This window comes from Streptomyces sp. NPDC087420, from assembly GCF_044744165.1.
In the GTDB taxonomy this organism is placed as follows: domain Bacteria; phylum Actinomycetota; class Actinomycetes; order Streptomycetales; family Streptomycetaceae; genus Streptomyces.
In genome coordinates this window covers 455,587-513,257 of record NZ_JBIUXU010000006.1, presented here as the reverse complement: position 1 = coordinate 513,257, position 57,671 = coordinate 455,587, and the positions used below count along the sequence as shown (strand labels likewise).

Sequence of the window (57,671 nt, the reverse complement as noted above, 5' to 3'; positions counted from 1 at the left end):
CGACCCACTGACACCGCGCAGCGCGGCGCGGCAGGCAACCCCGTGACGCGGAAGGGCCGCGCCGGTCACTCTTCGGCGCAGGCCCTTCCTCGGGTGCTTTCACGGGGTCGCAGGGGCTCTCGCGGGTCGGCCCGGGGTCCTACGGCCGCGTTCAGCGGTCATACGGCCCATGCTCAGTCGGCCCGGGGGTCAGCCGAAGATCACACAGGAGGCCGCGGGGGCCTCGAAGGACCCCGCCGGGATGGGGATCCCCGTCTCCTGGTCGATGTCGAACCAGCTCACGTCGCCGGAGTGCTCATTCGCGGCGTAGAGGCGGCGGCCCGCCGGGTCCAGCGCGAGATCGCGCGGCCAGCGGCCGCCGCACGGCACGGTGGTGACCAGCTCGGCCTTCTCGCGCGACCCGTCGAGGGCGAGGACGCTGATGCTGTCGTGCCCCCGGTTGGCCGTCCAGACGAACCGGCCGTCCCGCGCCACGACCACCTCGGAGGCGAAGCTCTCCGTCTCCACACCGTCCGGCAGGACGGCCGTCTCGCCGACCGGTTCCAGGACCCCGGTCGCCGCGTCCCAGCGGCAGACGGTCAGGGTGGGTTCGAGTTCGTTCAGGACGTACGCGTGGCTGCCTTCCGGGTGGAAGGTGAGATGACGCGGCCCCGAGCCCGGCCGCAGGGCCGTCTCCCCGTGCGGGACCAGTTCGCCCGAGGCGGCGTCCACGGAGGAGACCTGGACGGAGTCGGTGCCGAGGTCGACGGCGAGGAGCCACCGGCCGCTCGGGTCGGCCACCACCTGGTGCGCGTGCGGTCCGCGCTGCCGGTCCGGGTGCGGTCCCGTGCCCTCGTGCTGGAGCACCCCGCTGGCCGGCCGCAGCGCGCCGTCGGCGGCGATCGGCAGCACGGTGACGCTGCCGGAGCCGTAGTTCGCGGTCACCAGATGACCGGCGGCGAGCGTGAGGTGGGTGGGACCCGCGCCGCACACGGGCACGGGCTCCCCGAGCGGCCTCGGCGCCCCCGCGCCCGGTCCGGGCACCGTGAAGGCCGCCGCCGCGCCCTCCTCGGTCTCCGAGACCGCGTAGAGCACGGACCCGCCGGGGGCCAGCGCGAGGAAGGAGGGGTCCGCCACGGCGTCGGTGGCCCCGAGTTCGGTGAGGGCGCCCGTCTCCGGGTCCACGGTCGCGGCGATGATGCCGCGGCCGCCCGCCGAGGTGAACGACCCGATGAAGGCCCGTCCGTCGCTCCTGCCGCTCACGTGTGTGTCCCCTCTTCGACTGAAACTCGCCGGGGCGACGGTAGCAGGCGGTCTGGACCAATTTCCCGCCGTGCGTGCGCCGGTTTCCCGCCGCGAGCGCGGCGAGCCGTGCGTCCCAGCCGTATACCCGCCGTACGGCTTGGCATGCTGGGGGCATGAGCACTTCGCGCCCCCAGGCGGTCATCTTCGATCTCGACGGAACCCTGATCGACAGCGAACCCAACTACTACCAGGCCGGGCGGCTGCTGCTCGCCCGGTACGGCGTCGACGACTTCACCTGGGAGCACCACAGTCGTTTCATCGGGATCAGCACCTGGGAGACGCTGGTGGCGCTGCGTGAGGAGTACGGCATCGACGCCCCCGTGGAGCGGCTGCTGGCGGAGAAGAACCGGCTCTACCTGGACCTGGTGCGCGCCTCCACGGAGGTGTTCCCCGAGATGCGGAAGTTCGTGGAGCGGCTGCACGCCGAGGGCGTACGGATGGCGGTGGCGTCCGGGTCGTCCGGCGAGGCGATCACCGTGGCGCTGGGCGTCACCGGTCTGGACGCGTACTTCACGACGAGGGTCTCCGCCGAGGAGGTCCCGCACGGCAAGCCGGCTCCGGACGTCTTCCTGGAGGCGGCCCGCCGGCTGGGCGCCGAGCCCGCCGGGTGTGTGGTCCTGGAGGACGCGATCCCGGGGGTGGCGGCCGCGCGCGCGGCGGGCATGCGCTGCATCGCCGTTCCGTACGTCGCCGCCCTGGCCACCGATCCCGTGTACGGCACCGCCGGGCTGCTGTTCCCCGGTGGCCAGGGCGCCTTCACGGCGGAGGCGGCCCACGCGTGGGTGTTCGGCCGGGACGACCAGCGTCCTTGGGAGGGCTCGTACGACGGCCCTCCGTAGGGGCCCGGACAGCCTCCGCAGGAGGCCCGCACGACGCCTCTACGCGGGAGCGTTCCGCTCGTCCGGAGCCAGCGTGGCCAGCAGCAGTGCCACGTCGTCCTCCTGCCCCTGCCGGGTCTCTATCGTGTCGACGATGTACTCGGCCAGCTCGTCGAGGTCCGTGGGGCCGTCGTACAGCGCCCTCTGGACCCGGCGCTCCCCGACATCGATGTCTTCCCCCCGGAATTCGAGCAGCCCGTCCGTACACAGCAGGAGAGTGTCGTCGGGCCCGAGGAGCAGCTCGGTCGTGGGATAGGGCCCGTCGCTGTACTGGAGCAGCCCAAAGGGCAGGCCGCCCGCCACCGCGGGGCGGCTGCTGCTCCCGTCGGCGTGGCGGACCACGGGTCCCGGGTGCCCGGCCCGTACCAGCAGCGCGCGCCCGGTCGCCGGGTCGAGATCGACGTAGACGCAGGTGGCGAGGCGGTCGGTGTCCAGGTCCTGGAGGAATCTCGACGCCCGGGCCATGACGGCCGCCGGCGGATGCCCCTCGGCGGCGTACGCGCGCAGGGCCGTGCGCAGCTGGCCCATGACGGCGGATGCCTGGATGTCGTGTCCTTGGACGTCACCCACCACGAGGCCGACCCGCCCGCCCCGCAGGGGGACGACGTCGTACCAGTCGCCGCCGATCTGGTGGCCGGTGCGGGCGGGCTGGTAGCGGACGGCGACCCGCAGGCCCGGCATGCTCGGGATGGCGGCGGGCAGCATCGACTGCTGGAGGCCGACCGCCATGGCGTGCTCCTCGTCGTACAGCGCGGCCCGCTGCACGGACTGGGCGATGGTGGCCGCGAGGGCGATCAGGAGGTTGCGTTCCTCGGGGGTGAAGGAGGTCTTGCCCTCGTACATGATCGACAGCACGCCGCTCGCCCTGGCCTGCGCGATCAGGGGGAGGACGGCGCCCGCGGTGAGCGGGGTGTCCTTGACGTGCGGCCACAGCTGCGGGTATTCGGCCTCGACGCTCTGCCTGGTGATGAACACGGGGCGGTGGGTACGGAACGCCTCCGCGACCGGCAGGTCGGCGTCGATCCGGGAGAACTCCATCTCCTCCCGCATCGTCATAGGCAGGCTGGCGACGGCGATACGGCGCAGCCGGTCCTGGTCGAGGACGGTGAGGGAGATCGCCTGGGCGCCGACCGGGTCGAGGATCTCGCGGCTGGTGAGCGCGGCCAGTACGTCCTCCACGGTCAGGGCCCGGGACAGGGCGGCGGTGGTCGCCTGGACCACGTCGTTCTGATGGCGCCGCTGGGGCTCCAGGACGGCCTGCTGGGCGACGTGCTGGAGTTCGGCGCTCGCGTCCCGGACGACGCCGATGGCCCGCAGCGGGGTCCCTGAGGCGTCCCGTTCGATGACGCCCTGGGTGTGCGCCCAGCGGATGGTGCCGTCGGAGCTCCGGATGCGGAAGTAGGTGCCGTAGGCGCCGGGCTCGTGCCGTACCCGCGAGAACATCGCGCGGAAGGCGGCCGCGTCGTCGGCCACCATGAGCGCGTACAGGGTCTCCGGCCGGCCGTCGAACCCGTCGGGCGGGAGGTCGAAGACCGCGAGAGCGCCCGCGTCCAGGAAGATCGTGTCGGACTTCAGGTCCCGCAGGAATCCGCCCATCCGGTTCGCCGCCAGCGTCCTCGGGAGTGCTGCCAGGAGATCCGCGCCCAGCGCCTGGAGGGTCGCGTCGCGGTCCGGCGTGGATCGGGCGCTGCGGCGCTCCATGTGACCTGCCCTTCCTCAGCGGCATTGGCGGGACAGCACTCATGCGACGGCGCTGACGGACGGTACCGGCAGGGCGGCACGGAGGGACACGAGACCCATTTGTCCTGGAACCAACTATATGCATGGTTCCGGGACGTGTTGCGTCCGCTCCGGGGAGGACGGCGCGGTCCCGGCGCACGGAGCGGGCAGGGCCCTGGCCAGAGGTGGGCGTCCACGGGATATCTTGATATCAAGCAATGTCGCAGACGTGGAGCGGAGCACCGGGTGACTGACTCGACCATCATCTATACACACACCGACGAGGCGCCGGCCCAGGCGACGTATTCCTTCCTGCCCGTGGTCGAGGCCTATGCCGCGACGGCCGGGGTCACCGTGGAGAGCCGCGACATCTCTCTCTCCGGGCGCATCATCGCCGGTTTCCCCGAGCGCCTGGAGGAGGGCCAGCGCATCGAGGACGCGCTCGCCGAGCTGGGCAAGCTCGCCAAGACGCCCGAGGCGAACATCATCAAGCTGCCGAACATCTCGGCCTCCATCCCGCAGCTCAAGGCGGCGATCGCCGAGCTCCAGGGGCAGGGCTACGCGCTGCCGGACTACCCCGACGACCCGAAGACCGACGAGGACCGGGACGTCCGCGCGCGGTACGACAAGGTCAAGGGCAGCGCCGTCAACCCGGTCCTGCGCGAGGGCAACTCCGACCGGCGCGCCCCGGCCTCGGTGAAGAACTACGCCAAGGCGCACCCGCACTCGATGGGCGCCTGGGACCCCAAGTCCAAGACGAATGTCGCCACGATGGACGCCGACGACTTCCGTACCGGCGAGAAGTCCGCGGTCATCGCCGAGGCGGGCTCGCTGCGGATCGAGCTGGCGGGCGACGACGGTACGACGACGGTCCTGCGCGAGTCGGTGCCCGTGCTGGCCGGGGAGGTCGTGGACGCCTCGGTGATGCGCGTGGCGGCGCTGCGTGAGTTCTTCACCGCGCAGGTGGCGCGGGCCAAGGCCGAGGGCGTGCTGTTCTCGGTGCACCTCAAGGCCACGATGATGAAGGTCTCCGACCCGATCATCTTCGGCCATGTCGTACGGGCGTTCTTCCCGAAGACGTTCGCGGAGTACGGCGAGACGCTCGCGGCGGCCGGCCTGAGCCCCAACGACGGGCTCGGCGGCATCCTCGGCGGGCTGGACGCGCTGCCCGACGGCGCGGCGATCAAGGCGTCCTTCGACGCCGAGCTGGCCGACGGCCCCGCGCTGGCGATGGTCGACTCCGACCGCGGCATCACCAACCTGCACGTGCCGAGCGACGTCATCGTGGACGCCTCGATGCCGGCCATGATCCGCACCTCGGGGCACATGTGGGGCCCCGACGGCCAGGAGGCCGACACCCTCGCGGTGATCCCCGACAGCAGCTACTCGGGGATCTACCAGGTCGTCCTGGACGACTGCCGCGCGCACGGCGCCTTCGACCCGGCGACGATGGGCTCCGTGTCCAACGTCGGCCTGATGGCGCAGGCGGCGGAGGAGTACGGCAGCCACGACAAGACGTTCGAGATCCCCGCCACCGGCACGGTGCGGGTGGTCGACACGGCGGGCGACGTCGTGCTCCAGCACGCGGTGAGCGCGGGCGACGTGTGGCGCATGTGCCAGACCAAGGACGTACCGGTCCAGGACTGGGTCAAGCTCGCCGTCTCGCGCGCCCGCGCGACCGGCGTCCCGGCCGTGTTCTGGCTGGACGAGACGCGCGCGCACGACGCGAACATCATCGAGAAGGTCAGGACGTACCTGCCCGAGCACAACACCGAGGGCCTGCGGATCGAGATCATGTCGCCGGTCGACGCGATCGCGTTCTCCCTGGAGCGGATCCGCCGCGGCGAGGACACGGTCTCGGTCACCGGCAACGTGCTGCGTGACTACCTGACCGACCTGTTCCCGATCCTTGAGCTGGGCACGAGCGCGAAGATGCTCTCCGTCGTGCCGCTGATCAACGGCGGCGGGCTGTTCGAGACGGGTGCGGGCGGTTCCGCGCCCAAGCACGTCCAGCAGCTCATCAAGGAGAACTACCTGCGGTGGGACAGCCTGGGTGAGTTCCTCGCGCTCGCGGTCAGCTTCGAGCACCTCGCGCAGACGACGGGCAACGCGCGCGCCCAGGTGCTCGCGGACACGCTCGACCGCGCGACGGGCACGTTCCTGGACAAGGACAAGTCGCCCAGTCGCCGGGTGGGTGGCATCGACAACCGGGGCAGCCACTTCTACCTGGCCCTGTACTGGGCGCAGGAGCTTGCCCAGCAGACGGACGACGTCCAGCTCGCGGAGGCGTTCGCCGCTCTCGCCAAGACGTTGTCCGAGCAGGAGACGACGATCGTCGAGGAACTGATCGCCGTCCAGGGCAAGCCGGCCGACATCGGCGGCTACTACCGCCCGGACCCGGTCAAGGCGGCGGCGGTCATGCGCCCGTCGGCGACCTTCAAACAGGCCCTGGCGACGCTCGGCTGACGGTCCGTCCGCTGAACGGCCTTACGCAAATGGGCCGGGCGCCCGCACTCGTCGTGCGGGCGCCCGGCCCTCGTTGTGTGTCGTACCGACTCAACGGCCTTGCGGGGCCTTGCCGCACAGAAACCGCCCGCGTGGCCACGGGGGCGGCCGATCACCCCCGAATCTGCGGTCAACCGCCCAAAAAGCCCGTTTGAGTGCCCCCCCCGCCCCCCGTTTCGCCGACTCCCGACAGGGCCTCGGGGAGAGAAACAGAGTTGTCACAGAGGCTGCGGAACAGCTCGCCCTGCGTGGCTGTCGTGCCACGCTCGACTGACGTCACGTCACGTCACGTCACGTCACGTCACGTCACGTCACGTAGGGGGATTCATGGGAACGCCTTCGCCACCGGGAACGCCTCCACTACCCGGAGCACCGCATCCGCCTGGTCCGGCACATCGCTCGGCCCTGATGCAGGGATGGGCGGCGGTGGTGATGGCCGGTGTCGCCGTAGTCGGACTTCTCCTCGGTTTCTTCGGCCTCCCAGCGGCGGGGCTGAAGTCCCCCACTGGCGCGGCTCAGCCCACGGTGACCGTTACGGCGACGGAGACGAAGGTGGTACCCGCGCCGGACGAGGAGAGCGGAAGCGAGGGGCAGGACCCGGCGGCAACCCCTTCCCCGAAGACGACCTCCTCCGTGCGCTGGCACGGCGACATTCATGTGACGGCTTACCACTGGGATCTCGACACCGTGCCGCCGGCGGAAGACTCTCCGATCACGGGGGACTTCCTGCTGTTCGAGACTCTCTCGGAGGGGACCGCCGAGTTCGACGACTACAAAATGGCGCCGGTGCCCGAAGGTGAGAACCCCACGCAGGGAGAATGCACGAGCTTGGCGCAACTACAGGCGAAGGACGAGTTGTCCGTCTCGGCCGGCCAATCGGTATGCCTCATCACCCAAAGCGGTCGCACCGCGTTGATGAAGGTGAAGTCAGTGAATGACGACGACACCGTAGAGGCGGAGATCACGGTGTGGGAGAAGTAACTGACTGGCACGGAGCGGTTCCGGCTTGCGGGCAGGTTGTGGCCTGTTGTCAGCCTGTGGTGGTGCGGTCGGAGGAGTGCCGTTGGCGGGCACGTTCCCACTGCTCGACTCTGCCGGGCAGTGCTCCGGCCGTGGTTTCGGACCGGGACGGTCCCCGTGACAGCGGCCTCAGCCTTGGCTGGCCGGCTACCGCAAACGGGTGTGTCAGTGGCCGGTGGCATACTCCGCCGATATGACTGATCAGGTGCGTTTGAGAGACGTCGAACCGGCCGATCTGGAAGAGTTCTTCGTGCAGGAGCACGATCCTGAGGCCGTGCTGCGGTCGAATTTCCCGCCCCGGGAACGGGAAGCCTTCATGGCCCACTGGACGACGAACATCCTTGGGAATCCGACGGGCTTCGTGCAGGCCGTCACCGTAGAAGGCGAGCTGGCGGGCAACGTCATGGCTTGGTGGGACGAGGGGCGCCGCTTCATCGGGTACTGGCTGGGCAGGCAGTACTGGGGGCGTGGGATCGGCTCGCGGGCACTGGCGTTGTTCTTGGAACAGGAGAAGGCCCGCCCCTTGTACGCGGATCCCTTCGTTGGAAACACCGCCTCGGTGCGTCTGCTGGAGCGACACGGCTTCCGGCGTACCGACACGGTCCGGTACGGCGAGCTTGAGCACGTCGTGTTGGTGCTCGACGAGATCCCGCCCACGACGTGATTCGGTGACGGGACGTCAGTACTCACTGATAGAGAAGGGCCATGGATACCGAAGCTCTTCCGCCGTCCGCAGATCACTCTTCCGAGGCCGCGTTCAGGCGTGGCTGTCTGGCCCATGAGTCGGGGCAGTGGGAGCACGCCCAGGAACTGTTCGAGGAGGCGGTTCGTGGTTCGGGCCCGCAGATGCTCTGGCGTGTGGCAGAGGCATGCCTGTACTGCGACGAGGCGGCGTTGTGGATGCGGCGGGCCGTGGTCACGGAGAGCGAGCCGGGCGGTATCACGGTCGGCCCCGAGGCATGCGGGATCCTTGGCGGCAATGGCGATGCGCTGGTGCAGAACTGGGAGATCGTCGTCGAGTCGGACGAACCCGCCCGCGCGGTCGTCGCACTCACCGCCGCGAAACCTCGGCTGATGCGCGTGTTCGAGGACGGTCGCGAACTCTCTCCTGAGGAGGCCGAGGAGCTCTGGGACGAGGCCTTCCCTCCCTACAGTCCCAACTACGCGGCCGTCGAGGCCACGGTGCCCCGCATCTGGATGGACTGCAAGGACGGGATCTACCCGCACATGGCCCGCACCGCACTGCGCGTCGTGGCCGACGAACTCCGCAAGGCCGGGGTGCGGCAGGCGCACCTGTTCAGCCGTTCCCACCGCTAGCGAGCCACGGTCTGCCGGTCGGCGACGGCTTTGACCGGGGTAGAGTCCCGGGGCCGTCCGCCCGGTCTCCGCTGTCAGGGGAACATACGTTTCTCGTTTTTTCTGAGGGCTCAGCTGTACACGAGAAGGTGGTCACACGTATTCGTGCCGTCGTGGAGCGAAGAGTCGCTGTTGAGGACGTAGAACGCCCCGGCGAATCCCGCAGCCGTCATCTTCGGTACCACGATCAGCGTCTGGTTCGCCATGTTCAGCCCGTTCGGCCTCACGACATACTGTTGCAACTGCGCGAAGAGATTCATCCCGAGACTGGGCAGCCTGAGGGCCCGGTACGTACGGTCCCCCGTCCCGTCCGAGCCCGTGACCGGTACCCGGTACTGCACGGCGTCCCATTGCGCGGGGCTGGTGGCCACGCGTCCCATCATTTCCAGTTCCTGCAGCCGCCGTTGCGTGCTCGCCCGGACGCCGGCCATGTGAATGTGCAACTGGTTGAGAAACCGGGCGCTCTGCGAGTTGATCCCCAAACCGATATTGGGATACTGCACGGGGACGCTCCCTCCGCTCCGGGCGTTCTCCCATGCGTCGTTCCAGTAATTTGGCGCGCCGGAGGTCTCGATGAACGGGCATTCGATACCGGTGATCCGGCAACTGGGGGTCAGGAGAAAGTTGTGCCGGCTCGACGGCCTGCCGTTCAGGACGACGTAGTCCGGGGTCACCTTCAGGCAGGCGGGAGGGTTCTGCCCGGGGGGCAGGGGCTTTCCCTGCGTGCAGTACTGGACGTCCCGCCACAGCGGATCGTTGTCGGCAGGGCTGCCGCAGAGCGGCTGGAGCTGAGCAGGGGGGCAGGTCGGGGTTCCGCCGGGAGGTGGAGTGGGGCACGTGTCGGAGGCAGGGTCTGCGGGCATCGGGGCGGCTGCCGAAGCGGTGGGTCCGGACGCCGCCTCCACGCCGGTCAGGAGCGTCGCCGCACCGATGGCGCCGGAGAACGCCACGAACCGACGCCGAGGCAGCTCGTTCGAGGTCTTGTCGTCATTCATGCGTGCTCTCCGATGGTGATGTCCACTGCGTGGACTTCCCGGCCGCGAGTCAGAAAGGGCGGCCCGCCCGGTTCTGGCCTCACTGATTCGCTCACAGGGTAGGGAGCGAAGAGCAGGTTTCCTGTCGACCGACCCGGTCGGTGTCACGTGTTCCGCCATTCAGCGGCCATCCCGTTCGGCCTTATCCTTCTCGGTGGATTGCCGCAGGTGACATTGCCGAACGGTCAGGTAGCCCATGAAACGACTGTTCTCCGGCGGGCGGGCCGCCTGCCGTCCGGGCGCCCGCACCCGTCGTGCGGACGCCCGGCCCTCGCCCCTGTGTCGTACCTGCTCAACGGCCCTGCAGGGCCTTGACGTTGTTGCCGAACGTCCAGTTCTTCGAACCGTCCCAGTTGATGGACCACGTCATCAGGCCCTTGAGCCCGTTGCCGTACTTGTTCCAGGCCTGGGTGACCAGGTTCGGCGCCATGTAGCCGCCGCCCGCGCCCGTTTGGGCGGGGAGTCCCGGGACCTGCTTGTCGTACGGCACCTTGATGGTGGTGCCCTGGACGACCAGTCCCTTGTTCAGGCAGTCGGTCTGGGCGGTGAAGCCCGCGACGGTACCGGCGGAGTACGAGTCGCCCGAGCATCCGTACATGCTGCCGTTGTAGTACTGCATGTTCAGCCACCAGAGGCGGCCGTTGTCCGCGTACTTCTTGATGATGGGCAGGTACGAGCCCCAGATCGAGCCGTACGTGATGGAGCCGCCGGTGACGTAGGCCGTCTCGGGGGCCATCGTCAGGCCGAAGTTGGAAGGCATCTGGGCCAGGACGCCGTCGATGATGCGGATCAGGTTGGCCTGCGAGGTGGACGGCTTGGTGATGGTGCCGCTGCCGACCAGCCCGGTCTCGATGTCGATGTCGATGCCGTCGAAGTTGTACTTCTTGAGGATCGGCACGACCGTCGCGACAAAACGGTCTGCCACGGCGGTGGAGTTGAGGTCGATGCCGGCGGCGGCCCCGCCGATCGACATCAGGAGCGTCAGGCCGTTCTGCTTGGCCTGGCACATCTCGGCCGGGGTCGCGACCTTGACCGTCGCGTCCATCCCGTCCTCCCACAGGACTGTGCCGTCCGAACGGATCACGGGGAAGGCCGCGTTGACCACGTTGTAGCCATGGGCGGCGATGCGGCTGTCGGTGATCGGGATCCAGCCGAGCGGGGGGTGGACGCCGTTCGCCGCGCCGTCCCAGTTCTCCCAGTACCCCTGGAGAACCTTGCCCGCGGGCTTCGACTTGACCGCGCAGGTCTCGGCCTGCGGGGCGCTCGGCGCGGCGGTGGCGGGCGGCTGGGCGAGGAAGCCGAGCGAGGCGAGCGCGAGTCCGGCGCCGAGGGTGCGTATGGTCCGACCGATCATGCGGTAGTCCCTTCTTGCCATGACAGGCGGGCACCTGATCGGCCCGGTCGTCCATGGCGGTCTGTGGGGGGGGACCCGGTCAACTCCCGGCCTGTGGGGGCCTGGAGACGTCCGTGGGGGTTCCGGTGTTCCGCCGAACGGTAATTTGGTCCAGACCTTCGGTCAATAGGTCTGGACCACATGCCGGTGGGGCTGCCGGGGCGGGCGGGAGCCGTGCGGCGCCATTGACTACGGGCGGCGCCCCCCTACACCATCCTCCCCACAGCCGCTTCCCCCCACCGGCCGACAGGAGACCCCCATGCCCACGGCGCCCCCGCAGGAGCCGGACCCGAAGCCGGCGCGGACCACACCGTCCGAGCTGTCGGCGCCGACCGGGGACAACTGGCTCGCGCGACTGGCCCTGCGTTTCACCGCCTTCACCGAGAAGTGGCTGCCCGACGCGCTGGGCTTCGTCCTGGTGGGTACGTTCGCGGTCCTCGCGCTCGGACTCGCGTCCGGGGAGGGGCTGTTCGGCAGTCCGTCCGATCCGGCGGACACCACCGGGTACGGCCTGGTGGACGCGTGGGGTCAGGGCTTCTGGTCCCTGATCACGTTCACTCTCCAGATGGCCATGATCATCATCGCGGGTTACGCGGTCGCGGTCTCCCCGCCGGTGAGCCGGCTGATAGCGACGATCGCGCGGCTGCCCCGTACCCCGCGCGGTGCCATCGCCTTCACCGCCGCCGTCGCGATGGTGACCTCGTACCTCAACTGGGCGTTCAGCCTCATCTTCACGGCGATCCTCGCCAAGGAGATCGCCCGCAGGATCAGCGGTGTCGACTACCGGGCGCTCGGCGCGATGGCCTTCCTGGGGCTCGGTACGGTCTGGGCGCAGGGCCTCTCGGGATCGGCCGCGCTCCAGGTGGCCAGCGCCGCGTCGAGCCCGCCGGCGGTGCAGAAGGTCATCGCGGAGGGGCGCGGCAGCGGGCTCATCCCGCTCACCGAGACGATCTTCCTGTGGCAGGGCGTCGTGGCCACGGCGGTCATCTTCGTCATCGCCGTGACGACGGCCTGGTTCCTCTCCCCGTCCCCCGACCGCGCGAAGACCGCCGAACAGCTGGGGATCGACCTGGGGCCGAGCGTGGCGGGCAAGCGTCCCGAGACGCGGCGGGGGCGGCCCGGGGAGTGGATCGAGTACAGCCCGGTCTTCGCGATCCTGCTGTTCGCGCTCGGCGCCTGGTATCTCGTAAGGCACTTCGCCGACGCGGAGGGCGACACCCTCGCCGCGCTCGACCTGAACACCATCAACCTCATCCTGATCCTGCTGGCCCTCATCCTCCACTGGCGCCCGGTCCGGCTGGCCCAGGCGTTCCGCGAGGGCACCCCGGCCGCCTCCGGTGTGCTGCTCCAATTCCCCCTGTACGGCGGCATCTTCGGGATGATCGCCTTCACCGGCCTGAGCAAGACGATCGCGGGCTGGCTGGTGTCGGTGTCGAACGAGTTCTTCTACCCGGCCTTCATCGCGGTCTACAGCTGCGTCCTGGGCATCTTCGTCCCCAGCGGCGGCAGCAAGTGGGTGATCGAGGCACCGTACGTCCTGGACGCGGCGAACCAACTCCACGTGAACCAGGGCTGGGTGGTCGTGGTGTACGACCTCGGCGAGGCGAGCGCCAACCTCCTGCAACCGTTCTGGATGCTCCCCACCCTGACGATCCTGGGCCTCAAGGCCCGCGACATCATGGGCTACACGTTCGCCATGTTCCTCGCCTGCTTCCCGGCGGTCCTGATCCTGGTCACCCTCTTCGCCCGCACGCTCCCGTTCCCGTAGGGCGCGGACCGTAGGCGCGGCAACGGGTAAGCGGACTCCGGGCCGGAGTGGTCCGGTCCGGAGCCCGCTCGCTCCCCCGATGTGCCCGTCAGGAGCCGTTGGGGTTCCTGACGGACAGTCTGTGGTGGCTCAGTAGAGCTTGGCGACCGCGGTGCGGGTCGTCGTGCGGAAGGCGTTCAGGGGTGCTCCGTCGAGGTCGCCCAACTGGCTCCAGCCGATCACCGTGACCGCCTTGCCGTCGCGGCCGACCGCGTAGAGCGCGATGTCGGTCGAGCCCACCTCGGGGTCGGAGGTGTCGATGCTGTAGAGGTGGGCGCCCTCCTCCACGTTGACGCGGCCGTGGTGGAAGGCCTCGCCCTCCAGGCTCGGGTACTCCGCCTTGAGGCGGTCGAGGCAGCCCTCGATCGCGGTACGCAGCTTCGTGGCCAGGGCCTTCGCCTTGGTCTCGCTGGCGGCGACCGTGATCGTCTGCCGGGCGCCGGTGTCCAGGTCGGTCCTGAACTCGCGGTGCTTGCTGTTCGCGTCCGGCGCCACGCCCTCGACACAGAAGTCGTCGGCCGCCCCTGACTGCACCGGGCCCGCGATCCACGGCGTGCTCGCGGCCGGCAGCTGGGAGGCCGCGAGGAAGGCGGGTGTGACAGGAGTGGCGGTCGCCGCGGTGATCGTGGCAATGGTCATTCCCGCGGCCGCTGTGGTCAGCGCGGCGGTGCGGAACATGTTCGTGATCATGGAAAAACTTCCCCCGTGTTCGTCGTTGACTGAACGATCACCAGCTTTGACGGCTCGGGAGGAGGCCGCAAGCACCTGTGCCGTCCGTGGAACGCTGGAACCGTTCCACCCCCTTTGACGTGGGTCTCTTCAGTAGGGGTGGAACGCCGTCCTGTGACGGCCGGGGGGAGTGGGCACGCTGTGAGCACGCCGAAGGACGCGGAGACCGACGCGTTCGCGCGACGACTGCGCGAGATCCGGGACGGTTCGGGCCGTAGTTACGGTGCGCTGGCGCGCCGGGTGGGGGTGAGCGGCTCGACACTGCACCGGTACTGCTCGGGGAGCACGGTGCCGGTGGAGTTCGCGCCGGTCGAACGGCTGGCGCGGTTGTGCGGCTGCGAGGGCGACGACCTGATCGCCCTTCACCGCCTGTGGGTGCGGGCCGACATCGAGCGTCGCAAACGTCAGGAGGCCGGGGCGGGAGGGACTGCTGGGGTGGGAGAGGCTGCTGGGGCGGGGGCGGGGGCGGGTACCGAGACGGAGACGGACGCTGAGGTTGTTGCCGGGACGGGCTCGGACGTCGGCCCCGGCCTCTCGCCCCTCACCGACGCTCCCCCGCTCGCCCGCCGCCGCCTCCTGCTCCGCCGTACCGGCTACTCCGCCGCCCTCGCCGCGGCCGTCCTCGGGCTTGTCCTCCTCCTGGCCTTCGACCGCTCCCCCCTCTCCACGGCCGACCGGCAGCGCCCCTCCGGCACACCGGCCGGCGGCCGGACCGCCGGCGCCCCGCTGTCGGCGGGCGGCGGCGTCACGTCCGGCACCTCCCCGTCCCCCGGCCCCAGCGCCTCGGCCCGGGCTACGGCCACGGCTCCCACCGGAGCGCCCCGTTCGGGTGATCCGAGGCAGAGGACGAACCCCCGCCCCAGGACCACGGTCGGCAAGAAGCCGTCCGGTCCACCGGCGGACGTCAAAGGCGGCGGCACCAGCGGAGGCGCCAGCAGCGGCACGCCCTTCACCTGGAGCACCAACCGCTACGTCTGGGAGGGTGGTTGCGGCCACGCCTTCCTCGTCAACCGCGCCCCCTCCGCCGTCCCCCCGCCCCCCACCGAGTCCGACGCCGAGCCCTGGGCCCGGTCCGTCGGCGCGGTGGACGCCGGGGAGAGCAGCGTGCGGGTCACCGTGCAGGGCAAGAGCGACACGGCGGTGGTCCTCCAGGCCCTGCACGTCCGGATCGCCGCGAAGCGGACGCCCCTGCCGTACAACGCGTACAGCATGAGCCCCGGCTGCGGCGGCTCCCTCACCCCCCGCCTGTTCGACATCGACCTCGACGCGTCCCGCCCCGTCGCCCGCTCCAAGGCGGGCAACGACGCGGGCGAACCGATCCCCGCCGTCTCCTTCCCCTACAAGGTCTCGGCCACGGACCCCGAGGTCCTGCTGGCCACCGGCCGTACGGTCACCTGCGACTGCGAGTGGTATCTGGAGCTGGAGTGGAGCAGCGGGGCGCGCTCCGGGACCGTACGCATCGACGACCAGGGGAAGCCGTTCCGTACGAGCAGCCTCCGGGGCCGCCCCGCCTATGACTACGACACCGGGTCGCACCGCTGGATCCCGGCCGAGTCGACCCTGACAGCCGACCCGGCCGAGATCACAGATCCTCCCCAGGACTCGCCCTGAGAGCAGTCCGCGAGAGCCGTGCTAGTTCCAGCCCGTCAGCCCCGCCCCGTACTGATAGAGCGGATTCCCGTACGTGGGCGGCACCGGCTGGCCCGCGTCGATCTTCGCCCTGATGTCCGCCCGTTCGGCGTCGGTCGCGCCGAGGTCGTACGGAAGGTCCCACTTCTCGTTCGCGTCGGCCTGGACGTCACCGCCGCCGGGCTTGAGGACCTGGTCCAGGCTCCTCGGCATCTGCCACGGAAGCTTCCCGCGCGGGGTGTAGTCGCCGAAGAGCAGGGAGGCCGTGGCCGGTCCCACTTCCTCGCCGCCGCGGTAGGTGACCACGATGGCGTCCGCGAGACCGTTCCACTCGCTGATCACGATCGGCCGGGGCAGGGTGAGCACCACGACCACCGGGATCCCCTGATTCTTGAAGTTCTGGATCAGGGCGAGCTGATCGGCCGGCAGATACGGCTGGGTGTTCGGCCACGAGGTGGCGTGGGTGTACGACGGCTCCCCCACGGCCACGACCGCCAGCTTCGGTGCCGGACCGCTGTCCTGGTAGACGTTGACCCCGGCGGTCGCGGCTCTCGCTCTGATCGCCTCCAGCGTCGTCTGCGAACCGTAGTTGGGGTGGAAGTAGCTGGACCAGATGCAGCACGCGGCGCCGTCCGTGGCCCGGGCGCCCGCGACGACGATGTTGTCGCCCCGGTTGAGCCTGACCGGCAGGACGCCGTTGTTCTTGAGCAGGGTGTTGGACTCGCGCGCCGCCTTGTTGGCGAGAGCGACGTAGCTCGGCTGGTGGAAACGGTAGGGGCCGTTGACCGGATCGCCGTACGGCCGGTCGAAGACGCCCAGTTGGAACTTGAGCCGCAGGATCCGGGTCACCGCGTCGTTGATCCGCGCGATCGGGACCTGCTGCTGGAAGCCCGCCATGGTGAAGCCGACCGCGCCCGGGTCGGCTCCGCCCATCACGTCGGACCCCGCGTTGGCCGCGTTCACCCAGGCCCCGGACGGCAACCAGTCGGTGGTGATGAGGCCCGTGTAGCCGAGGTTCTGGCGCAGGTACGCGAGGATCTTGGCGCTGTCGCCCGCGCCGGGACCGCCCGGGTCGAGGAACGAACTGCCCGCGTAGCCGGGCATGATGTTGACGGCCCCGGCCTCCATCGCCGCCCGGAACGGGATCATGTGGTACTTGATGGTGACCCCGTCGTAGACGATGCCCGCCTCACCGCCGGCCCCTTCGCCGGGCCAGTGCTTGACGGTCGCGAGGACGGAGGCGGGGTTCAGCTCGGGCCCGCCCTGGAGTCCCGCCACCAGCGCGCGCAGCTGCGCGCCGACGGCGTCGGCGTTCTCGCCGCCGCCCTCCTGGATGCGGGGGTAGAGCACCTTCGTGCCGACCTCCGCGAGCGGGGAGAGGGTGCCGCGCGCGCCGACCTCCAGCTGCTCCTTGCGCTGCATGTCGCCGAGTTGGTAGTCGAGCGGGTAGTCCTTGCTCGCGCCCAGCGTGCTCTGGAGCGGGTACGTCGTCTGGTAGCCGGCGGTGGTGTCGCCCGCGGAGACCGGGGGGATGCCGAGCCGGGTGGCGGCCGTGGAGAGCAGGATGTCGTGCAGGTCGCCCGGCTGGGCCGGTCCGAAGTGCCAGCCGGAGCGCGGGAACGACTGGACGTTGTAGAACATCTGGTAGGCCTTCTCCTCCGGCGTCATCCTGCCGAGGAGATCACTGACCCGGGTCTCGACCGGCTGGCGCCAGTCCTCGTACGGTTCGAGTGTCCCGTTCTTGTTCAGGTCCCGCGCGCCGTTGACGAGGCCGACCCCGTCGCTGACGGTCTCGATGTCGGGCTTGTAGACGCTGAACGTACGGATGTTGGAGGTGGTCTTCGCCCCGGAGCCGCTCACCGCGACGACGTACCACTTGTAGGTCCAGCGGTCGGTGATGTCCCAGGAGGGCGCGTACGTGGTGCCGGTGGGCTCGGCGACCTTGGTGTAGAGGTCGAGGAGGTTGCCCGACGCGGTGAAGTCGTAATCGGTACGGCTGACGTTGAGCCACACCTCGTAGCGGGCGGCGCCGGGGACGGCCGCCCAGGAGAACGCGGGCCTGCGGGTGCTCGTGATCATGGCCCGGTCGGCCGGCGCGGAGAGCGCGAACTGGTTGAGGGTGCCGGGGGCCTTGGTGGGCGGGGACAGCAGTGGCGCGGTGGCGGCGGAGCTGTCGACGGACCCGAAGACCTGGAACTCCCAGAGCGAGACGCCGTAGCCCGTGGCGCGCGTGGTGGCGAACAGCCGTACGTACCGTGCCTTGCCGGTGACGGCAGGTCGCTCGACGCCGCCCTTCCCCGTGGTGGTGGTGTGGACCGTGGTCCAGTTCGTGCCGTCGTCGGACAGCTCGACGCGATAGCTGGAGGCGAACGCCGATTCCCAGTTCAGCTCGACGCCGGTGATCGTGGCCGCTCCGCCGAGGTCCACCTGCAACCACTGGTTGTCGGCGAACTGGCTCGACCACCGGGTGTCGGTCCGCCCGTCGAGCGCCGCCGCGGGCGCGTTGGCGCCCTCCCAGGTCGATGCGGACACCTGCTTGTAGGCGGAGATGGGCGTGCCGGTGGGGGTGGGGCCCCCACCGCCGCCACCCGCTGTGCCGTACACCTGGAACTCCCAGAGGGAGTAGCCGTAGCCGGTCGCCCGGGCGGTGCCGTACACCCGCACATAACGCCCGGACCCGTTGACGGCGATCGTCTGGTTGCCGCCGGGGCCGTTGGTCGTGGAGTGGATGTCGGTCCAGTTCTGGTCGTCGCCCGAGACCTGGATCTTGAACGACGTCGCGTACGCCGTCTCCCAGTTGAGGACGACGGAGCTGATGGTGGCGGTGGCGCCGAGGTCGACGCGCAGCCACTGCGGGTCGGCGGCGGCGCTGGACCAGCGGGTCCCCGCGTCCCCGTCGACCGCCGCGGAGGCGGGGGTTCCGGCGTTCTCGGTCGAGGAAGTGGTGACGGCCTTGCCCTGCGACAACAGGGTGTCGGCCGCTTGGGCGGTGCCCGCCGAGGTGGCGGCGGCACCGCCCATCGCGAGGCTCATCGCGACGGCCACCGCGATCAGCGGTCTGCGGCGCCGGACGGTTCGCAATAACGAGGACAACGAGGACAGGAGGCGCATGCGGGTCTCCACGGGTTGTGACGCCTCTCCACCACAACGCCGGGGCACGGTCGGCGACGGCGCGTGCGGGGCGGCTGTCGGTGACTCAGGACTCATCGCTCCGTGGTCGGAAACGACCACGGAGAGCGCTCTCCCGCGAGAGTGGCTTCATGACTGACCACTGTCAACCCTTGGCGCCGTTCCCGGTACGCGATCTCCGTTTCCGGTACGTCTCCCCTGCCCGGCCGCCCCGTGTCGCGAGCCCGGTCAGGCCTCGTCGGCGGCGGCGTACAGCGCGGCGATGTCGAGCTTCTTCATGCCGAACATCGCCTTCATGGCCCGCTGCGCGCGCGACTGGTCCGGGTCGCTCATCAGCTCCGCCATCGCCGCGGGAACCACCTGCCACGACAGGCCGTACCGGTCCTTGAGCCAGCCGCAGGGGCCTTCCTCGCCGCCGTCGGAGAGCTTGTCCCAGTAGTAGTCGATCTCCGCTTGGTCGGCGCAGTCGATCGCGAAGGAGACCGCCTCGTCGAAGGTGAACCGGGGACCGCCGTTGATCGCGAGGTACTCCTGACCGTCGAGCACGAACTCGACGGTGAGCACCGTGCCCGCCTCACCCGGACCGGCCTCGCCGTAGTAGGAGATGTTCTTGATCTTCGAGTTCGGAAAGACCGAGACGTAGAACTCGGCAGCTTCCTCGCCCTGGGTGTCGAACCAGAGATTGGGAGTGATACGGGGCATGACCGCCTCCTCGTGGCGTCGATGGCGCGCGACTGTTGTCCGCCGTCTGTACTGACCGTCGCGGCGGCCGGAACTCATCGCGATACGGTATCGGGACAAATCGACCTACGACAGCTGTGGCGCAGAACGGGAGACCGCTCGATGGCGGGACTGGAGATCGCCCTCGTCCTGGTGACGACCGTTCTTCTGCTGACGTGGGCGGCCCGCCGCCTGCGCGTCAGTGAGCCGGTGGCCCTGCTCCTGGGCGGCGTACTGGTCGGGCTCATCCCCGAGTTCCGCCACGTGCACCTGTCGTCCGACCTCATCCTGCTGATCTTCCTGCCGCCGCTGCTGTACGCGGAGTCCCTGAAGATCTCGCTCCACCAGATCCTGGCCAACCTCCGGGTCATCGTCCTGCTCGCGGTGGGACTGGTGCTGCTCACCGCGGTCACCGTGGCGGCCACCGCACACGGCTTCGGCATGGCGTGGCCGCTGGCGTTCGTCCTGGGGGCCGTGCTGGCGCCCACGGACGCGACGGCGGTCGCGAGCGTGGCACGGGGCATGCCCCGCAGGACGCTCACCACCATGCGGGCCGAGAGCCTGGTCAACGACGGCACGGCCCTGGCCGTCTTCGCGGTGGCCGTGGAGATCGCGACCGGCGAGCACTCCTTCGAGTGGGGCGGGGCGGTCCTGCGGTTCGTCCTGTCGTACGTGGGCGGGGCGGCGATCGGCGCGGCGGTCGCACTGCTCGTGATGGGCGCGCGGCGCAGGACCCACGACAGCACGATCGAGAGCGGGATCAGTGTCCTCACGCCGTTCGCCGTCTACGTCCCGGCGGAACTGGCCGACGTGTCGGGCGTGCTGGCCGTGGTGGTGTGCGGGCTGATCATCAGCAGGGCGAGTCCCCTGCTGATGCCGGCGAGCACCCGGGTCCAGAGCCTCGCGTTCTGGCAGGTCACCACCTTTCTCCTCAATGGGTCGCTGTTCGTGCTGGTCGGCCTGCAACTGCCCGACGTGATCGGGTCACTTCCCACGCTCGGCCAGGGCGATGTGGTCGCGCTGGCGGCGTCCGTCACGGGAGCGGTGATCCTGACGCGGCTGGTGTACCTCCACACCACGCCGTACCTGATCCGGGCGGTGGACCGGCGCCCGCAGCAGCGGGCCCGCCGGATCGGTGCCCGGCAGCGCATGCCGGTCGCCTGGGGCGGGGTACGGGGCGGGGTGTCCCTGGCGGCCGCGCTCGCCGTACCGACCCTGGCCGCGGACGGTACGAAGCTGGCGGACCGGAATGTGATCGTCTTCGTGACGGCCGTGGTCATCGTGGCGACCCTGCTGCTCCAGGGGCAGACCCTGCCCGCGGTGATCCGGTGGTCGCGGCTCTCCCCGGACCCCTCCGAGGCCGGCGAGGAACTCCTGGCGCGCCAGGAGATGACCGCGAGCGCGCTGGCGGCGCTGCGGGAGCGGGCGGAATGGTGCGGTGCGCCGCCCGAGGTCGAGCGGCGTCTCGCCGGGGAGCTGGAATCGTACGCGGAGAGCCTGCGCAGGACCGAACCACCGGCGCACCACACGGAACTGCGCCTGCGTCAGGAGCTGATCGGGGTGAAACGCGCCCGGCTGGTCACCCTGCGGGACGCCGGCCGGATCGACGACACCGTGCTGCGGCGGGTGCAGGAGACGCTGGACAGCGAGGAGACCCGGCTGGACCTGCGGATCGCGGAGGGACTCGCGACGGCGGGCGGTCTGCGTTCCCAGGGGGAGGAGCGGGGCGGGGGCGGCACGCGCCAGTAGCGCTAGGGCGCGGAGCGCAGCAGGAGGAGGGCGATGTCGTCGTTGCGGATCGGGCCGCACGGCCCCGGGAGCAGGAGGTTGTCCGCGAGGGCGTCCAGGGATCGTTCCTCGCTGCGGGCCAGTCGCCGGGCGACGTCCCTGACGGCCTCGTCCATGTCGACTCCCGGGCACTCGACCAGACCGTCGGTGAACATCATCAGCAGGCTGCCCGGCGGCAGCGCGACGTCCACGGTCTCGTACGTGGCACCGGAGTCCACGCCCAGCAGGACCCCGGCCGGCAGGGGGATCGTCTCGGCGTGCCCGTCGGGGGCGTACAGCAGCGGCGGCGGGTGGCCCGCCGTGACCAGCCGGGCCCGGTGGGCCGCCAGGTCCACCTGGACGTAGAGGCAGCTCGTGGACAGGTCGGGGGCGAGGTCGGCGAGGAGGCGGTTGGTCCTGGCGAGGACCTCACCGGGGGCCGCGCCGGCGGTCGCGTAGGCGTGGACGGCGGTACGGACCTGTCCCATCAGCGCCGCCGCCGTGACGTTGTGGCCCTCGACGTCACCGATCACCGCCGCCACGGTGGTGTCGTCCAGCCGGATGAGGTCGTAGAAGTCGCCGCCGATGTCCATGCCGTACGTGGCGGGCAGATAGCGCCCTGTCACGTCCAGGCCGGTGACGCCGGGGAGTCTCTGCGGGAGCAGGCCCTCCTGGAGGCCCTGGGCGAGCCGGTGCTTGGCGTCGTACAGCCGGCCACGGTCGAGCGCCTGGGCGATGAGTCCCGCCAGCGAGGTGAGGGCCGCGCGCTCCTCGTCGGGGAAGGGGTGCGGCTTGTCGTACGCGAGCAGGCAGACGCCCACGGTACGGCCCGACGCGATGAGGGGCAGGAACGCCCAGGCGCCCTTCCTCGTCCGCGAGATCACTTCCGGGAACGCCTCGGCCAGCTCGTCGCGGGTGGCGAAGAAGCTGGCGGTCCCGGTGCGGGCGACGAGCGATCCCGGGCTGAGGCCGGAGACGTGCATGGCGTCGAAACGCTCCAGGAGGTCGGGGCCGAAGCCGTGCGAGCCGATGATCCGCAGCCGGCCTTCCTGGAGCGTCGCCAGGGCCACCGCCTCGGCGTCGAAGGCGCTCACGATCTGGTCGGCGATCAGCTCCACGACGTCTTCCACCCCGACGGCCTCGGTGAGTGAGGCGGCCAGGTGCATCAGGTGGTAGAGGGTGCCGGGCCGGACCGGCGCGGGGGTGTCGGTGTGCCGCGGCTGCTGAGCGCCCTCGGGTTCGCCGGAGGGGGCCGGGGTGATCACCACGCTGATGCCGGAGGGGTCGGGGTGGAGGCGGAAGGTCAGCCAGGTGTCGGGAGGGCGCAGGGCGGTGAAGGTCATGGGCTGCTGGCTGAGCACCGCGGAACGGTAACGGTCCTCGAAGACCGGGTCGCTCAGCCACGACAGTTTCTCGGCGGGAAGGAAGCCGACCAGGTCCGCCGGGTCCCGGCCGATGAGTTCGCCGGCCCGTGGGCTGATGAAGACGATCCGTCCGTCCAGGTCCAGCGAGCAGGCGCCCTCGGGAAGGCGCGCGGCGAAGTCGACGGCGGCCAGGGCCTGCGCCGGTCCCGGCGGCTCCGAGAGGCGGGGGGACAGCGCCCGCGGCTCGGGGCCGATCAGGGTGGAGCCGCCCCGCTCGGCGGCGCGGCGGCACACCGCCGCCAGGTCCGCGCAGGCCGTCTCGGTGGCGGTCTGTTCGGCCTCGCTGAGCTCGGAAGGATGGGTGCCGGGCCAGAGCAGGACCAGCGCGCCCCAGGCCGTGCCGCCGCTCGTGATCGGAGCGGCGACCATGGCGAACGAGTACGGCAGGATCAGTCCCGTGCGCGGGTAGTGGCGTGACAGCGCGCCGTCGGGGCTGAGCCACACCAGCCGCCGTTCACGGGTCGCGTCGGCGACCGGGACGGAAGCGGCAACGGAGACCCGCTCCCACGGCCGTGTGACGGCCTGCGGCACCCCGGTCGTGACCACGAGCCGCAGGATCTTCCGGTCGGGCGGGGACAGCAGCCACACACCGCCCGCGTACGCCCCCGTGTCACGGACGGCCCGCTCCAGTACGGAGTCCAGCGCGAGGCCGGGGCCCGTACGGGAGAGGAAGGACGTCTGACCGGCCATGCACGCTCACCTCCGCCCCTGGTGGGCGGCCCACCGGCGCCGCCGGACACCACGCGCGTGCCCGAACGGACACTATGGGCCTTACAAGAACAATAAGCGATGAGGTGAATATGCGAAGAATGTCGGCTTCGAGCACGAACCGTTCTAAAATGGTGGATGCCGGACCCCCGGGCCACGGTGGGCGAGCGTGCGTTTCCGCCACTCTTCGCACTCACCCGCCTACCGGATGTATGCGATGTCGAGCAGTGGCAGGGAAGGGGCTCACGATGAGCAATCCGATCGACGACTGGACCTCCCGCCTTCAGGACATGACGGGCGAGAAAAAATCCGACCCCGAGGACACACGGCGCTTCGTCGAGGATCTGTACACGGCGGCGCAGGTCGACCAGGACAAAATGCGCGCGCAGGCGGAGTTCGAACGGGAGGAGTGATACGCCACCGGCACATGCCAACGGCCGTTCCGGGGGCCGCGACCCGTTTTCGGTTCATGTAACACGTTTCACGAAGTAGCAGGTCAGAGGTGTGGGTTGACATATCCCCACACCTCACCTTTCCGCCTGCTTTACATGACGTCACGGTCAAAAACAAGGAACATCTGGGTTTCCTCACCCCACAGAGGTAGTTGAGATGTGAACGTTCGTCCGGCTGTCGATCATTCGCGGCAGCCGCGTCGTCGGACTCATCCCGCACGGGCGGCAGTCGCTCGCGCACACCGAAGTGAGGTCAGGCACAGGTGGACATATCAAGACCCATGCGGACGTGGCTGCGTCCGCTTGCCGGAGGAACAGCGGGCCTGCTGGCCCTGAGCGTTCTCTCGATGACCGGGGCTCTCCCGGCCGCGGCGTCGACAGGCCCGTCAACGGGCCCCGACACCTCGGTGGTTCGTTCCGGTGACGGCTGGACCGTCACCCGGGCCGCCGGCGGATACGTCGTGTCGCTGAAGCTGGACACGGCCCTGCCCGTCAGGAGCGACCTGCCCGAACTGGTCGCCGACGGTACGGATCTCGGCCCCGCCAAGGAGTCCCGCGACGGACGCACCCTGACGGTGACGACGTCCGACCCGTCGGTCGCCACGGCAGGGAAGGTCGACTGGCGGTGGTCCGCCGGTGGCGACAGCACCGCCACCGGGCCGACGAGCCTGCTCTCTGCGGGCGCCCAGGCCAAGGCCAGGAAGCTGACCGAGGCGACGGCCGAGGCCGACGCCGAGGACAGCCCGGGGACCGGCGTGGTCGCCGAAGGCGTCGGCGGATCGGGGACGACGTCCGACGATCCCACGACCATCGGCCGGGGCTCCTACACGATCGCCGACTACAACTTCGGTACGCAGTCGGTCCCGCTCACCAACATCGGCGGGATCCGGGGCGAGTTCGAGGGCCGTATCTACCTGCCGACCGACGGCAAGCCGCACCCGGTCGCGATCTTCCTGCACGGCCGGCACAGCTCCTGTTACAACACCACCACCCTGCGGGGCGCCAGCGGCTGGCCCTGTCCGGTGGGTACGGCGCCGATCCTCAGCTACGCCGGGTACGACGCCGCCGCCGAGGCACTCGCGGCGGACGGCGTCACCGTCGTCTCGATCTCGGCCAACGCCATCAACGCCAACGACAACCAGCTCGCCCCGGACAACGGGGCCAACAGCCGGGGCCAGTTGGTCCTGGACACCCTGGCCATGCTGAAGAAGGCCAACGCGGGCGAGCCGGTCGCCCACCACGACGCGGCGACCGACCAGGACGTCACCCTGGCCCAGGCCCTCGACTCGGGCGACGCCACCTACCCCGGCGGCACGGTGACGGCGCAGCAGCTCGTCGGCACCATGGACTTCGGCTCCATCGGCCTGATGGGCCACTCGCGGGGCGGCGAGGGCGTCGTGTCCGCCGCCGCGCTCAACGCGGGCCTGCCGCAGCCGTGGCACCTCACGTCCGTACTCCCCCTGGCCCCGGTCGACTTCACCCGTACGACACTGCCGGACGTGGTCACCACCACGATGCTGCCGTACTGCGACGGTGACGTCTCCGACCAGCAGGGTCAGCACTTCTACGCGGACTCGCGGGACGCGTTCCCCGACGACGACGTCCTGCGCTCCAACGTCTGGGTCATGGGCGCCGACCACAACTTCTTCAATTCGCAGTGGACCCCGCCCTCTCCGGGCGGCTCCGACGACTGGTCGAGCACCGCGGACGCCGTCTGCGGGACGAGCGCCGCGGCGCTGGCCTCGGGCAAGAACATCCGGCTCACGGCGGCGCAGCAGTACCAGGTGGGCGCCGCCTACATCGCCGGCTTCTTCGAGGCGACCCTCGGCGGCCGGACCCAGTTCCAGGGCCTGTTCGACGGTTCCGAGCTGGTGCCGCCGTCGGTGGCCGCCTTCGCCGACATCCGTACGATCGCGCAGCAGCCGACCTCGGCACGGCGCGACATCGCCTCGTTCAAGACGACCAGCCCGCTCATCGGCACCACGTCGACGGCCACGGCGACGGTCTGCGCCAACAAGTCCGGGCGTACCGTTCCGCAGCCGTATCCGCTGTGCACCAACCCGGGGAGCACGCTCACCAACCAGCAACTCCCGCACTGGACACCGGCGTCGTTCGCCCCGAACGTGCCGCTCAACGTGATGACGCACCTGACGTGGACCGCGGCGACCGGCGCGCTCGGCGTGACGCTCGCGGCCGACCGGCAGAACGCCTCGCGCTACGACGAACTGGCCGTCGGCATGTCGCCGGACGAGAGTGTCACCACCGGCACGGACATGACCCTGAGTGTGGCCGACGCGTCGGGGCACACGTGGAGCAGTCCGGTGTCGGCCCTCAACCCGTGGGGTGTCACCAGGATGCCGGCCAGCGGCTCGACGACGCTGGGCAAGATCGTGCTCCAGCAGGTACGGGTCCCCACCGCCACCCTGGCCGCCGCCGGGCTCGATCTCACCCACCTGACCAAGGTCACCTTCACGGGGGCCGTCGGCGCCGACGGCGTACCGGCCGGCGGGGTGTACCTCTCCGACCTGGGCTTCAACAGCAAGGCGCTGGGCACGCCGAAGGTCCAGGCGCGGCCGACGGTCAACGTCGCGTCGACCAGGACCGAGGAGGGCAACGGACCCGGCGTGTCCACGGCGGCGGTGTACCTGTCGCGGCCGAGCACGACCCCGGTCTCCGCGTACCTCACCGTGGTGGGTTCCGCGACCGGCAAGGTCGGGCTCGCGATGCAGAAGGTCACCTTCGCGCCCGGCACGACCTGCCAGGTGACCGACATCCCGGCGACCGGTGACACCGTGGCGGGGACGGCTCCCACCACCGCCTTCAAGCTCGGGGTGTCCAACTCCACGTACGCGGTCCTCGGCGTCCAGGACTTCGGCACCCTCACGGTGCGCGAGGACGACGGCGTCACCGGCACCGCGACCGCCGCGCCGCCGGTCGGCGTCCAGGGCGACCCCTGCGCGGAGTACGAGGCGCTCTCCCGGCCGGGACCGCTGACGGTCGGCGACTCCAAGCCGGAGCCGGGGGCCGCCGTCACCCTCGGCGGGTCCGGCTACCGCGCCGGGGAGAGCGTGGCGTTCACGCTCGGCTCGGCCGCGCTCGGCAGCGCGGTCGCCGGGAGCGACGGTACGGTCTCGTTCCAGGCCACCGTCCCCGCGGACCAGGCCTACGGCAGCGCGCAGGTCAGCGCGGTCGGGGCGGGGTCCGGTTACACCCGTACGGCGTCCGTCGAGGTCCTCGCGACCACCACGACGGCGCTCACTCTCTCCCCCGCCGCGCCCCGGATCAACGAGGCGGTCACGCTCAAGGCGGCGGTCACCGGGCCGGGCACCGACGGCGCGGTGGTCACCTTCCGGGACGGCGCCACCGTCCTGGGCTCGGCCCCGGTCGGCGGCGGGACGGCGTCCCTGCGGATTCCGTCCGGCTTCAAGGCGGGGACGCACACCTTCACCGCCTCGTTCGCGGGCTCCGCGTCCGCGGACGTGTCGGCGTCCGACCCGGTGGGACTGATTCTGACGAAGGGTCAGAGTTCTCTGGCCATGTCGCTGGTGGCGAAGTCCACCTCCTACGGCCACGGGGTCTCCGGGGTCTTCGCGGTGGCCGGGGCGAAGGAGGGCACGGTGACCGTCACGTACGGCACGGGGTCCGGCCTGAAGGCCAAGGTCGGGGCCTCGGGAACGGGCACGTTCAAGCTGCCCGCCTCCCTAGCCGTCGGCGCGCACACGGTCTCCGTCTCCTACGACGGAACCGACTTCGTGGCTCCCAGCGGGGTCGCCTCGCAGAAGCTCACGGTGCTGAAGGCGAAGACGACCACGGCGCTCAGCCTCTCCAAGACCAAGCTGGCGCGAGGGAAGTCGCAGACCGTCAAGGTCACGGTGGGCGGGCACAGCGGCGCCGCGTACCCGACCGGCACGATCACCGTCACGGCCAAGGTCGGCACCACCTCGACCACCAAGAAGGTCAGCCTGTCCGCCGCCAAGAAGGGCGTGCTGAGCTTCTCCGTCACCATGCCGAAGAAGAAGGGCACGGCGACCGTGACCGCCGTCTACGCGGGCAACGGCAGCTTCTTGTCCAGTACGTCACCGCACAAGAAGGTGACGCTGACCTGAGCCACGGGGCGTAGAGCGCAAGGGGGAGGGGGCCCGGTCCGGGCCCCCTCCCTCGCGTGTCAGGGCGGCCCGCCGTCAGCTCAAGGCTCAGCTCAGGGCCGCGAGTTCGTGGTTCAGTTCCACGACGTTGACCGCCCGCTGGCCCAGGAAGCCCACGTTCCGGCTCTTGATGTGGTGCGAGACCGTCTCCCGTACGAGGGACGGGCTCAGCCCGCGGGCCCTGGCGACCCTGGCCACCTGCTGGTGCGCGTAGGCCTTCGAGATGTCCGGGTCGATGCCCGAGCCCGAGGACGTCAGCGCGTCGGCGGGCACGGTCTCCGGCCGCACCCCGTCGAACGCGGCCACCGCGGCCCTGCGCTGCCTGATGGTGGCGACCAGCCCCGCGTCGTTCGGGCCCAGGTTGGAGGCACCGGTGGCGGTCGGGTCGTACCCGGTGGTGCCGGCCGCCGGCGGGCGCGGCTGGAACCACCGGGGGTCCGGACGGCCGGTGGTCTCGCCCTCGCGCAGCGGCAGGGTGAAGTTCTGGCCGATCAGGCTGGAGCCCACGGTCCTCCCGCCGTCCTTGATCAGTGAGCCGTTGGCCTGGTGGGCGAAGAGCCCCTGGGCGATCCCGGTGAGCGCCAGCGGGTACGCGACGCCGGTGATCACACTGAACACCAGCAGCATCCGCAGCGCCGCCAGATGCTGCCGGACGGCGGAGGAGAGGGAGGAGGGCATGACGGGGCGTTCTCCTGGGGGTCAGCGCAGGCCGGGGATGAACTGGACGATCAGGTCGATGACTTTGATGCCCGCGAACGGGAGGACAAGGCCGCCCAACCCGTACAGCAGGATGTTGCGGGCCAGGAGCGCGGACGCGGACGACGGCCGGTAGCGGACGCCGCGCAGGGCCAGCGGGATCATCGCCACGATGATCAGCGCGTTGAAGATGACCGCGGCGGAGATCGCCGACGTCGGGCTGTGCAGGCGCATGATGTTGAGCTGGTCCAGCCCGGGGATGACGGCGGCGAACATCGCGGGGATGATCGCGAAGTACTTCGCGACGTCGTTGGCGATGGAGAAGGTCGTGAGCGCGCCGCGGGTGATGAGCAGCTGCTTGCCGATCTCCACGATCTCGATGAGCTTGGTGGGGTTGGAGTCCAGGTCCACCATGTTCCCGGCCTCCTTGGCGGCCGAGGTGCCGGTGTTCATGGCCACGCCCACGTCCGCCTGCGCCAGCGCCGGGGCGTCGTTCGTCCCGTCCCCCGCCATGGCCACGAGCTTGCCGCCCGACTGCTCCCGGCGGATGAGCGCGATCTTGTCCTCCGGGGTGGCCTCCGCGAGGAAGTCGTCGACGCCCGCCTCGTCCGCGATGGCCCGTGCGGTCAGCGGGTTGTCACCCGTGATCATGACCGTCTTGATCCCCATCAGCCGCAGCTCGGCGAACCGCTCCCGCATGCCCTCCTTGACGACGTCCTTGAGGTGGATCACCCCGAGGACCCGGGCGGTACGGGTGTCTCCCTCCCGGCTCGACTCCGCGACGACGAGGGGCGTTCCCCCGCTGGCGGAGATGCCGTCCACGAGTGTGCCGACACCGCCCATCGTCTCGCCGCCGTTCTCGCGCACCCACCGCATCACCGCGGCCGCCGCGCCCTTGCGCAGCGAGTGGCCGCCGTCCGGGCCTTCGATGTCGACGCCGCTCATCCGGGTCTGCGCGGTGAAGGGCACGAAGGTGGCGCCCGCCAACTCCCCCTCGCCGCGGGCGCGCAGCGCGTACAGCTGCTTGGCCAGGACGACGATCGAGCGGCCCTCGGGGGTCTCGTCCACCAGCGACGACAGCTGGGCGGCGTCGGCCAGTTCCTCCGCCCCGACGCCTTCGGCGGGCAGGAACTCGGCGGCCTGCCGGTTGCCGAGGGTGATGGTGCCGGTCTTGTCCAGCAGCAGGGTGTTGACGTCCCCGGCCGCCTCGACCGCGCGGCCGGACATGGCCAGCACATTGCGCTGCACCAGCCGGTCCATGCCCGCGATGCCGATCGCCGAGAGCAGGGCGCCGATGGTCGTCGGGATCAGCGCGACCGTCAGGGCCACCAGGATGACGATGGTCTGCTCGGCGTGCGCGAAGATCGCGAAGGGCTGGAGGGTGGTCACGGCGACGAGGAAGATGACGGTCAGGGAGGCCAGCAGGATGTTGAGGGCGATCTCGTTCGGGGTCTTCTGCCGGGCGGCGCCCTCGACCAGGGCGATCATCCGGTCGATGAAGGTCTCCCCCGGCTTCGAGGTGATCCGTACGACCACCCGGTCCGACAGCACCTTCGTCCCGCCGGTGACCCCCGAACGGTCGCCGCCCGACTCGCGGATGACCGGAGCCGACTCACCGGTGATCGCCGACTCGTCCACGCTGGCGACCCCCTCGACCACATCGCCGTCCCCGGGGATGACCTGCCCCGCCTCGACCACCACGAAGTCGCCCACGCGCAGCCGGTCGGCGGCCACCTCCTCCTCGTCCGTGCCGGCGCCGCCCGGCCGCCACCCCTGGGTGAGGCGGCGGGCGACGGTGTCCGTTCTCGTACGGCGCAGCGTCTCGGCCTGTGCCTTGCCGCGCCCCTCGGCCACCGCCTCGGACAGGTTGGCGAAGACGCTGGTCAGCCAGAGCCAGACGGTGATCACCCAGGCGAAGACGCTGGGGTCCTTGATCGCCGAGTACGTGGTGAGGACCGCGCCCACCTCGACCACGAACATCACGGGGTTGCGGAACATCACCCGCGGATCGAGTTTGCGCAGTGCCTCGGGGAAGGACGCCACCAGCTGTCGCGGGTCGAGCAGACCGCCGGAGACCCGGGAGGCGTCCTGCGCGGAAGGCCCCGGGGGCGGGGCCGAGGTCGTGGCCATCAGTGCAGCCCTTCCGCGAGCGGACCCAGCGCGAGCGCGGGGAAGTAGGTGAGGCCGACGACGATGAGGATCACGCCGATCAGCAGGCCGACGAAGAGCGGCCGGTGCGTGGGCAGCGTGCCCGCGTTGGCGGGGACCGCCTGCTGCTGGGCGAGGGACCCGGCGAGGGCCAGCACGAACACGATCGGCAGATAGCGGCCGACGGCCATCGCCAGGCCCAGCGCGGTGTTGTACCAGACCGTGTTCACCGACAGCCCGGCGAAGGCCGATCCGTTGTTGTTGGCCGCCGAGGTGAAGGCGTACAGCACCTCGGAGAAGCCGTGCGGCCCGGAGTTGAGCATCGCGGCCCGCTCTCCCGGCAGCGACATCGCGACGCCCGCCCCGACCAGGACGACCGCGGGGGTCGTGAGGATGTACAGCGAGGCGAACTTCATCTGCTGTCCGCGCAGTTTCTTGCCCAGGTACTCGGGCGTACGGCCCACCATCAGGCCCGCCACGAACACACCGACGATCGCCAGGATCAGGATGCCGTAGAGGCCGGAGCCCGTACCGCCGGGGGCGATCTCCCCCAGCATCATGTTGAAGATCGTCATACCGCCGCCGAGCGGGGTGTACGAGTCGTGGAAGGAGTTCACCGCCCCGGTGGACGTCAGGGTGGTGGACGCGGCGAACAGGGCGGAGGCCCAGATGCCGAACCGCTGCTCCTTGCCCTCCATCATGCCGCCGGCCGCGTGGCCCGCCGTACTGCTCACCTTGTACAGCTCGTTGATCGTCACGATCGCCACGGAGGCGGCCCAGATCACCGCCATGACGGCGACGATCGCGTAACCCTGCCTGCGGTCGCCGACCATCGTGCCGAAGGTCCGGGGCAGCGACACGGCGATCACCATCAGCAGGTAGATCTGGAGCCAGTTGGTGAATCCGTTGGGGTTCTCGAACGGGTGGGCGGAGTTGGCGTTGTAGAAACCGCCGCCGTTGGTGCCCAGTTCCTTGATGACCTCCTGGGAGGCGACCGGGCCGCCCGTGATGCTCTGCTCGCCGCCCGCGACAGTGGTGACCGACTGGAGGCCGTGGAGGTTCTGGACCACCCCGGCCGCCACCAGCACGATCGCGAAGACGACACAGATGGGCAGCAGGAGGCGCAGCACGATCCTGGTGACGTCCACCCAGAAGTTGCCGACCTGGTCGGTCCGTTGCCGGGTGAAGCCGCGGATGAGGGCGGCCACGACGGCGATCCCGACGGCGGCGGAGACGAAGTTCTGGACGGCGAGACCGGACATCTGCACCAGATGGCCGAGGGCCGACTCCCCCGAGTACGACTGCCAGTTGGTATTGGTCACGAACGACACGGCGGTGTTGAACGACTGGTCGGTGTCCATGGCCGGGGTGCCGAGCCCCAGCACGAAGTGGTTCTGGAGCCGGAGGAAACCGTAGAGGAAGAGCACGGAGACGAGCGCGAAGGCGAGCACACTGCGCAGGAACGCGGACCAGGGCTGGTCGGCGTCGGCGTTGACTCCTCCGAGGCGGTACAGCGCGCGCTCCAGCGCCGAGTGGCGGGGCGAGGTGAGGACGTACGCCATGTAGTCGCCCAGCGGCCGGAAGGACAGCGCGAGCGCCGCCACCAGGGCGAGGATCTGGAGCCACCCCGCGAGGGTGTCGTTCATCGAGGGCTTTCCACCGTTCGAGGTGTTGCGGGTTCGGGGTGTTGCGGGTTCAGGGTGCCGCGGGTTCGGGGTGTTGCGGGAGGGAGAGCGGAGGCGGGTACGGGCGCGGTCAGAAGCGCTCGGGGAACATCAGGCAGAAGACGAGGTACACGACGAGCAGCGCCGCCGCCGACAGCCCGACGATGTTGTCGGTGGTCACAGCCGGCCCACTCCCTTCGCGATCAGATGGAGCAGGGCGAACACGGCGACAGTGACCACGACGAAGACAAGATCCGCCACGTGCGGTACCCCCAGGGGAGCGGTCAGGAGAGACTCCGACGTTATCGACCACGGCCCCGGCCGGCCGGTGACACGCCGGTGCGCGGCCCCCCGGGCACGGCGGACCTCGCCGGGCGGATTTTCTTACATACCCTCCCTTGACCCACCGTTCACCGGCCGGACACCGCGACCCCGCCCAGAATGATCAACAGCTGCTCCATCCTGTGGACCGTGTGCTCGTCCGCGGATCGGGTGAGCCGTCAACGAAGGGTCGTCACCGTGGTGTTGTCCCGTACCGCGTCCCGTACCGCGTCCTCCGACCGCCGCCGCCACCTCGCGGTCTGTCGCGGTGTCACGCTGGCGCTCGTCGCCGGTCTCTCCGTACCCGCCGCGCTCCCGGCCGCCGCCGCGGCCCCCGCCACCCCCACCCTCACCCTGTCCACCGCCTATGTGTCCGGTGCGGTGGGCGCGACGGGAGACCCGACGGTCACGGTGCGGGTGGCGCAGCAGGCCACCGACGCGGCGACGTTGACGGTCCGCGCCTCGGCCAGTTCCCGCGCCTCGGTCGCGGGTACGGGAGATGTCACCGTCACCGGCACCGGCGGCAGTCGTGAGATAGCCGTACAGGCGCGTGCCACCGGCTACACCGACCTGACGATCCAGGTCACCGGCGCGGGCGGCAAGACGGCCACCACGAAGCTGCACTACGCGGCGTCCGCGGCGGTGCGGTCCCCCGCCGACACCCGGTACTTCACCGGCTCCAGCGACGCCTCCGCGGCGGTGGACGCCGGCGGGGGCTACGCGGTGGTCGCCGACGACGAGTCCAACACCCTGCGCCTGTACCGGCGGGACGCCTCGGGCGCCCCGGTGCGGACCTGGGACTTCAGCTCCCAGCTCAAGGCCGACGGCGAGATCGACATCGAGGCGGGGACCCGCGTCGGCGACACGATCTACTGGAACGGCTCCCTGGGCAACAACAAGGACGGCAAGGTGAAGGCCGAGCGTTCCACGCTCTTCACCACCACCGTGTCCGGGTCGGGCGCCGACACCCAGCTGGCGCTCGCCGGCTCGTACCAGGGGCTGCGCGCGGACCTGATCGCCTGGGACAAGGCCGCCCAGAACCGGTACGGCTTCGCCGCGGGCGCCGCGTCCGGCCAGGTCCCCAAGCAGATCGACGGGTTCAACGCGGAGGGCCTGGAGTTCGCCCCCGGCAGCACCACCACCGCCTACGTCGGTTTCCGGGCGCCTCTCGTGCCGCCGGCCAACGGCGGGAAGGCGCTGCTGGTCCCGGTCACCAACGTGGACAAGCTCGCCACGTCCGTCGGCGGCAAGGTCCACGCCACCTTCGGTACGCCCGTCACGCTCGACCTCGGCGGCCTGAGCGTCCGGGACATCCGCCGCGACGCCTCGGGCGGGCTCCTCGTCCTCGCCGGTTCCTGGGCGGCCGAGGACAACTCCGCCCCGTACGCCCTCTACTCCTGGGACGGTGTCGCGGGCCACGCGCCGGTCAAGCGGCTCGATCTGCCCACCACCGACCCGGGCGGCTGGGAGGCCATCGTCGACGTGCCCGATCCGGCCGCGCAGGACCCGCGCGTCCAGCTGATCACCGACAACGGTTCTGCGGATCTGTACGGGGACGGGACCGAGGCCAAGGATCTCGACCACGCGGAGTGGAAGAAGTCCCGGACGGTCCGGTTCGCCCTCCAGCCCTGACGGCACGGCACGCTCCGCCGGACGCGACCGCGTCCGGCGGGCGTGTGTGGGCCGAATGAACCACGGTACGGGGCATCTGGCGGTTCGCTGGTGGGTCGGCTTGAGCGGGTGACCGGTCGGTGTCAGCATCCGCAGACCTCTGCCGGAAGGAACGCACGTCATGGGCACCCTCACCACGACCGACGGAACCGATCTCCACTACAAGGACTGGGGGTCGGGACAGCCCGTCGTGTTCAGCCACGGCTGGCCGCTCAACGCCGACGCCTGGGACGACCAGATGCACCTCGTCGCCCGCGAGGGCTTCCGGGCCGTCGCGCACGACCGCCGGGGACACGGACGGTCGGAACAGCCGTGGAACGGCAACGACATGGACACGTACGCGGACGACCTCGCCCAGCTCATCGAGGCCCTGGACCTGCGTGACGTGATCCTCGTCGGCCACTCCACCGGCGGCGGTGAGATCACCCGCTACATCGGCAGGCACGGGACGTCCCGGGTCGCCAAGGCGGTCCTCCTGAGCGCGATCCCGCCGCTGATGCTCCAGACGGACGCAAACCCGGAGGGCACGCCGATCGGTGCCTTCGACGACATCCGCGCCGGACTGCTGGCCGACCGGTCGCAGTTCTACGCGGACCTCAGCGCGCAGTTCTACGGGGCGAACCGCAAGGGTTCGACGGTCTCGCAGGGTGTGCGGGACGCGTTCTGGATGTGGTCGATGCAGGTCGGGTTCAAGGGCGCGTACGACTGCGTCAAGGTCTTCTCCGAGACCGACCTCACCGAGGACCTCAAGCGCTTCGACGTCCCGACCCTGGTCATCCACGGGGACGACGACCAGATCGTGCCCATCGTGGCGGCGGGCCCCAAGTCGGCGAAGATCGTGAAGGACTCGACGCTCAAGGTCTATCCCGGGGCGCCGCACGGGCTCATGTCGGTCAGCCCGTTCAAGGAGCGGTTCAACACGGACCTGCTGGCCTTCATCAAGAGCTGACGCCCGGCCTGCCCGGCCTCCGTCAGGAGCCGGCCCGCCCGGTCCGCCGCTGCGTCCGCAGTGTCTCCAGCAGGCGGAGCCAGACCTCGGACGGGGTGGGGTAGCTGGGGACGACGTGCCAGAGGACGGGAACCGGAATCCGCGCGACGACGGCCGTGGTCGCCGCGTGGACGAGGTCCGCGATGTCCGGTCCGACAAACGTCGCCCCCACCACCGTGTCCGTGGCCCGGTCGAGGACCAGCAGGGCCCGGCCGGTGTAGTCCTCGCGCATCACGTACGTACCGGCGAGGCCTGCCATGTCGTACTCCACCGTCTCGACGTCGATGCCGGCCGCGCGCGCCTCCCGCTCGGTGAGGCCGGCCGAGCCGACCTCCGGATCGGTGAAGGTCACCTGCGGGGCGCCCCGGTGTCCCGCGGCGGCGTTCAGCGGGCTGTCCTCCGCACTGTCCGGCTGTTGTCCCGCGGCGCGCGCGGCGATGACCTCGCCGGCCACCCGCGCCTGGTACTTGCCCATGTGGGTCAGCAGCGCGCGTCCGCATGCGTCGCCGACGGCGTAGAGCCACTGGCCCGGTACGGCGCACACGGACTGGTGGTGGTCGACCTCCAGATAGCCGCCGTCGGGGCGGCCCACCGACGACAGCCCGATGTCCCCGGTGTTCGGGGTACGCCCGGCGGCGACCACCACCTCGTCGGCGACCAGGGTCGTACCGTCGTCCAGCACACACGTGACCTCGCCGCCGTGCCGCATCCCCGTCCCGGTGTCACGGGAGTCCTCCCGGCGCACCTGGGTGATCGCCCGGCCCGGCAGCAGGCGCACGCCCGCGCCGCTCAGCGCGTCGCCGACCATGCGCCCGGCGAAGGGTTCGGAGCGCGGGAGGAGACCGTCGTCGCGGTAGACGAGGGTCAGTTCGGCGACCCCCAGTGACCGGAGCCAGGTCGCCGACTCACAGGCGACCACGCCGCCGCCGAGGATCACGACGCGGGGTGGCACCTCGTGCAGGCTGGTGACGTCCCGTGAGGTCCACGGGCGGGCGTCGGCCAGGCCGGGGATCGGCGGTACGGTGCTGGTGGATCCCGTGTCGATCACCACCGCGTGACGGGCCGTCAGCGTACGGACACCGCCGTCGGGCCCGGTCACCCGTACGACGCGCTCCCCCGCGAGCCTTCCGTACCCCCGCACCACGTCGATGCCCGTGTCCAGTGCCCACCGGACCTGGGAGGTGTCGTCGAGGTGGTTGACGACGGTGTCCCGGTGGGCCAGTACGGCGGGGACGTCGAGTGTGCCGCCCTCCACGAGGGCGGCGACGCCGGGTACGTGGTGCGCGGTGTCCAGGACGTCGCCGGGGCGCAGCAGTGCCTTGCTGGGCATGCACGCCCAGTACGAGCACTCACCGCCCAGCAGTTCCGCCTCGACGAGCACCGCGTCGAGACCGGAGAACTGTGTGGCGTACTGGGCCGCGTTCTCGCCGGCGGCGGCGCCTCCCAGGACGATGACATCCCATTCCGTACGGTCGGGGTCGACGGAACCTGCCATCGGCGACCTCCCCTTTCGTGAGGCTCGGCAGAACGGGCTCAGACGAACGGCCCCATGAAGTCACGGATGTGTCCGGCGATCTCGTCGCCGTGTGTCTCCAGCGCGAAGTGCCCGGCGTCGAGCAGGTGGAACTCGCCCTTCGGCAGATCCTGGCGGTACGCCTCGGCGCCCGCCGCCCCGAAGATCTCGTCGTTCTCGCCCCAGGTGACGAGGAGCGGGGGCTGGTGTTCGCGGAAGTACTCGTGGAAGACCGGGTAGAGGTCCAGGTTGAACTGGTAGTCCCAGAAGAGCTGGAGCTGGATCTCGCTGTTCCCCGGCCGGTCGAGGCCCGCCTGGTCCATGAGCCACGCCTCGGGCGCGATCCGGTCCAGCCGGTCCCGGGGCGTGCCCTGCGTGTACTGCCAGCGGGTCGCCTCCAGGGTGAACAGCTTCCGTACCTCCGCCTCGTTCGCCTCGCGGTCCTTGGCGTGGGCGAACAGGAGGTCCCAGAAGGGGGTGAAACCCTCCATGTACGCGTTGCCGCTCTGGGTGATCAGGGCGGTGACGCGCTCGGGCCGCCGGCTGGCCATGCGCAGGCCGATCGGAGCCCCGTAGTCGTGGATGTACAGCGCGAACCGCTCCAGCCCGAGGTGGGCGACCAGCCCCTCCGTGACCTCAGTCAGCTTCTCGAAGCTGTAGTCGAAGGTGTCGACGGGTGGCATGGCCGAACGGCCGAAGCCGATGTGGTCGGGTGCCACCAGGTGGTAGTCGTCCGCGAGCGCGCGGATCAGGTCGCGGAACATGTGGGAACTGGACGGGAATCCGTGGAGCAACAGGATCGCCGGATTCGCCGGGTCACCCGCCTCCCGGTAGAACACGTCCAGACCGTCTATGGATGCCGTCCTGTGGTGAACGATGGAAGGGGTCATGACGCCTCACTTCGCTGCTTGCACCGCTTTCCAGCGTGCGCCGGGGCAGGACCCTCCGCAAACGGACCCGCCGGGCCCGGGATGATGGGATGAGGGTGGGCCGCCCGGCGTGGGCCGCCCACGGAGCCCCACCAGCGTACGGAGACAGCGTGTCGGAGACCGTGTTCGTGACCGTGAAGGACGTCGAGGAGCTCAACCGCTTCGAGGCCCGCGTCGAGGGCCGACTGGCCGGCTACGCCGACTACATCCGTACGGGAAACCTGGTGGTCTACCCGCACACGGAGGTGGAGCGGGAGTACGAGGGCCAGGGCGTCGGCGGCGTACTGGCCCGAGCGGTCCTCGACGACGCGCGGACCCGGGATCTCCCGGTCCTGGCGACGTGCCCGTTCATCTCGTCGTGGATGAGCCGGCACCCGGAGTACCTGGACCTGGCGTACCAGAACCGCAGCCGGGTCACGGACTGAGGACGCCGTCCCAGGAGGGTGTTCCGGGGCACCTCCTCAGGAGGTGCCTTGACGTTGACGTGCGCGTCAGGGGTTAGCGTCGCCGGGCCTTCGCGGTGGGCGCGTACCGCTCCGCCGCGCCGTCCCGTCCAGGAGTCCGGCCATGACCACAGCCCTCCCCACTCCCCCTGCCCTGCCCGCCTTCACCCGCGAGGTCCGGCTTGTCACCACGCCCCCGGGGCTGCCCGCCGTGGAGCACTTCGCCCTCGCCGAAGTGCCTCTTCCGCCGCCGGGACCGGGGCACGTGCTCGTCAGGAACACCCACTTCCTCGTCTTTCCCGGCCTGCGCACCCTCATCGGCGGGGAGGTCGACGGAGTCCCGCTGCCCGCGCTGCACGCGGGGGACGCCCTGTTCGGGCCGGCCGTCGGCGAGGTGGTCGCCGCGGCGGACGACAGCCCGCTGCGTCCCGGCGACACGGTCTCCCACCTGCTCGGCTGGCGGGAGCACGCCCTGCTCCCCGTCACCGGGTGCACGCCTCTGGACGGCGCGCTGCCGGACCCGGTCGCCCACCTCGCCCAGGGGTCGGCCGCGTACGGCGCGCTGACCCGGCTCGCCCATGTCGGCCCCGGCGACACCGTCCTCGTCACCGGCGCGGCGGGGGCGGTGGGCTCGCTGGCCGGGCGGATCGCGCGGCTGCTGGGCGCGGACCGGGTCATCGGCACTACCGGTTCGCGCGAGAAGGCGGAGCGGCTGGTGTCCGAGTGCGGTTACGACGCCGTCGTACTGCGGGGAGGAACCCGGCCCTTCGCGGCGCGGCTCGCCGAGGTGGCGCCGGGGGGCATCGACGTGCTGCTCGACACCGTCGGGGGCGAGCAGCTGACCGCCGCGCTCGGCGCGGCCCGGCAGGGCGCGCGCTTCGCGCTGGTCGGCGCGCTCTCCGGCCAGTTGTCGGCGGCGCGGCGCGGTGGCAGCGCCCCGACCGAGATCGACGCCTTCCGGATCGTCGTCAAGGGCGTCTCCGTACGCGGCTACAGCGGCGCGGACCACCCCGGGGTGGAGGCGGAGTGGACCGAGCGCTTCGGCGGCTGGCTCCGCTCCGGTGAGATCGGCTTTCCGCACGTACGGATCCCCGGCATGGCACGGGCCCCGCAGGCGTTGACGGAACTGATCGAAGGACGGCACTTCGGGGCCGTGGTGGTGGAGTTGTGACGGTGCGGAAGTCGTAGGGGAAAGCGGCCGGGGGGCGGGGTCAGGATGCGGATAGGTGACGCGGCAGCGGCGGCGGGGACGACGCCCAGAGCACTGCGGTTCTACGAGGAGCGCGGGCTGCTGCCCCCGCCCGTACGCACCGCCTCCGGCCAGCGGGACTACGGTCCCGGAGAGGTGGCCCGCGTCCGGGTCGTCCGCGAACTGCTGGCGCTCGGTCTCACGGTCGAGGATCTGCGCAGCTTCGTGGACCGCATCGATCTGCTGGCCCAGGACCCGCCCCAGCGGTGCGGCTCCGCCGAGCCCGGCGCCCGTACCTCCGAGGTCGTCGGCCGCAGGCTCGCCGCCCTCGACGCGGAGATCGGCCGCCTGACCCGGCTCCGCGACCGCCTCGCCCGGCAGACCGGCCGCGCACCGGGCGAATAACGCGATGCGGGCACGTCGGCGCGAGGCATAGGGTCGACGCCCGTGGAACCTCTCAGTGAGAACCAGATCCGCTCGTCCTTCGTGAACAGCACCAAGGGCGAGGCGTCGCGGCTGCGGCTGCCGCTCCACTTCGCCGAACTGCCCTGGGACGACCTGGACTTCCTCGGGTGGGTGGATCCGGGAGCGCCGCTGCGGGCCCATCTGGTGCTGCCCGGGGCGCGGGGGCCGCTGGGGATCTCCCTGCGCGTCCCCTCCGTGAACCGCACCAGCGTGGTGAAGTCCAGCCTGTGCCAGATCTGCCTGACGGGCCACGCCTCCTCCGGGGTCGCCCTGCTCGTCGCCCCTCTGGCGGGCGCCCAGGGCCGCCGGGGCAACACGGTCGGCACCTACATCTGCGCGGACCTCGCGTGCCCGCTGTACGTACGGGGCAAGCGGCAGCCGAGGCTGCGCGCCGGCCGGTACGAGGAGTCCCTGACCCTGGACGAGCGGCTCGCGCGCATGTCGGGCAACCTGGACGCCTTCGCGGCGAGGGTCACCGCGGGCTGAGCCGATCGACGGAGCGCAGATATACAGCTAGGCTGTATTATTGCCCCATGAAGAACGAGGAGATCCTGGCCGACCGGTTGCGGGAGTCCATCGGCCGTTTTGTACGGGTCACCCGCGCGCACGCCGACTCGCTGAGCGGACCCCACACCTCCACACTCGGCCTGCTCAGCCGGGAGGGCGACGCCACGATCGCGGCCCTGGCGCAGCGGCGCGGCGTGCGGCACCAGAGCGCGAGCCGCACCGTGCTGGAGCTGCAGGAGCTCGGTTACGTGCGCCGCCGCCCCGACCCGGCGGACGGCCGGGCCGTCCTGGTCTCCCTGACGGAGGCCGGACGCGAGGCCGTCGAGGCCGACCGCCGGGCCCGGCGCGACTGGATGGCGGGCGCCATCGCGGTCGCGCTCGACGCGGACGAGCGCCGGCAGCTGGAGGCGCTGCCCGGGCTCCTGGACAAGCTGGCGGCGTACGACGACGGGCAGGCGTAGGCCAGGACCCTCGGCACGCGCCCTCCCGAACACCTTATACAGCCAAGTTGTACACTCGCGTTGTACAGTTCGCCGCCGTCCGTGAGGAGCCACCATGAAGCTGACCAAATACGCCCACGCCTGCGTCGCCCTGGAGAAGGACGGCGTGACCCTCGTCCTCGATCCGGGGAAGTTCACTCCCGAGGCCGAGGAAGCGGTGGCGGGCGCGGCGGCGGTGCTCGTGACGCACGAGCACGCCGACCACTTCGACGCCGAGCTGATCTCCGCGGCGCTGGACGCGCGGCCCGACCTGGTGGTCTTCGGCCCCGCGGTCGTGACGGAACAGCTCGGGGAGCACGCCGGCCGGGTGACGGCCGTGACCGCCGGGGACACGTTCACCGTCGGCGGCTTCTCCGTCGCGGTCGACGGGGAGCGGCACGCCCCCATCCACCCGGACATCCCCGTCGCGGACAACGTCGGCTACCTGGTCGACGGCGCGGTCTTCCACCCCGGCGACTCCTACCACGTACCGAACGCGCTGGTCGGGACACTGCTGCTGCCGACGAGCGGACCGTGGACGAAGCTGAGCGAGGCCGCGGACTACGTGCGCGCCGTGAAGCCGCAGCGTGTCGTCCAGATCCACGAACTGCTGCTCAGCGAGCTGGGGCAGAAGTCCACCGCGGCGATTCTGGGTGAGGGCGGCCTGACGGGAACGGCGCTGACGATCCTCGCACCGGGCGAGTCGCTGACGGTGTGACCGTACCGGTGACGGCTCTTCCTGGATCGCGGGACGAGGTCCAGCCGTTGATGGCGCCGGCGGTGCAGCTGAGGGCCCTCGGTGAGGACGTCAGGCTGTGCGCGCCGCCCGACTTCCGGGAGTGGGCCGGCACGCTCGGGATCCCGTTCACGTCCGTCGGACCCGAGCTGCGCCCGACCGCGCGCTCGACCGAGGCCTCCCCGCCGGCCACGCGGACGCCGCCCACGCCCGAGGAGCTGCGCCGGCCGGCGGACGTCAGCGTCGCCACGCGCCCCCGCCGATGTCCGGCGAACCACCCGTCTGCTTCGGCTTCGGCAGCGTCCGCGCGGCCGGCGACCTCAGCGGGACGATGATCCGGACCGCCCGCGTGCTCGGACGCCGTGTGATCGTGTCGCGCGGGTGGGCCGGCCTGGCCCCGGACGTGGCGGCCCGCGCGCGGGACCTCGCCGGCGCGGTGCGCACGGACGGTGCGCGGGTCGCGGCGCGGCACCTGGTGGCCGTGGTGTCCGCACGCATGTCCTGAACAGGCCCTTGAGTCCGCCCTGAAGAACGTACGGCGGTCAGATCGCGCCGGCCGGGCCGCGGTGTTCCAGCTGGCGCAGCCGACGGGCGCGGCCCTCAGCGGCGAGCGCGCCGGCGCGGTCGGCGAGCAGAGGGCCGCCGTCCGCGAGGTGTCCGGCGAGGACCCGCAGGGCGGCCGTACGGACGATGTCGAACGCCGGGGACTCGCGGTCGGCCAGCAGCTGCTCGCGCTGCTCGCCCCCGAGCCCCTCGGCGGCCGGCGCCGCCTCAACGGCGGAGGCGGCGTGTTCTTCGAGGAGCTGGTACGCGGCCGGCAGCTCCACCCGGTCGAGGTCGGTACCGGCCAGGTCCGCGGCGAGGGCCCGGTCGTGGAGGGCCGCCGCGAGCAGCACCACCACGGGGCCGTGGTGCTCCTGGACCTCCTCGGCCCGGTCCTGCCGGGCGGCGGCGGTGCCGAGGTGCCAGAGCACCAGCTCGTCCGCCTCGGCGAGCGCGTACTCCCAGAGCCCGGGGGCCTGTTCCACTGTGCGTTCTCCCATTCCGGCACGCTATCCCGCCGTCATTCGTGTCGGCCCGGCGGGCCGGACCTGGGGCGTGTCCGCACTCTCCGGTGCAAGAATGAGCGCCGTTGCCACAGCAGTTGATCGGGGGGGCATCATCGTGGAACCACTCAGGACCGAAGATCCGTCGTGGGTCGGGGAGTACAGACTGCTCGGCCGGCTCGGCGCCGGTGGGATGGGCCAGGTGTATCTGGGGCGGTCGACGCAGGGACGGATGGCCGCGGTGAAGGTCATTCACCCGCAGCTGTCCCACGACACCGAGTTCCGGCGCCGTTTCCGCGCGGAGGTACGGGCGGCTCAGCGGGTCGACGGCGCGTTCACGGCGCCCGTCCTCGCGTTCGACACCGAGTCCCCGACTCCCTGGCTCGCCACCGGTTACGTTCCCGGTGTCACCCTGCACGAAGCGGCGGCGCCCCTCGGGCAGCGGCTGCCCGGGACCACGGTGTGGTGGCTGGCCGCCGGACTCGCCGAGGCCCTGCGCAACATCCACGCCGTCGGGCTCGTCCACCGCGACCTCAAGCCGTCCAACGTGATGCTCACCCTCGACGGCCCCCGGGTCATCGACTTCGGTGTCGCGCGGGCGGCCGACGCCAGCGTCGCCACCCGGACCGGAGCCGTCATCGGCTCCCCCGGCTACATGTCGCCCGAGCAGGTCAGGGGCAAGGACGTCACCGCCCTGAGCGACCTCTTCAGCCTGGGCTCGGTCCTCGCGTTCGCCGCGACCAACCGGCATCCGTTCGGGGACTCCGACAGCGGCAGCTACGCCCTCATGATGCGGGTCATCGAGGATCCCCCGGACGTGGAGGGGGTCCCGGAGGCGCTGGCGGGCCTGATCCACCGCTGTCTGGCGAAGGATCCGGCGGAGCGGCCGGCCCTGGACGAGATCGTCGCGGCGGCGGCGGGCGCGACGGACGGCGAGCAGCGGAGCACCTGGCTGCCGCCCGCCCTCAGCGCCGAGATCGGCCGCCGCTCGGCCCGTCTCCTGAGCCTCGACGGACCGCAGCGGACACAACTGGACGGCCCGCCCGGCGGGCCGAACGTCCATGGCAACCCGACCGTCCAGGGAGGCCCCGGCAGTCAGGGCGGGCAGGCCGGACCTCCCGGTGTCCACGGCCTGCCGACCATGCACGCCCCAGGCCATCGGACCCCGCCGCCCCGCCCGCCCGTGCCCACCCCGCACCCGACTCCCCACCCCGCCGCCTTCCGGCCTCCGTATCCGCAGCCGTACGCGCCCCGTCCGCAGCCCTACCCGACCCCGCAGCCCTACACCACGCCGTATCAGCCGCCGTACGGCCGGAGCCGGCGGCGCCGCTGGGTGCTGCCGTCGGCCCTCGGCGCCGTTGTCCTCCTGGCCCTGGTGGCCGTCCTGTTGAAGCCGGAGGGCGACACGGCGCGGGACCCGGTCGCGGACGGCAACGGCACCGGCACCGCGTCCTCGGCGCCCGCCCCCGCCGGGAAGCCCTTCGCCTACCGGGGCAGGTGGAGCGGCATGATCGACCAGAGCGGCTCCCAGGACTACTCGGTGAAGGTCGACTACACCGGCGGGAAGACGGGCCGCCAGGTGGCCACCGTCGAGTACCCGTCGCTGGGGTGCGGCGGGCACTGGATTCTGCTCGACGAGGACGCGGAGGGACAGACCGTACGCGAGAAGATCACCCACAACTCGCACTGCGTGGACGACGTCGAGATCAGCCTGACCCGCTCGGGCAGCGACCGGCTCCTCTACGAGATCACCGGCTCCATCACCGCGACGGGCACGCTCAGCCGCAACAACTGACCGCCGGAAGGGCGCGGTCCGGCTCAGCCCAGGTAGGCCGGGGCGACGGCAGAGCGCATCAGGCGCCGGGGCGCCCCGGCGCCGTCGGCGGGCACCGTCCACAGGTCGGAGCCGTAGTCGCCCGGCAGCGCGTACACGAGTGTGGAGCCGTCCGCCCACAGCGCCTGGTCGTCCACGTCGCGCCGCTCGGCGGTGGCGGTCTCCGTCATGTCGCGGAGGTCGAGCACGTACAGCCGCCAGGGCGCGTCCGCCGGTGCGCCGGGGACGCGTTTCTTGTAGGCGATCCGGCTGCCGTCGGGCGAGAGCGACGGGCACTCGACGTTGCGGTGCAGGGTCGTCAGCGTCCGCGCGGCCGGGTCCCCTTGGACGAGATACGTCTGCCCGCCCGTGGCCAGCGTCGCGTAGAAGCGGGAGTCGTCGGCGAAGGTGACACCCCAGATGTTGACGTCGGAGGCGTGGTAGGGGCGGCCGTCCTTCACGACCGCGAACGTCTCCAGGTTGTCGTCGATCGCCCCCGTACGGGCGTCGGCGAGGGACGTACGGGTGGAGAAGGCGGTGCCCGCGTACGAGTCGCCGCTGACGAAGACCGTCCAGGCGACCAGGTGCCCGGAGGGCGAGACCCTGGCCCGGGTGGGGATGCCGGCGACGGGATAGTCCCGCACTTCGCGCAGGTCCGCGTCGAGCACCACCGCGCGGTACGTGTCCTCCAGCGCGCCGCGCCGGGCCTGGAGGCAGATGCCGGTCCCGGCGGCGGCGTGGAAGCGCAGGCACTTCACACCGGAGACGGTGCGCGGTCCGTCGGGCCGGGAGGCGGGGACGGTGGCGATCTCGTCGCGGTGCGGTCCCCAGGCCAGGTTACGGACGAGGAGGCGGCGCCCGGTGTCCGGCCGGAGCGAGACCGTACCGGTGCTGACGGGCGCGCCGCCCGCCTGTTCCTGGTTCCGCTCGCCGGAACGGTTGGCGGCGTGCAGCACCGCGCCGGTGCCGGCCGCCCCGAGCAGCAGGACGGCGGCGAACAGGATCACCAGGCGGGTGGTGCGGGTCATGCGGACACCTCATCGGCGGTACGGAGGACGAAGGAGGCCGCGACGGCGGCGGCGACGAGCGCGGCGGCGGTGATCGCGAGCGCGGTCCGGCCGCCCCACAGGGTCCAGGCCGCGCCGAAGGCGAGCGAGCAGACGAACCGGGCCAGCGCCTGGCCGGTGCCCACCAGGGCCTGCCCCGCGCCCTGGTGGTCCGGCGGGACAACACGGGCGGTGGCCGCCGCCAGCACCCCGTCGGTGGCCGCGTAGAAGGCGCCGTGCAGCACGAGGACGGCCACCACCACGGACGCGCCGGCGTCCCGGGACGCGAGGAGCACCAACCCGTACCCCAGCAGCAGGAATCCGTGTCCCGCCAGGAAGAGCCGGCGCCGTCCCACCCGGTCGGCGACCGCGCCCATCGGTACCGCCAGCAGCAGGAAGGTGGCGGCCGTGCCCAGCGGCAGCAGCGGGAACAGGTGGACGGGCAGGCGCAGTTCACGCTGGAGCAGCAGGTAGAGGAAGGAGTCGCTGACGGTGGTGAGGCCGAGCAGCACGGCGCACACGGTGAGCCGCCGGAGCGCGGGCCGGCGCAGCAGGGCGACCGAGTCGCGCAGTGTGGCGCGCGGCTCCCGGGAGGTGGGTCCGCCCGCGTCCGGCCGGGGCGCGCCGTGTTCGGGGGCGCGACGCGGCGCGGACGCGACCTGCCGGGGTACGAAGAGCACCAGCACCAGGACTCCCAGCGCCGCCACACACCCGCTGACCGCGAAGACCGCGTCGTAGCCGTCGACGGTGACCCGGAGCACGGCGAAGGCGGCGAGCGGACCGAGCAGTGCGCCGGTGGTGTCCATGGCGCGGTGCACGCCGAACGCCCTGCCGAGACGCTCGGGCGGGGTCGACAGCGAGATCATCGCGTCCCGGGGCGCCGTACGGAGCCCTTTGCCCGTGCGGTCCAGCGCGAGCACGGCGCTGATCACGGGGAGGGTGTGCGCGAGCAGCAGCAGGGGCTTGCAGAACGCGGACAGACCGTAGCCGATGCCCGCCACCATCTTGTGCCGCCGCCCGCCGCGGTCGGCGAGGTGGCCGCCGGCCAGCCGGACCAGGGCGCCGACCCCGTTGTTGATGCCGTCGAGCAGGCCGAAGCCGAGGGGAGAGAGTCCGAGGGCGGCGACCACGTAGAGCGGGAGGACCGCGGTGACCATCTCGGAGGAGATGTCGGTGATGAGGCTGACCGCGCCGAGGGCCAGGACGGTGCCGGGCACGGCGGGCGGCCGCCGCCCCGGACGGATGGTCGTGTCCGGGGCGACGGGGGCCTTGCTGCCGCGGGAGTCCGCGAGGTACACGGGGGGTCAGTTCCAGATACCCGTGACGGCGGAGGCCGAGGCGGCGTTGCCGGCGTGGGCGGTGAGGCCGGCCAGGTCCTCCAGGGTGCGGAGCACGTTGTAGTGGTTGTAGGTGGTGGCCACGGAGCTGCCGGGGGTGACGTGCTGTCCGTAGAAGAGGGTGGGGATGCGGTTGCCCGACAGCTTGTTGTCCTCGTCGAAGGTGACCACCAGCATGCTGTTATGGGTCTTCGCCCAGGAGGCGTAGGCGCCCAGCTTGTTCTTGATCCAGGTGTCACCGGTGGAGACCGAGCAGTCGTGCATGTCGCTGCACAGGTTCGGCACCACGAAGGAGACCTTCGGCAGGGTGGTGTAGTCGGTGGGGAACTGCGTCATCGTCTTCGCCGTGCTGGTGGGCACGTTGGAGAAGCCGAACCACGGGTTGTGCTTCTGCGCGTAGTCGCCGCTGCCGCACGTGGTCGAACCCTGGCTGGGCAGCGACTCGTTGTAACTCGCCCACGTCTTGCCCGCCCCGATCAGCTCGGAGGCGAGGTTGGGGGCGGAGAGGGAGCCGACCTTGACACAACCGTCGTCGGTACGGCCCTGGTTGGAGCCCGAGAAGAGCATGTAGTAGTTCGGCTCGCTCGGGTGGGTGAGACCGAAGGACTGGGTGAGGGTGGCGCCGCCGGCCTTCAGCGTGTTGTTGAGGTACGGCGCGCCGGAGCTGCCGACGACCTGGCTGTAGGCGTGGTTCTCCATGACGACGACCACGACGTGGTCGGGGGCCGGAAGCGCCGCCGCCTGGGCGGTGGATCCGGTCGCCGCCCAGAGGCCGAGCGAGGCGGCGGCGAGGCCGGCGGCCCCGGCCAGCGCGGTGAGGGAAAGTCGTCTGCTCCTGCGGGCCTTGGATGCGCTCATGGCTCTCCTCGGGGAAGTGGCTTGCCCCTGTGGGGTGTTGGGGCGCCGCAAACCCTAGGAGCGGTCCGGCCCCCCGTCCGCCGTACCTGAGTGAAAATCAGAAGAACAAATGGCCACTACATCCATCGGCCCGCGTCCACCTCAGGAAGGCTGGGGGATGATCGCCACCGGGCAGGGGGCGTGGTGCAGCGCGCCGTGGCTGACCGGGCCCAGCTGGAGGCCGAACGCGCGCTGGAGGCGTCGCGAGCCGACAACAAGCAGGTCGGCGGAGGCCGCCGCTCGCAGGAGACCGTCCCGCGCGGAGCCGCAGTACGCCTCCTGGCTGATGACCTTCACTCCGGGGTGGCGGGCGGCGGGCCCCTTCAGCGTCTCCTCCAGGTGCTCCTTCGCCGCGAACATCATCGGGCCGCAGGGAATGCCGTCCTTCATCGCTTCGTCCTGGCCGGACTGGAGGTGCCACGCGTGTACGGCGTGCAGTTCGCAGTTCCTCGCCTCGGCCTCCCGGAACGCGAACTCCGCCGCCGCGGGCGCGTCGTCCGTCTCGCGTACGCCGAGGACAACCCGGCCGAACTCGCCGGCGATGTTCGACTTCTCGCCCCGGATGATGACCACGGGACACTCGGCCCGTCCGGCCACCTCAAGGCCCACCGAGCCCAGCAGGAGTCCGGTGAGCGCGCCGCGGCCCCGGTGCCCGAGGACCAAGGCGAGCGCTCCCGCGCTCTCGCCGAGCAGGGCGTTCACCGCCTCGCCGGGCAACACCTCGGCGGTCACCTTCACGCCGGGAGCCCGCCGCCTCACTCGTTCGGCCGCCGCCGCGACGACCTCGTCGCCCTCTTCCACCGCCTGTTCGCGGGTCTGCGGCGGGGCGAAGGGGAGGGCCTCGTCCTCCTGAGGCTCCGGGCGGTTGGCCTGCACCACACCGTGGACGATACGCAGCGGCACATCCTGCCTGGCCGCTTCGTCCGCGGCCCAGTCCACCGCTTCGAGGCTGGACGGGGATCCGTCGACAGCGACCATCAGGGGAGACACCATTGCCCCCACCGCCTTTCACACCGGTCGGTTTGCTCTCCTCCCAGCTTCACACTTCGCACCCGCACATGGACACCATCCGGGGTCCGACACGGCCGGAGTCGCGGGACCGGCGCCGCCGACCGGCGGATCCGGGGCGCGTCGGGGCCCCGCGCGGCCGGGCTGTCACGGACGGTGACGGCCGTACGGATCCGGCGGGACCCGTGCCCCCGCCCGGGTGACGGAGGCGGTGACCGGGGCCCTGACAGCCCTTCTCACTGCGCTCGCTCGCCCCCAGGAGCCGTGGTAAGCGTTGTCCGATGAATCGATGATCCGCGTGCAAGGGAGAAGCGCATGACCGAGGCGCAGCCCGCGAAGGACGGGGCATTCACGGCCGGGTCGGTGAGTGACCCGTACGACGTGCCTGAATTCCGTTCCGAAGCCGTGACCGACCTTCGGCGCACCGGGATCAATCCGAATTTCTGGTATCCCGTCGCCGTCTCCCGGAGCGTCCGGAAGAACAAGGCGTTCGCCGCCACGTTCGCCGGTGAGCGGATCGCGCTGTACCGGGGCGCGAGCGGCACGGTCTACGCACTGGAGGACCGGTGTGCCCACCGCCAGGTGCCGCTGAGCATGGGCGTGGTGGAGGGGGAGGCTCTCCGCTGCTGCTATCACGCCTGGTCCTATCGCGGGAACGGTCACCTCTCGCAGATCCCCTATCTGCCCAAGGGTGTCGCCCGGCCGCCGCGCGGTGTGCGCGCCTATCCGGTCCGCGAGGCGTACGGATTTGTCTTCGTCTTTCCCGGCGACCCGGAGAAGGCGGCCACCACACCCATGCCCGAGCTGCCGGAATTCCATTCGACCCGGCACCGGACGATGACGTTCTCGCGCACCGTGCAGTGCCACTACTCGTTCATGCACGAGAATTTGCTCGACATGAACCACCAATTCCTTCACCGGGGTGTTCTCGGCCGGATCCAGCCGAAACTCCTCGGGTCCGAGTCCGGTCCGCGATTTGTCGAGGCGCGGTATCTGTTCACGCCCTCGGGCGGGAAGAAGGACCCGGGTGCCGGTCTGCTCGCGGCCGAGGGGTTCGGAGGCTCCAGTTCCCCCGACGTCGTCACGGTCCGTACCGACTATCCGTACCAGACCCTCCAGGTGGTCCCCGAGAAGGCCGACCTTCCCGCGTTCTCCCTCTGGGTGGCTTACGTACCGGAGGACGCCGAGCAGCGCACCAACCACGTCTACGGCCTGCTCATGATCGAGAAGCCGCCGGTCCCGGGGGCGCTCCGGCTGGCCTGGCCGTTCATCCGGCGCTTCACCGAGCGGGTGTTCGCCGAGGACCGGATGGCGGTCGAGGCCGAGCAGCGAGCCTGGAACGAGCAGGGCGAGGACTGGAACCAAGAGGTCTTCCCGCTGATCCTCGAGGTCCGTGACGTGCTGCGCACGAACGGCGTGCCCATCCGCCCCGAGTCCGCCCTGTGCGGCGCCGCCGCGCTCTGCGGCGCCGCCGCACCGGCCGCGACGAGCCGGCCCGGCTGAATCAGCGCCGTCCGGGCCACCATCGCGCCGCGGCCGCCCCACCCTCATCCCCACCGCCGTCCCCACCGTCGGCCCGTCACCCCTGCCCCGGGATATATAGTGAACGCGACGTCCAGAAATTAGGCGTGCGATTCCCGGGGAACATGCCCGACGGGAACGGACACGGGACGCGTGGATGAGAGGGCCCGATGGATCACAGCCGGAAATGCCTGGAGGAACCTGGCGCGGGCAGCCCGCCCCCGGACGTGCCGCGCCTGTCCCGCGTCCCCCGACCGTCCGGCGCGCAGGAGAAATCACCCAGGCCTACGCCCACGTCACCGTCACCGGCACCGGCACCGGCGTCCGACGGCACGCTGCCGCCCGCCCGGCTGCGCCGTGTGGTGCTGCTCCTCGCCTTCGCCTGCGGCGTGACCGTGGCGAACATCTACTACGCGCAGCCCCTCCTGTCCCCCATCGCCTCGACCTTCGGCGTCAGCGCGGGCAGCACCGCGCTGGTGGTCACCCTCACCCAGCTCGGGTACGCCCTCGGCCTGGTGCTCCTGCTGCCCCTCGGGGACCTGCTGGAGAACCGGGCGCTGGCCTCGCGCACCTTGCTGGTGACGGCGGCGGCCCTGGTGGCGGCCGGCCTGTCGCCGTACTTCGGTGTGTTCCTGGCGGCGTCGGTGCTGGTCGGGACCACCTCGGTGGTCGCCCAGATACTCGTGTCGTTCGGCGTGCACCTGGCGCCCGAGCGGGAGCGCGGGAAGTTCGTCGGGACGGTGATGAGCGGTCTGCTGCTGGGCATCCTCCTGGCCCGTACGGTCTCCAGCCTGGTCGCCGCCGCCTGGGGCTGGCGGGCCATCTACCTGATCTCCGCCGTTCTCATGGTCGCCCTGTCGGTCCTGCTGGTCCGCATGCTCCCCGAGCGGCGTCCGGTCCACAGCGGCAGCTATCCGAAGCTGCTGCTCTCACTCGGCCACCTCGTCCGGGAGGAGCCCGCGCTGCGGCGTCGTGCCGTGATCCAGGCGCTGATGTTCGGCGCGTTCAGTTGCTTCTGGACGTCCGTGGCGTTCGAACTGATCACCCGCCACCACCTCGGCCAGGTCGGGATCGGCGCGTTCGCGCTGGTGGGCGCCGCGGGCGCGGCGGCCGCCCCGCTGGCGGGCCGGCTCAGCGACCGGGGTCATGCCCGTGTCGGCAGCGGTCTGGCCCTGGTGCTGGCCGCGGGCGCGCTGGTGCTGGCCTGCCTCGGAGCGGGCAGCCTGATCCTGCTGGCGCTGGCCGGTGTCCTGCTGGACTTCGCCGTCCAGAGTCACCAGGTGTTCAGCCAACGGGAGATATTCGGGCTGCGGGCCGACGCCCGTGCCCGCGTCAACACGGTCTTCATGGGCTCCGTCTTTCTCGGCGGGGCGGCGGGTTCCGGAATCGCGGGCATCCTGCACGACGGCCACGGCTGGACGGGCGTCACCCTCTTCGGCGCCGCGCTCCCCGTGGTCGGGCTGGCCGTCTGGACCGTCTCCACCCTCCGCCAACGGCGTACCGAAGCCGCGTCCTGACCGCCCGGTCGACCGGGAGGCCACGCGCCGCGCGCCACGACCCTTACGGCGTCTCCGTCTCCGCCGCCGGGGGCCGTGAACTCCGTACCCCGTCCAGCAGTTGCCTGACCAGCGTCGCCGCCAGCGCTTCGTCCAGGGGTTCGTGACCCATCAACAGCCGGTAGTAGACAGGGGCGAAGAGCTGATCGACCGCGGCCGCCACGTCGATCCGGGGGTCCAGTTCCCCTCGCTCCACGGCCTCCCGCAGCAGACGCGCCCCCACCTGGCGGCGCGGACGCAGCCACTCGTCGTCGAGCGCCGCACGGATCTCCGGGTCGGCCTGCCCCGCCGCCACCAGGTCCCCCATCAACGGCCCCGCCGCCGTGTCCCGGAACAGGTCCGACAGCGACGCCAGATGGAAGGTCAGTACGTCCTGGAGCGAGGCGCCCTCGTCGACCACGATGGTGCTCTTCGCCAGGCTGAAAAAACTCTCCAGCATCACGTGCGCGCGAGACGGCCACCATTTGTAGAGGGTCCCCTTGCTGACCTTGGCACGGGCGGCGATGGCCTCCATCGTCACCGCGTCGATGCCGCCGGTCACCAACAGGTGGGAAGCGGCGTCCAGAACAGCGGCCCGCGCCCGCTCGCTCCGCGGCCGGCCCCTGACGGCACGTCCCGGACCTTCGTTGTCCACCACTCACTCCACTCCCACCGGCTACAGGCCCATAGTAGAAGGGCCCGGATCCACCCGATCGGAAAGTGCGGTGGCACAGCTCACAGGACGCACGGAAAGCCCGGGGAACATCCCGTATTGGTTCGCCGTTCATCTATACGTGGGTACGGAGGGGACAGTGTCCCCGGGCCTCACCAATAGCCCATGGGGAAGATCGTTCGGCTGAAGCCCCATGGAGCCTTTCGCCGCGAAGGCGACCGCCTCTCCGGACCCACACCTCATGACCACCCTGGCCGGCATCCCCCGTACCGGCCAGGGTTCCCGCCCCGGCCCAGGTCCCCCGCCTCGGCCGGGGCTCCCCTTTGCCACGGGGCATACGGCTGCGCCAGTGGGACGTACGGCTGTGTCAGTCGTGCGGTGCGGCGCCGCTCAGACGGTGGTCCGCCAGGCTCAGCGCCTCCTCGATGACCCGCCGCAGATGCCCGTCGGACAGCCCGTAGACCATGCGGCGGCCCTCCCTCCGTACGGACACCAGCCCCGCCAGGCGCAGCTTGGCCAGATGCTGGCTGACCGCCGGGCGCGCCACGTCGCACACCGCCGTGAGGCTGGTGACGTCCGCCTCGCCCGAGGTCAGGGCGTGGAGCAGCGTGAGGCGGGTGCGGTCGGCGAGCAGCCCCAGGACCTCCGCCGCGAGCGCGAACTGTTCGGCGCCCGGGTCTCGCGGGTGCGCATCGTGCGCAGGTGATAGGTGCATGCGTGCGCTCATACGCACATAGTGGGGCTGGGCACGTTCGCGTGTCCACCTCTGTCCCGCGTCGGAAGGCCGGTTTCGTGAGCGATCAGCACGGACACACCCACCCGCACGAGCGCCCCCCACAGCACGACCACGGCCACCAGCACGACCACCGGCACGGCCATGACGAGCAGGCCGGGCACGGACATGGACACGAGCACGGTCGTGTCAGCGCCGCGAGCCGGTGGGACCGCTGGCGCCACCGGGCCGGACACGTCGTCAAGCCGCACTCGCACCGAAGCGCCGACAAGGTCGATGCCGCCCTGGAGTCCTCCGCCAAGGGCATGCGGGCTTTGTGGATCTCGCTCGCGATCCTGGGCGTCACGGCGGCGGCGCAGGCGGTAGTTGTCGTGCTCTCCGGCTCGGTCGCCCTGCTCGGCGACACGGTCCACAACACCGCGGACGCCCTGACCGCGCTGCCGCTGGGTGTCGCCTTCATCCTTGGACGGCGCGCCGCCGACCGCCGCTTCACGTACGGCTACGGACGGGCCGAGGATCTCGCCGGCATCGTCATCGTGCTCACCATCGCCGCCTCCGCCGTCTTCGCCGCCTGGACCGCGATCGACCGCCTGGCGAACCCGCAGGACCTCAGCTACCTGCCCGCCGTCGCGGTGGCGGCCGTGGTCGGTTTCCTCGGGAACGAGTGGGTGGCGCGCTACCGCATCCGCGTGGGCCGCGAGATCGGCTCGGCCGCCCTGGTCGCCGACGGACTGCACGCCCGTACCGACGGATTCACCTCGCTCGCCGTCCTGCTCGGCGCCGGCGGCGCCGCCCTCGGCTGGCGGCTCGCCGACCCCGTCGTGGGCCTGGCCATCACCGCCGCCATCCTCCTCGTGCTGCGCGACGCCGGCCGGGAGGTCTTCCGGCGCGTGATGGACGCCGTGGACCCCGAGCTCGTCGACACCGCCGAACGGGCCCTCGTCCAGGTGCCGGGGGTGCGGGCCGTGGGGGAACTGCGCATGCGGTGGATCGGCCACCGGCTGCGCGCCGAGGTCGCCATCGTCGTCGACCCCGACCTCACCGTGCGCGACGCCCACCAGGTGGCCGTCGAGGCCGAACACGCGCTGCTGCACGCCGTACCCAAACTCGTCGCGGCCCTCGTGCACGCCGACCCGGCCCCCGCGCCGGGCGCCCCGGATCCGCACCTGGCCCTGTCCCACCACACCGTGTGAGCCGGCCGGTCCGCGTGATCCGGTCGCCGTACCGTCAGGCGAAGGCGCACGGAAGCGGGTCGAAGCCGTTGAACCCCCGGGTCATGTAGCTGACGGCGTACGCGCCGCAGCCGAAGATCCAGACCGGGTCTCCGGAGGCCAGCCCTTCGGGGACCCGTACCGGCCTGCCCTCCGGGGCGTACGCGTCGTCGCTGTCGCACGTGGGGCCGGCGATGATCGCCGGGACCCGTTCCGGCACCGGCTCGGTGTGCGTGGGGAATTCGAGGCGGTACTGGAGCTCGTCCATCTCGTACAGGCCGTTGAACTTCCCGCAGCTCAGATACAGCCAGTATTCACGTTCGCCGTTCGGCTGCTCCCTCGCCGAGAGCCGGGACACATGGGCCCTGATCGCCCCGTGGTCGGCCACCAGATGGCGTCCCGGTTCGATGACGAAGTCCAGCGGGGCGGCCGACACCTCTTCCAGGTGTTGGATCCCCTCCCGGATCGTGGCGAATATCTTGTCCATCGGGGGATCCAGCGGTGTGCCGGTCCTGTCGGCGCAGCCGAGCGCCGGCAGGCCTCCGCCGAGGTTGACGTGGTCCGGGAGGATGCCTCGGCGGTTCAGAGCGGCGAGCACGTCGGCGAGGCTGTCGAAGGCGTTGCGCCAGGCTTCGGCCGTCATCTGTTGCGAGCCGACGTGGACGGACAGGCCCGCCGGGGTGAGGCCCGACGACCGCGCCGCTTCCAGCACCCGTACCGCGTCGGATTCCGAGCAGCCGAACTTCCGGCCGAGTCCCCACAACGCGCCGTCGCCCTGCGTGGCCAGTCGGCAGAACACCCGGGCGCCAGGTGCGTGGAGCGCGATCGCCGTCACGTCCTCCAGGCTGTCGGTCGCGAAATTCCTGATGCCGAGCCGGTACGCGTCGGCGATGTTCCGGTCGGACTTGACCGTGTTGCCGTAGTGCACGGCGCCGGCCGGCACGCCGGTTCTGAGCACCTGCGCTATTTCCTGGGGGCTCGCCGCGTCGAACCCCGCGCCCCGTTCCGCGAGGCGGTCGAGCACCTCGTCCACGGGGCAGGCCTTCATGGCGAACCGGACGGACACGCCGGGCAGTTCGCGCACCAGGGACGCGTAGCGCTCCTCGATGCCCGCGAGATCGAAAATGACGCGGTCCTCGGACGCGGCCGCCAGGGCGGTACGTAACGTCGCGTTCTCGTCCCTCTTCATGTGACGGCGCACACCGCCTCCTCCCCCCTCGGGCCCAGCCGGCCCGCGCAGCAGGTTGACATACTGTTGCCTGGATTGGCAATATCAATTGCCACATAGTGCCAAACGTCTGGGTGTCGCGTGCGTCCGAGGCGTGTCCCCGGCCGCGACTCCGCCTCGTTCGCCCCGCAAGGAGAAGCAGTGACCGACGTGAAGTTCAGCATCGTGATCCCGTACAAACAGCGGCTGGCGAACATCAGATCGGTGTTCACCTCACTCACTGAGCAGACCCTGGGTCCGGCCGAGTTCGAGGTTGTTGTCGGCGTGATGGAGTACGACCCCCAATACGTCGCGCTGTGCCGGGAGTTCACCGACCGGCTCCGCGTCGTCTCCGTGCTGACCACCGGCGAGTGGAACACCAGCCGGGCCCGCAACCTCGGCATCCGGCACGCGACCGGCCGGGTGGTCGTGGTGCTCGACGCCGATGTGGCGCTGGCCCCCGAGGCCTTGCGGAACCTGTGGGAACGGCACTTCCAGCACGGGCAGAACGTCTGCGTCCAGGGTCAGGTCTTCGGTTACGACGCGGTCATCGACGACGACGTCGACATGGTCGCGGTCCAGCCGTACGAAGCCTGTCGCAAGGCCTTCGCGAACCTCGGGAGCGCGGACCGCTCGCAGCTCGACCCCCGGTGGTCCCCCGCGTACGCGTCCGCCTTCGCGCGGTTCCCCTGGGCCTTCGTCCGTACCGGCTTCATGGCCCTGCCCACGGACACCGTCCGCCGGCACGGGCTCCTGCTGGACGAGGGCTTCCTCGGCTGGGGCGCGGAGGACCAGGAGTGGGGCCTGCGCATCTCCCTGACCGGTACGCCGATCCTGCTGGCGCAGGACGTGTACGGCATCCACCTGCCGCACCGGCGCGACTTCGGCGCACAGGACCAGTCGGCGACGCTCACCAACCGGTACTACCTTGCCAAGTGGCCCCGTCTCGAACTGGAGTTGGCCCTCGCCTTCGGTGGCTGGCTGGAGGCCGACCGGCTCTACCCCTCGGTCGAGGGGGAGTTGGCCGAAGCCGGCGCCGGACGGCATCTCGGCGTGGTCGCCGGTACGGTCGACGGCTCCCGCGTCCTCGCCGTCGGCGCGCTGCTGAGCACCCCGGCACCGGGCGGCGCGTCCGACATCGACGATCCCGAGGTGGAGGCGCTGTTCGGGCTCGGCGCACGGTCCCGGGTCGAGGTGCTCCCGCTGGCCGGGTTCGCGCTGCCGTACGCGGACGGCAGCGCCGACGCGTGCCATCTCCTGCCGCCGGTCGCACGGTTGGGCGAGCGCTACCGGGCGGCGATTCGGCGGGAGGCGGAGCGCGTCTCGCTCAAGATCATGCCGTCGGCCGCCGCGTCCTCCCACTGACCGCCCTGTCACCGGTCCCTCCGTCGCTGATCCGTCTGTCGCTGATCCGTCTGTCACCGATCTCTCTGTCGCCGCTCCCCCTGCCGCCGACACCTCTCACCGACCCCTGGAGCTGACGTTGACCGCATCCCGCATACGGCTGTCCGCCGCCGTGATGAGCCACCCGAAACGAGCCGACGCGGCGCACGCCCTCGCCGCCCGCTTTCCCGAGCTGAACGTGCGGGTCGCCCTCGACCCCGAACCCGACGGCCCGCCGAGCAGCCTGCGCAGCGCCCGTCTGGCGTGGGCGGCCGTCGACCCGGAGGCCACGCATCATCTGGTCCTCCAGGACGACGCCCTGCCCACCGAGGACTTCCTGGAGCGGCTCCACGCGCTGATCGAGGCCCACCCCGACGCGGCACTCAGCCTGTTCACCGAGTGGGGCTCGCGGACCTCGTACGCGCTGCGCATCGCCGCGATGCACGGCTGCGACCTGACACCGGTCGTCGACGACTACATCCCCTGTGTGGCGCTCGTCCTGCCACGCGAACTGGCCGAAGGATTCGAGGAGTACGTCCTGGCGAAGGCGGCCGAGGGCGAACCCGACGACGTGGCACTCCTCAACTACCTGACGGATCGCGGGATCCGGACGCTGATGCCGGTGGCGAACCTGGTCGACCACGACAACGCCGTCAGCCTGGTCGGCAACAACGTCCACGGGGCACGCACGGCCGCCTGCCTGATGCCGGCGAATCCCGTGGATCCGGGTTCCGCGCCCACCACGCACTCGGTCCTGACCGGGCTCGGCACCGTCCCGTACTACGACTTCTGGGGACAGTACTCCGACGCCTG

48 protein-coding genes (2 of these 48 only partly in view) are annotated in these 57,671 nt (G+C 71.1%); 26 read left to right on the top strand and 22 right to left on the bottom strand.

What is annotated here, in order from left to right:
• Positions 1–11 carry the final stretch of a sirohydrochlorin chelatase gene (locus tag ACIO1C_RS15390; protein WP_401863149.1) on the top strand. It extends 925 nt beyond the left edge of the window, so 11 of the gene's 936 nt are visible here — the last part of the coding sequence; its start codon lies beyond the left edge, outside the window; the stop codon is at positions 9–11.
• A 178-nt stretch (positions 12–189) separates the two neighbouring features.
• On the opposite strand, the gene ACIO1C_RS15385 is transcribed toward ACIO1C_RS15390, so the two are convergent.
• Positions 190–1,242 (bottom strand): lactonase family protein, encoded by a 1,053-nt coding sequence (locus tag ACIO1C_RS15385; protein ID WP_401863147.1) that lies wholly within the window; start codon positions 1,240–1,242, stop codon positions 190–192.
• 155 nt (positions 1,243–1,397) lie between these two features.
• Between ACIO1C_RS15385 and ACIO1C_RS15380 the strand changes: the two genes are divergently transcribed.
• Positions 1,398–2,123, top strand: a complete 726-nt coding sequence (locus ACIO1C_RS15380; RefSeq protein ID WP_401863144.1) for an HAD family hydrolase — start codon at positions 1,398–1,400, stop codon at positions 2,121–2,123.
• A 39-nt stretch (positions 2,124–2,162) separates the two neighbouring features.
• On the opposite strand, the gene ACIO1C_RS15375 is transcribed toward ACIO1C_RS15380, so the two are convergent.
• Complete coding sequence (locus ACIO1C_RS15375; protein WP_401863142.1) at positions 2,163–3,863, bottom strand: SpoIIE family protein phosphatase; 1,701 nt, start codon at positions 3,861–3,863, stop codon at positions 2,163–2,165.
• Positions 3,864–4,127: 264 nt separating this feature from the next.
• Here ACIO1C_RS15375 and ACIO1C_RS15370 point away from each other — a divergent pair, with 264 nt between their 5' ends.
• The 4 genes from ACIO1C_RS15370 to ACIO1C_RS15355 all read left to right on the top strand — a co-directional run bounded on the left by ACIO1C_RS15370 (position 4,128) and on the right by ACIO1C_RS15355 (position 8,723).
• Positions 4,128–6,347, top strand: a complete 2,220-nt coding sequence (locus ACIO1C_RS15370; protein ID WP_401863140.1) for an NADP-dependent isocitrate dehydrogenase — start codon at positions 4,128–4,130, stop codon at positions 6,345–6,347.
• A gap of 465 nt (positions 6,348–6,812) precedes the next feature.
• A complete protein-coding gene (locus ACIO1C_RS15365; RefSeq protein WP_401863137.1) occupies positions 6,813–7,367 on the top strand; it encodes a hypothetical protein in 555 nt (184 codons plus the stop codon).
• A 232-nt stretch (positions 7,368–7,599) separates the two neighbouring features.
• A complete protein-coding gene (locus ACIO1C_RS15360; protein WP_401863135.1) occupies positions 7,600–8,070 on the top strand; it encodes a GNAT family N-acetyltransferase in 471 nt (156 codons plus the stop codon).
• A 41-nt stretch (positions 8,071–8,111) separates the two neighbouring features.
• Positions 8,112–8,723, top strand: a complete 612-nt coding sequence (locus tag ACIO1C_RS15355) for a hypothetical protein (protein ID WP_401863132.1) — start codon at positions 8,112–8,114, stop codon at positions 8,721–8,723.
• A gap of 110 nt (positions 8,724–8,833) precedes the next feature.
• On the opposite strand, the gene ACIO1C_RS15350 is transcribed toward ACIO1C_RS15355, so the two are convergent.
• Entirely contained in the window at positions 8,834–9,757 is a 924-nt protein-coding gene (locus ACIO1C_RS15350) for a CDP-diacylglycerol diphosphatase (RefSeq protein ID WP_401863130.1), read from the bottom strand.
• A 331-nt stretch (positions 9,758–10,088) separates the two neighbouring features.
• A complete protein-coding gene (locus tag ACIO1C_RS15345; RefSeq protein WP_401863127.1) occupies positions 10,089–11,150 on the bottom strand; it encodes a chitinase in 1,062 nt (353 codons plus the stop codon).
• 298 nt (positions 11,151–11,448) lie between these two features.
• Between ACIO1C_RS15345 and ACIO1C_RS15340 the strand changes: the two genes are divergently transcribed.
• Positions 11,449–12,957 (top strand): short-chain fatty acid transporter, encoded by a 1,509-nt coding sequence (locus ACIO1C_RS15340; protein ID WP_401863124.1) that lies wholly within the window; start codon positions 11,449–11,451, stop codon positions 12,955–12,957.
• 129 nt (positions 12,958–13,086) lie between these two features.
• Here ACIO1C_RS15340 and ACIO1C_RS15335 read toward each other — a convergent pair whose 3' ends face one another.
• Positions 13,087–13,686 (bottom strand): hypothetical protein, encoded by a 600-nt coding sequence (locus tag ACIO1C_RS15335; protein WP_401863121.1) that lies wholly within the window; start codon positions 13,684–13,686, stop codon positions 13,087–13,089.
• A 180-nt stretch (positions 13,687–13,866) separates the two neighbouring features.
• Between ACIO1C_RS15335 and ACIO1C_RS15330 the strand changes: the two genes are divergently transcribed.
• Entirely contained in the window at positions 13,867–15,336 is a 1,470-nt protein-coding gene (locus tag ACIO1C_RS15330) for a helix-turn-helix domain-containing protein (RefSeq protein ID WP_401863119.1), read from the top strand.
• A gap of 21 nt (positions 15,337–15,357) precedes the next feature.
• Here the strand turns inward: ACIO1C_RS15330 and ACIO1C_RS15325 are convergent, their stop codons facing one another.
• The gene (locus ACIO1C_RS15325) at positions 15,358–18,465 is read right to left on the bottom strand and encodes a discoidin domain-containing protein (RefSeq protein WP_401863117.1); all 3,108 of its coding nucleotides are present in this window, start codon (positions 18,463–18,465) and stop codon (positions 15,358–15,360) included.
• Between the two features lie 246 nt (positions 18,466–18,711).
• Entirely contained in the window at positions 18,712–19,185 is a 474-nt protein-coding gene (locus ACIO1C_RS15320; protein WP_401863114.1) for a VOC family protein, read from the bottom strand.
• A 141-nt stretch (positions 19,186–19,326) separates the two neighbouring features.
• Between ACIO1C_RS15320 and ACIO1C_RS15315 the strand changes: the two genes are divergently transcribed.
• A complete protein-coding gene (locus tag ACIO1C_RS15315; RefSeq protein WP_401863112.1) occupies positions 19,327–20,952 on the top strand; it encodes a Na+/H+ antiporter in 1,626 nt (541 codons plus the stop codon).
• A 2-nt stretch (positions 20,953–20,954) separates the two neighbouring features.
• Here ACIO1C_RS15315 and ACIO1C_RS15310 read toward each other — a convergent pair whose 3' ends face one another.
• Complete coding sequence (locus tag ACIO1C_RS15310) at positions 20,955–23,084, bottom strand: SpoIIE family protein phosphatase (protein ID WP_401863109.1); 2,130 nt, start codon at positions 23,082–23,084, stop codon at positions 20,955–20,957.
• A 266-nt stretch (positions 23,085–23,350) separates the two neighbouring features.
• Here ACIO1C_RS15310 and ACIO1C_RS15305 point away from each other — a divergent pair, with 266 nt between their 5' ends.
• Both ACIO1C_RS15305 and ACIO1C_RS15300 read left to right on the top strand, forming a co-directional pair.
• On the top strand, positions 23,351–23,515 hold the full coding sequence (locus tag ACIO1C_RS15305; protein WP_401863106.1) for a hypothetical protein: 165 nt from the start codon (positions 23,351–23,353) through the stop codon (positions 23,513–23,515).
• A 386-nt stretch (positions 23,516–23,901) separates the two neighbouring features.
• The gene (locus ACIO1C_RS15300; RefSeq protein WP_401863105.1) at positions 23,902–27,660 is read left to right on the top strand and encodes an Ig-like domain-containing protein; all 3,759 of its coding nucleotides are present in this window, start codon (positions 23,902–23,904) and stop codon (positions 27,658–27,660) included.
• An 87-nt stretch (positions 27,661–27,747) separates the two neighbouring features.
• On the opposite strand, the gene kdpC is transcribed toward ACIO1C_RS15300, so the two are convergent.
• The 4 genes from kdpC to ACIO1C_RS15280 form a co-directional block, all read right to left on the bottom strand.
• The gene (gene kdpC / locus ACIO1C_RS15295) at positions 27,748–28,377 is read right to left on the bottom strand and encodes a potassium-transporting ATPase subunit KdpC (protein ID WP_401863103.1); all 630 of its coding nucleotides are present in this window, start codon (positions 28,375–28,377) and stop codon (positions 27,748–27,750) included.
• A 21-nt stretch (positions 28,378–28,398) separates the two neighbouring features.
• Positions 28,399–30,525, bottom strand: a complete 2,127-nt coding sequence (kdpB, locus tag ACIO1C_RS15290) for a potassium-transporting ATPase subunit KdpB (protein ID WP_401863100.1) — start codon at positions 30,523–30,525, stop codon at positions 28,399–28,401.
• On the bottom strand, positions 30,525–32,189 hold the full coding sequence (gene kdpA / locus ACIO1C_RS15285; RefSeq protein ID WP_401863097.1) for a potassium-transporting ATPase subunit KdpA: 1,665 nt from the start codon (positions 32,187–32,189) through the stop codon (positions 30,525–30,527). The genes kdpB and kdpA overlap by 1 nt, the downstream gene beginning before the upstream one ends.
• 109 nt (positions 32,190–32,298) lie before the next feature.
• Positions 32,299–32,388, bottom strand: a complete 90-nt coding sequence (locus tag ACIO1C_RS15280; protein WP_401863094.1) for a potassium-transporting ATPase subunit F — start codon at positions 32,386–32,388, stop codon at positions 32,299–32,301.
• 416 nt (positions 32,389–32,804) lie between these two features.
• Here ACIO1C_RS15280 and ACIO1C_RS15275 point away from each other — a divergent pair, with 416 nt between their 5' ends.
• Both ACIO1C_RS15275 and ACIO1C_RS15270 read left to right on the top strand, forming a co-directional pair.
• Positions 32,805–34,160, top strand: a complete 1,356-nt coding sequence (locus tag ACIO1C_RS15275; protein ID WP_401863219.1) for a hypothetical protein — start codon at positions 32,805–32,807, stop codon at positions 34,158–34,160.
• A gap of 160 nt (positions 34,161–34,320) precedes the next feature.
• On the top strand, positions 34,321–35,148 hold the full coding sequence (locus ACIO1C_RS15270) for an alpha/beta fold hydrolase (protein WP_401863091.1): 828 nt from the start codon (positions 34,321–34,323) through the stop codon (positions 35,146–35,148).
• 22 nt (positions 35,149–35,170) lie between these two features.
• Here ACIO1C_RS15270 and ACIO1C_RS15265 read toward each other — a convergent pair whose 3' ends face one another.
• Positions 35,171–36,682, bottom strand: a complete 1,512-nt coding sequence (locus tag ACIO1C_RS15265) for a dihydrolipoyl dehydrogenase family protein (protein ID WP_401863089.1) — start codon at positions 36,680–36,682, stop codon at positions 35,171–35,173.
• A 38-nt stretch (positions 36,683–36,720) separates the two neighbouring features.
• Positions 36,721–37,590, bottom strand: coding sequence for an alpha/beta fold hydrolase (locus ACIO1C_RS15260; RefSeq protein ID WP_401863086.1), 870 nt, complete (start codon positions 37,588–37,590; stop codon positions 36,721–36,723).
• A gap of 149 nt (positions 37,591–37,739) precedes the next feature.
• On the opposite strand from ACIO1C_RS15260, the gene ACIO1C_RS15255 reads away from it, so the two are divergent.
• The 7 genes from ACIO1C_RS15255 to ACIO1C_RS15225 all read left to right on the top strand — a co-directional run bounded on the left by ACIO1C_RS15255 (position 37,740) and on the right by ACIO1C_RS15225 (position 41,953).
• Positions 37,740–38,054, top strand: a complete 315-nt coding sequence (locus ACIO1C_RS15255; RefSeq protein WP_401863084.1) for a GNAT family N-acetyltransferase — start codon at positions 37,740–37,742, stop codon at positions 38,052–38,054.
• Between the two features lie 142 nt (positions 38,055–38,196).
• A complete protein-coding gene (locus tag ACIO1C_RS15250) occupies positions 38,197–39,243 on the top strand; it encodes an MDR family NADP-dependent oxidoreductase (protein WP_401863081.1) in 1,047 nt (348 codons plus the stop codon).
• 45 nt (positions 39,244–39,288) lie between these two features.
• Positions 39,289–39,666, top strand: coding sequence for a MerR family transcriptional regulator (locus ACIO1C_RS15245; RefSeq protein ID WP_401863079.1), 378 nt, complete (start codon positions 39,289–39,291; stop codon positions 39,664–39,666).
• Positions 39,667–39,708: 42 nt separating this feature from the next.
• Positions 39,709–40,212 (top strand): FBP domain-containing protein, encoded by a 504-nt coding sequence (locus tag ACIO1C_RS15240; RefSeq protein WP_401863076.1) that lies wholly within the window; start codon positions 39,709–39,711, stop codon positions 40,210–40,212.
• A gap of 47 nt (positions 40,213–40,259) precedes the next feature.
• Positions 40,260–40,694, top strand: a complete 435-nt coding sequence (locus tag ACIO1C_RS15235; protein WP_401863074.1) for a MarR family winged helix-turn-helix transcriptional regulator — start codon at positions 40,260–40,262, stop codon at positions 40,692–40,694.
• A gap of 94 nt (positions 40,695–40,788) precedes the next feature.
• Positions 40,789–41,430 (top strand): MBL fold metallo-hydrolase, encoded by a 642-nt coding sequence (locus tag ACIO1C_RS15230; RefSeq protein ID WP_401863071.1) that lies wholly within the window; start codon positions 40,789–40,791, stop codon positions 41,428–41,430.
• Positions 41,431–41,710: 280 nt separating this feature from the next.
• A complete protein-coding gene (locus tag ACIO1C_RS15225) occupies positions 41,711–41,953 on the top strand; it encodes a hypothetical protein (protein WP_401863068.1) in 243 nt (80 codons plus the stop codon).
• A 37-nt stretch (positions 41,954–41,990) separates the two neighbouring features.
• Here ACIO1C_RS15225 and ACIO1C_RS15220 read toward each other — a convergent pair whose 3' ends face one another.
• Positions 41,991–42,491, bottom strand: a complete 501-nt coding sequence (locus ACIO1C_RS15220; protein ID WP_401863065.1) for a hypothetical protein — start codon at positions 42,489–42,491, stop codon at positions 41,991–41,993.
• 121 nt (positions 42,492–42,612) lie between these two features.
• On the opposite strand from ACIO1C_RS15220, the gene ACIO1C_RS15215 reads away from it, so the two are divergent.
• The gene (locus tag ACIO1C_RS15215) at positions 42,613–44,289 is read left to right on the top strand and encodes a serine/threonine-protein kinase (protein ID WP_401863063.1); all 1,677 of its coding nucleotides are present in this window, start codon (positions 42,613–42,615) and stop codon (positions 44,287–44,289) included.
• 23 nt (positions 44,290–44,312) lie between these two features.
• Here the strand turns inward: ACIO1C_RS15215 and ACIO1C_RS15210 are convergent, their stop codons facing one another.
• From ACIO1C_RS15210 to ACIO1C_RS15195, 4 genes are all read right to left on the bottom strand, one after another.
• Positions 44,313–45,335, bottom strand: coding sequence for a TolB family protein (locus tag ACIO1C_RS15210; RefSeq protein WP_401863060.1), 1,023 nt, complete (start codon positions 45,333–45,335; stop codon positions 44,313–44,315).
• Complete coding sequence (locus ACIO1C_RS15205; RefSeq protein ID WP_401863058.1) at positions 45,332–46,651, bottom strand: MFS transporter; 1,320 nt, start codon at positions 46,649–46,651, stop codon at positions 45,332–45,334. Before ACIO1C_RS15205 ends, ACIO1C_RS15210 begins: the two co-directional genes overlap by 4 nt.
• A 6-nt stretch (positions 46,652–46,657) precedes the next feature.
• Complete coding sequence (locus ACIO1C_RS15200) at positions 46,658–47,548, bottom strand: alkaline phosphatase family protein (RefSeq protein ID WP_401863055.1); 891 nt, start codon at positions 47,546–47,548, stop codon at positions 46,658–46,660.
• 141 nt (positions 47,549–47,689) lie between these two features.
• Positions 47,690–48,580, bottom strand: a complete 891-nt coding sequence (locus ACIO1C_RS15195; RefSeq protein ID WP_401863054.1) for a universal stress protein — start codon at positions 48,578–48,580, stop codon at positions 47,690–47,692.
• A 330-nt stretch (positions 48,581–48,910) separates the two neighbouring features.
• Between ACIO1C_RS15195 and ACIO1C_RS15190 the strand changes: the two genes are divergently transcribed.
• Positions 48,911–50,098, top strand: a complete 1,188-nt coding sequence (locus tag ACIO1C_RS15190) for a Rieske 2Fe-2S domain-containing protein (RefSeq protein WP_401863051.1) — start codon at positions 48,911–48,913, stop codon at positions 50,096–50,098.
• A gap of 188 nt (positions 50,099–50,286) precedes the next feature.
• Positions 50,287–51,633, top strand: coding sequence for an MFS transporter (locus tag ACIO1C_RS15185; RefSeq protein WP_401863048.1), 1,347 nt, complete (start codon positions 50,287–50,289; stop codon positions 51,631–51,633).
• Between the two features lie 43 nt (positions 51,634–51,676).
• Here ACIO1C_RS15185 and ACIO1C_RS15180 read toward each other — a convergent pair whose 3' ends face one another.
• Positions 51,677–52,306: a TetR/AcrR family transcriptional regulator gene (locus tag ACIO1C_RS15180; protein WP_401863046.1), complete on the bottom strand. Its 630-nt coding sequence runs from the start codon at positions 52,304–52,306 to the stop codon at positions 51,677–51,679.
• Positions 52,307–52,691: 385 nt separating this feature from the next.
• Positions 52,692–53,039: an ArsR/SmtB family transcription factor gene (locus ACIO1C_RS15175; RefSeq protein WP_401863043.1), complete on the bottom strand. Its 348-nt coding sequence runs from the start codon at positions 53,037–53,039 to the stop codon at positions 52,692–52,694.
• Between the two features lie 77 nt (positions 53,040–53,116).
• Between ACIO1C_RS15175 and ACIO1C_RS15170 the strand changes: the two genes are divergently transcribed.
• The gene (locus ACIO1C_RS15170; protein ID WP_401863040.1) at positions 53,117–54,250 is read left to right on the top strand and encodes a cation diffusion facilitator family transporter; all 1,134 of its coding nucleotides are present in this window, start codon (positions 53,117–53,119) and stop codon (positions 54,248–54,250) included.
• A 34-nt stretch (positions 54,251–54,284) separates the two neighbouring features.
• Here the strand turns inward: ACIO1C_RS15170 and ACIO1C_RS15165 are convergent, their stop codons facing one another.
• Positions 54,285–55,457: a type III PLP-dependent enzyme gene (locus ACIO1C_RS15165; protein ID WP_401863216.1), complete on the bottom strand. Its 1,173-nt coding sequence runs from the start codon at positions 55,455–55,457 to the stop codon at positions 54,285–54,287.
• A gap of 180 nt (positions 55,458–55,637) precedes the next feature.
• Here ACIO1C_RS15165 and ACIO1C_RS15160 point away from each other — a divergent pair, with 180 nt between their 5' ends.
• On the top strand, positions 55,638–56,840 hold the full coding sequence (locus ACIO1C_RS15160) for a glycosyltransferase family 2 protein (protein ID WP_401863038.1): 1,203 nt from the start codon (positions 55,638–55,640) through the stop codon (positions 56,838–56,840).
• A gap of 118 nt (positions 56,841–56,958) precedes the next feature.
• Positions 56,959–57,671 carry the 5' portion of a hypothetical protein gene (locus ACIO1C_RS15155; RefSeq protein WP_401863036.1) on the top strand. Its footprint extends 412 nt past the window's final position, so the window shows 713 of its 1,125 coding nt (coding positions 1–713); its start codon is at positions 56,959–56,961; the stop codon falls past the right edge of the window.

Coding starts and splice junctions, on each gene's coding strand:
- kdpB (WP_401863100.1), bottom strand. CDS start 30,525: ATGGCCACGACCTCGGCCCCGCCCCCGGGGCCTTCCGCGCAGGACGCC.
- ACIO1C_RS15230 (WP_401863071.1), top strand. CDS start 40,789: ATGAAGCTGACCAAATACGCCCACGCCTGCGTCGCCCTGGAGAAGGAC.
- ACIO1C_RS15315 (WP_401863112.1), top strand. CDS start 19,327: ATGGCGGGACTGGAGATCGCCCTCGTCCTGGTGACGACCGTTCTTCTG.
- ACIO1C_RS15235 (WP_401863074.1), top strand. CDS start 40,260: ATGAAGAACGAGGAGATCCTGGCCGACCGGTTGCGGGAGTCCATCGGC.
- ACIO1C_RS15190 (WP_401863051.1), top strand. CDS start 48,911: ATGACCGAGGCGCAGCCCGCGAAGGACGGGGCATTCACGGCCGGGTCG.
- ACIO1C_RS15185 (WP_401863048.1), top strand. CDS start 50,287: ATGGATCACAGCCGGAAATGCCTGGAGGAACCTGGCGCGGGCAGCCCG.
- ACIO1C_RS15225 (WP_401863068.1), top strand. CDS start 41,711: ATGTCCGGCGAACCACCCGTCTGCTTCGGCTTCGGCAGCGTCCGCGCG.
- ACIO1C_RS15250 (WP_401863081.1), top strand. CDS start 38,197: ATGACCACAGCCCTCCCCACTCCCCCTGCCCTGCCCGCCTTCACCCGC.
- ACIO1C_RS15345 (WP_401863127.1), bottom strand. CDS start 11,150: ATGATCGGTCGGACCATACGCACCCTCGGCGCCGGACTCGCGCTCGCC.
- ACIO1C_RS15350 (WP_401863130.1), bottom strand. CDS start 9,757: ATGAATGACGACAAGACCTCGAACGAGCTGCCTCGGCGTCGGTTCGTG.
- ACIO1C_RS15380 (WP_401863144.1), top strand. CDS start 1,398: ATGAGCACTTCGCGCCCCCAGGCGGTCATCTTCGATCTCGACGGAACC.
- ACIO1C_RS15245 (WP_401863079.1), top strand. CDS start 39,289: ATGCGGATAGGTGACGCGGCAGCGGCGGCGGGGACGACGCCCAGAGCA.
- ACIO1C_RS15200 (WP_401863055.1), bottom strand. CDS start 47,548: ATGAGCGCATCCAAGGCCCGCAGGAGCAGACGACTTTCCCTCACCGCG.
- ACIO1C_RS15210 (WP_401863060.1), bottom strand. CDS start 45,335: ATGACCCGCACCACCCGCCTGGTGATCCTGTTCGCCGCCGTCCTGCTG.
- ACIO1C_RS15195 (WP_401863054.1), bottom strand. CDS start 48,580: ATGGTGTCTCCCCTGATGGTCGCTGTCGACGGATCCCCGTCCAGCCTC.
- ACIO1C_RS15355 (WP_401863132.1), top strand. CDS start 8,112: ATGGATACCGAAGCTCTTCCGCCGTCCGCAGATCACTCTTCCGAGGCC.
- ACIO1C_RS15335 (WP_401863121.1), bottom strand. CDS start 13,686: ATGATCACGAACATGTTCCGCACCGCCGCGCTGACCACAGCGGCCGCG.
- ACIO1C_RS15300 (WP_401863105.1), top strand. CDS start 23,902: ATGACCGGGGCTCTCCCGGCCGCGGCGTCGACAGGCCCGTCAACGGGC.
- kdpA (WP_401863097.1), bottom strand. CDS start 32,189: ATGAACGACACCCTCGCGGGGTGGCTCCAGATCCTCGCCCTGGTGGCG.
- kdpC (WP_401863103.1), bottom strand. CDS start 28,377: ATGCCCTCCTCCCTCTCCTCCGCCGTCCGGCAGCATCTGGCGGCGCTG.
- ACIO1C_RS15260 (WP_401863086.1), bottom strand. CDS start 37,590: ATGACCCCTTCCATCGTTCACCACAGGACGGCATCCATAGACGGTCTG.
- ACIO1C_RS15220 (WP_401863065.1), bottom strand. CDS start 42,491: ATGGGAGAACGCACAGTGGAACAGGCCCCCGGGCTCTGGGAGTACGCG.
- ACIO1C_RS15320 (WP_401863114.1), bottom strand. CDS start 19,185: ATGCCCCGTATCACTCCCAATCTCTGGTTCGACACCCAGGGCGAGGAA.
- ACIO1C_RS15305 (WP_401863106.1), top strand. CDS start 23,351: ATGAGCAATCCGATCGACGACTGGACCTCCCGCCTTCAGGACATGACG.
- ACIO1C_RS15175 (WP_401863043.1), bottom strand. CDS start 53,039: ATGCACCTATCACCTGCGCACGATGCGCACCCGCGAGACCCGGGCGCC.
- ACIO1C_RS15375 (WP_401863142.1), bottom strand. CDS start 3,863: ATGGAGCGCCGCAGCGCCCGATCCACGCCGGACCGCGACGCGACCCTC.
- ACIO1C_RS15265 (WP_401863089.1), bottom strand. CDS start 36,682: ATGGCAGGTTCCGTCGACCCCGACCGTACGGAATGGGATGTCATCGTC.
- ACIO1C_RS15165 (WP_401863216.1), bottom strand. CDS start 55,457: ATGAAGAGGGACGAGAACGCGACGTTACGTACCGCCCTGGCGGCCGCG.
- ACIO1C_RS15325 (WP_401863117.1), bottom strand. CDS start 18,465: ATGCGCCTCCTGTCCTCGTTGTCCTCGTTATTGCGAACCGTCCGGCGC.
- ACIO1C_RS15310 (WP_401863109.1), bottom strand. CDS start 23,084: ATGGCCGGTCAGACGTCCTTCCTCTCCCGTACGGGCCCCGGCCTCGCG.
- ACIO1C_RS15340 (WP_401863124.1), top strand. CDS start 11,449: ATGCCCACGGCGCCCCCGCAGGAGCCGGACCCGAAGCCGGCGCGGACC.
- ACIO1C_RS15360 (WP_401863135.1), top strand. CDS start 7,600: ATGACTGATCAGGTGCGTTTGAGAGACGTCGAACCGGCCGATCTGGAA.
- ACIO1C_RS15270 (WP_401863091.1), top strand. CDS start 34,321: ATGGGCACCCTCACCACGACCGACGGAACCGATCTCCACTACAAGGAC.